63 protein-coding genes and 1 tRNA gene (2 of these 64 cut by a window edge) are annotated in these 54,905 nt (G+C 56.6%); 21 read left to right on the top strand and 43 right to left on the bottom strand.

What is annotated here, in order from left to right:
• Positions 1-3,474: the 3' portion of a transcription-repair coupling factor gene (gene mfd / locus ACZ5FP_RS12395; protein WP_464660465.1), read on the top strand. 24 nt of this gene lie to the left of the window's left edge; 3,474 of the gene's 3,498 nt are visible here — the last part of the coding sequence; its start codon lies off the left edge, out of view; it ends in the stop codon at positions 3,472-3,474.
• Between the two features lie 26 nt (positions 3,475-3,500).
• On the opposite strand, the gene ACZ5FP_RS12390 is transcribed toward mfd, so the two are convergent.
• Both ACZ5FP_RS12390 and ACZ5FP_RS12385 read right to left on the bottom strand, forming a co-directional pair.
• Complete coding sequence (locus ACZ5FP_RS12390) at positions 3,501-4,166, bottom strand: DsbA family oxidoreductase (RefSeq protein WP_105733124.1); 666 nt, start codon at positions 4,164-4,166, stop codon at positions 3,501-3,503.
• Between the two features lie 10 nt (positions 4,167-4,176).
• Complete coding sequence (locus ACZ5FP_RS12385; protein ID WP_464663259.1) at positions 4,177-5,955, bottom strand: extracellular solute-binding protein; 1,779 nt, start codon at positions 5,953-5,955, stop codon at positions 4,177-4,179.
• Positions 5,956-6,534: 579 nt separating this feature from the next.
• Here ACZ5FP_RS12385 and ACZ5FP_RS12380 point away from each other — a divergent pair.
• Positions 6,535-7,155 carry an invasion associated locus B family protein gene (locus ACZ5FP_RS12380; RefSeq protein WP_223613314.1) on the top strand — a complete coding sequence of 207 codons (621 nt, stop codon included), beginning with the start codon at positions 6,535-6,537 and terminating at the stop codon, positions 7,153-7,155.
• A 58-nt stretch (positions 7,156-7,213) separates the two neighbouring features.
• Here ACZ5FP_RS12380 and hspQ read toward each other — a convergent pair whose 3' ends face one another.
• Positions 7,214-7,552, bottom strand: coding sequence for a heat shock protein HspQ (gene hspQ, locus ACZ5FP_RS12375; protein ID WP_165401825.1), 339 nt, complete (start codon positions 7,550-7,552; stop codon positions 7,214-7,216).
• 103 nt (positions 7,553-7,655) lie between these two features.
• Here hspQ and ACZ5FP_RS12370 point away from each other — a divergent pair, with 103 nt between their 5' ends.
• From ACZ5FP_RS12370 to ACZ5FP_RS12360, 3 genes are all read left to right on the top strand, one after another.
• Positions 7,656-8,600, top strand: a complete 945-nt coding sequence (locus tag ACZ5FP_RS12370) for an AEC family transporter (protein WP_464660462.1) — start codon at positions 7,656-7,658, stop codon at positions 8,598-8,600.
• A 59-nt stretch (positions 8,601-8,659) separates the two neighbouring features.
• Positions 8,660-9,301, top strand: coding sequence for a class I SAM-dependent methyltransferase (locus ACZ5FP_RS12365; protein ID WP_464660460.1), 642 nt, complete (start codon positions 8,660-8,662; stop codon positions 9,299-9,301).
• Positions 9,302-9,641: 340 nt separating this feature from the next.
• Positions 9,642-10,988, top strand: a complete 1,347-nt coding sequence (locus ACZ5FP_RS12360; protein ID WP_403174550.1) for an Nramp family divalent metal transporter — start codon at positions 9,642-9,644, stop codon at positions 10,986-10,988.
• Here ACZ5FP_RS12360 and ACZ5FP_RS12355 read toward each other — a convergent pair.
• A complete protein-coding gene (locus ACZ5FP_RS12355) occupies positions 10,985-12,184 on the bottom strand; it encodes a UbiH/UbiF family hydroxylase (RefSeq protein WP_464660457.1) in 1,200 nt (399 codons plus the stop codon). The two genes, ACZ5FP_RS12360 and ACZ5FP_RS12355, sit on opposite strands and share 4 nt — an antisense overlap.
• 162 nt (positions 12,185-12,346) lie before the next feature.
• On the opposite strand from ACZ5FP_RS12355, the gene pcsA reads away from it, so the two are divergent.
• The 6 genes from pcsA (at position 12,347) to ACZ5FP_RS12325 (ending at position 18,937) form a co-directional block, all read left to right on the top strand.
• Entirely contained in the window at positions 12,347-13,099 is a 753-nt protein-coding gene (gene pcsA / locus ACZ5FP_RS12350) for a phosphatidylcholine synthase (RefSeq protein ID WP_223613318.1), read from the top strand.
• Positions 13,099-14,076 (top strand): quinone oxidoreductase family protein, encoded by a 978-nt coding sequence (locus ACZ5FP_RS12345; protein ID WP_464663257.1) that lies wholly within the window; start codon positions 13,099-13,101, stop codon positions 14,074-14,076. The genes pcsA and ACZ5FP_RS12345 overlap by 1 nt, the downstream gene beginning before the upstream one ends.
• 140 nt (positions 14,077-14,216) lie before the next feature.
• A complete protein-coding gene (locus ACZ5FP_RS12340; RefSeq protein WP_403174533.1) occupies positions 14,217-15,800 on the top strand; it encodes an ABC transporter ATP-binding protein in 1,584 nt (527 codons plus the stop codon).
• Entirely contained in the window at positions 15,800-16,891 is a 1,092-nt protein-coding gene (locus ACZ5FP_RS12335; RefSeq protein ID WP_463012994.1) for an ABC transporter permease, read from the top strand. The genes ACZ5FP_RS12340 and ACZ5FP_RS12335 overlap by 1 nt, the downstream gene beginning before the upstream one ends.
• A 1-nt stretch (position 16,892) precedes the next feature.
• A complete protein-coding gene (locus tag ACZ5FP_RS12330; RefSeq protein ID WP_223613321.1) occupies positions 16,893-17,813 on the top strand; it encodes an ABC transporter permease in 921 nt (306 codons plus the stop codon).
• 56 nt (positions 17,814-17,869) lie between these two features.
• Positions 17,870-18,937 (top strand): BMP family ABC transporter substrate-binding protein, encoded by a 1,068-nt coding sequence (locus tag ACZ5FP_RS12325; protein WP_288191553.1) that lies wholly within the window; start codon positions 17,870-17,872, stop codon positions 18,935-18,937.
• Positions 18,938-19,004: 67 nt separating this feature from the next.
• Here ACZ5FP_RS12325 and bfr read toward each other — a convergent pair whose 3' ends face one another.
• The 12 genes from bfr to ACZ5FP_RS12265 form a co-directional block, all read right to left on the bottom strand.
• On the bottom strand, positions 19,005-19,490 hold the full coding sequence (gene bfr / locus ACZ5FP_RS12320; protein ID WP_346307026.1) for a bacterioferritin: 486 nt from the start codon (positions 19,488-19,490) through the stop codon (positions 19,005-19,007).
• Positions 19,456-19,767 (bottom strand): (2Fe-2S)-binding protein, encoded by a 312-nt coding sequence (locus tag ACZ5FP_RS12315; RefSeq protein WP_223613323.1) that lies wholly within the window; start codon positions 19,765-19,767, stop codon positions 19,456-19,458. Before ACZ5FP_RS12315 ends, bfr begins: the two co-directional genes overlap by 35 nt.
• A gap of 423 nt (positions 19,768-20,190) precedes the next feature.
• Positions 20,191-20,505, bottom strand: a complete 315-nt coding sequence (locus ACZ5FP_RS12310) for an antibiotic biosynthesis monooxygenase family protein (protein ID WP_288191552.1) — start codon at positions 20,503-20,505, stop codon at positions 20,191-20,193.
• 70 nt (positions 20,506-20,575) lie between these two features.
• Positions 20,576-21,037 carry an iron-responsive transcriptional regulator RirA gene (gene rirA, locus ACZ5FP_RS12305; RefSeq protein WP_223613325.1) on the bottom strand — a complete coding sequence of 154 codons (462 nt, stop codon included), beginning with the start codon at positions 21,035-21,037 and terminating at the stop codon, positions 20,576-20,578.
• A gap of 143 nt (positions 21,038-21,180) precedes the next feature.
• On the bottom strand, positions 21,181-21,426 hold the full coding sequence (locus ACZ5FP_RS12300) for a hypothetical protein (RefSeq protein ID WP_105732755.1): 246 nt from the start codon (positions 21,424-21,426) through the stop codon (positions 21,181-21,183).
• Between the two features lie 312 nt (positions 21,427-21,738).
• Complete coding sequence (locus ACZ5FP_RS12295; protein ID WP_464660452.1) at positions 21,739-22,047, bottom strand: hypothetical protein; 309 nt, start codon at positions 22,045-22,047, stop codon at positions 21,739-21,741.
• 92 nt (positions 22,048-22,139) lie between these two features.
• Positions 22,140-22,379 carry a hypothetical protein gene (locus ACZ5FP_RS12290; protein WP_346307029.1) on the bottom strand — a complete coding sequence of 80 codons (240 nt, stop codon included), beginning with the start codon at positions 22,377-22,379 and terminating at the stop codon, positions 22,140-22,142.
• A 105-nt stretch (positions 22,380-22,484) separates the two neighbouring features.
• The gene (locus ACZ5FP_RS12285) at positions 22,485-22,847 is read right to left on the bottom strand and encodes a putative quinol monooxygenase (protein WP_463012992.1); all 363 of its coding nucleotides are present in this window, start codon (positions 22,845-22,847) and stop codon (positions 22,485-22,487) included.
• A gap of 126 nt (positions 22,848-22,973) precedes the next feature.
• A complete protein-coding gene (locus ACZ5FP_RS12280) occupies positions 22,974-23,156 on the bottom strand; it encodes a hypothetical protein (RefSeq protein ID WP_464660449.1) in 183 nt (60 codons plus the stop codon).
• Between the two features lie 203 nt (positions 23,157-23,359).
• Positions 23,360-23,518 carry a hypothetical protein gene (locus ACZ5FP_RS12275; RefSeq protein ID WP_464660447.1) on the bottom strand — a complete coding sequence of 53 codons (159 nt, stop codon included), beginning with the start codon at positions 23,516-23,518 and terminating at the stop codon, positions 23,360-23,362.
• 194 nt (positions 23,519-23,712) lie between these two features.
• Positions 23,713-24,795 (bottom strand): alkene reductase, encoded by a 1,083-nt coding sequence (locus ACZ5FP_RS12270; RefSeq protein WP_464660445.1) that lies wholly within the window; start codon positions 24,793-24,795, stop codon positions 23,713-23,715.
• 74 nt (positions 24,796-24,869) lie between these two features.
• Positions 24,870-25,022, bottom strand: a complete 153-nt coding sequence (locus ACZ5FP_RS12265; RefSeq protein WP_403174499.1) for a hypothetical protein — start codon at positions 25,020-25,022, stop codon at positions 24,870-24,872.
• Positions 25,023-25,491: 469 nt separating this feature from the next.
• On the opposite strand from ACZ5FP_RS12265, the gene ACZ5FP_RS12260 reads away from it, so the two are divergent.
• Positions 25,492-26,031 carry a flavin reductase family protein gene (locus ACZ5FP_RS12260; RefSeq protein ID WP_223613334.1) on the top strand — a complete coding sequence of 180 codons (540 nt, stop codon included), beginning with the start codon at positions 25,492-25,494 and terminating at the stop codon, positions 26,029-26,031.
• Positions 26,032-26,035: 4 nt separating this feature from the next.
• On the opposite strand, the gene ACZ5FP_RS12255 is transcribed toward ACZ5FP_RS12260, so the two are convergent.
• The 11 genes from ACZ5FP_RS12255 to ACZ5FP_RS12205 form a co-directional block, all read right to left on the bottom strand.
• On the bottom strand, positions 26,036-26,281 hold the full coding sequence (locus ACZ5FP_RS12255; protein ID WP_223613335.1) for a hypothetical protein: 246 nt from the start codon (positions 26,279-26,281) through the stop codon (positions 26,036-26,038).
• Positions 26,282-26,377: 96 nt separating this feature from the next.
• The gene (locus tag ACZ5FP_RS12250) at positions 26,378-26,794 is read right to left on the bottom strand and encodes an EamA family transporter (protein ID WP_346307033.1); all 417 of its coding nucleotides are present in this window, start codon (positions 26,792-26,794) and stop codon (positions 26,378-26,380) included.
• Positions 26,791-27,969, bottom strand: coding sequence for a GNAT family N-acetyltransferase (locus ACZ5FP_RS12245; RefSeq protein WP_464660442.1), 1,179 nt, complete (start codon positions 27,967-27,969; stop codon positions 26,791-26,793). The genes ACZ5FP_RS12250 and ACZ5FP_RS12245 overlap by 4 nt, the downstream gene beginning before the upstream one ends.
• On the bottom strand, positions 27,950-28,768 hold the full coding sequence (locus tag ACZ5FP_RS12240; RefSeq protein ID WP_464660441.1) for an alpha/beta hydrolase: 819 nt from the start codon (positions 28,766-28,768) through the stop codon (positions 27,950-27,952). The genes ACZ5FP_RS12245 and ACZ5FP_RS12240 overlap by 20 nt, the downstream gene beginning before the upstream one ends.
• Positions 28,755-29,630: a fatty acid desaturase family protein gene (locus tag ACZ5FP_RS12235; RefSeq protein WP_464660439.1), complete on the bottom strand. Its 876-nt coding sequence runs from the start codon at positions 29,628-29,630 to the stop codon at positions 28,755-28,757. Before ACZ5FP_RS12235 ends, ACZ5FP_RS12240 begins: the two co-directional genes overlap by 14 nt.
• On the bottom strand, positions 29,627-29,980 hold the full coding sequence (locus tag ACZ5FP_RS12230) for a DMT family transporter (RefSeq protein WP_464660438.1): 354 nt from the start codon (positions 29,978-29,980) through the stop codon (positions 29,627-29,629). The genes ACZ5FP_RS12235 and ACZ5FP_RS12230 overlap by 4 nt, the downstream gene beginning before the upstream one ends.
• Positions 29,977-30,930: an arginase family protein gene (locus ACZ5FP_RS12225; RefSeq protein WP_464660437.1), complete on the bottom strand. Its 954-nt coding sequence runs from the start codon at positions 30,928-30,930 to the stop codon at positions 29,977-29,979. The genes ACZ5FP_RS12230 and ACZ5FP_RS12225 overlap by 4 nt, the downstream gene beginning before the upstream one ends.
• Positions 30,931-30,934: 4 nt before the next feature.
• Positions 30,935-32,356, bottom strand: coding sequence for an aspartate aminotransferase family protein (locus ACZ5FP_RS12220; RefSeq protein ID WP_464660435.1), 1,422 nt, complete (start codon positions 32,354-32,356; stop codon positions 30,935-30,937).
• Positions 32,357-32,379: 23 nt separating this feature from the next.
• A complete protein-coding gene (locus ACZ5FP_RS12215) occupies positions 32,380-33,063 on the bottom strand; it encodes an MtnX-like HAD-IB family phosphatase (protein ID WP_464660433.1) in 684 nt (227 codons plus the stop codon).
• A 123-nt stretch (positions 33,064-33,186) separates the two neighbouring features.
• Complete coding sequence (locus ACZ5FP_RS12210; RefSeq protein ID WP_464660431.1) at positions 33,187-34,563, bottom strand: sensor histidine kinase; 1,377 nt, start codon at positions 34,561-34,563, stop codon at positions 33,187-33,189.
• On the bottom strand, positions 34,560-35,216 hold the full coding sequence (locus ACZ5FP_RS12205) for a response regulator transcription factor (RefSeq protein WP_464660429.1): 657 nt from the start codon (positions 35,214-35,216) through the stop codon (positions 34,560-34,562). Before ACZ5FP_RS12205 ends, ACZ5FP_RS12210 begins: the two co-directional genes overlap by 4 nt.
• A gap of 294 nt (positions 35,217-35,510) precedes the next feature.
• Here ACZ5FP_RS12205 and ACZ5FP_RS12200 point away from each other — a divergent pair, with 294 nt between their 5' ends.
• Positions 35,511-35,885: a COG4315 family predicted lipoprotein gene (locus ACZ5FP_RS12200; protein ID WP_464660427.1), complete on the top strand. Its 375-nt coding sequence runs from the start codon at positions 35,511-35,513 to the stop codon at positions 35,883-35,885.
• Between the two features lie 82 nt (positions 35,886-35,967).
• Here ACZ5FP_RS12200 and ACZ5FP_RS12195 read toward each other — a convergent pair whose 3' ends face one another.
• On the bottom strand, positions 35,968-36,981 hold the full coding sequence (locus ACZ5FP_RS12195) for a Tim44 domain-containing protein (RefSeq protein ID WP_464660425.1): 1,014 nt from the start codon (positions 36,979-36,981) through the stop codon (positions 35,968-35,970).
• Between the two features lie 221 nt (positions 36,982-37,202).
• Between ACZ5FP_RS12195 and ACZ5FP_RS12190 the strand changes: the two genes are divergently transcribed.
• The 8 genes from ACZ5FP_RS12190 (at position 37,203) to ACZ5FP_RS12155 (ending at position 43,454) form a co-directional block, all read left to right on the top strand.
• The gene (locus ACZ5FP_RS12190) at positions 37,203-37,778 is read left to right on the top strand and encodes a tetratricopeptide repeat protein (protein ID WP_464660423.1); all 576 of its coding nucleotides are present in this window, start codon (positions 37,203-37,205) and stop codon (positions 37,776-37,778) included.
• A 63-nt stretch (positions 37,779-37,841) separates the two neighbouring features.
• Positions 37,842-38,453 (top strand): RNA polymerase sigma factor, encoded by a 612-nt coding sequence (locus ACZ5FP_RS12185; RefSeq protein WP_223613350.1) that lies wholly within the window; start codon positions 37,842-37,844, stop codon positions 38,451-38,453.
• Positions 38,450-39,253, top strand: a complete 804-nt coding sequence (locus tag ACZ5FP_RS12180; protein WP_464660421.1) for an anti-sigma factor family protein — start codon at positions 38,450-38,452, stop codon at positions 39,251-39,253. Before ACZ5FP_RS12185 ends, ACZ5FP_RS12180 begins: the two co-directional genes overlap by 4 nt.
• Before the next feature lie 138 nt (positions 39,254-39,391).
• Entirely contained in the window at positions 39,392-40,645 is a 1,254-nt protein-coding gene (locus ACZ5FP_RS12175; RefSeq protein WP_464660419.1) for a class I SAM-dependent methyltransferase, read from the top strand.
• A 132-nt stretch (positions 40,646-40,777) separates the two neighbouring features.
• Positions 40,778-41,755: a GAF domain-containing protein gene (locus tag ACZ5FP_RS12170; RefSeq protein ID WP_464660417.1), complete on the top strand. Its 978-nt coding sequence runs from the start codon at positions 40,778-40,780 to the stop codon at positions 41,753-41,755.
• A gap of 153 nt (positions 41,756-41,908) precedes the next feature.
• A complete protein-coding gene (locus tag ACZ5FP_RS12165) occupies positions 41,909-42,136 on the top strand; it encodes a hypothetical protein (RefSeq protein WP_464660415.1) in 228 nt (75 codons plus the stop codon).
• Between the two features lie 225 nt (positions 42,137-42,361).
• A tRNA-Ser gene (locus ACZ5FP_RS12160) sits at positions 42,362-42,451 on the top strand.
• Between the two features lie 103 nt (positions 42,452-42,554).
• Positions 42,555-43,454: a DUF4238 domain-containing protein gene (locus ACZ5FP_RS12155; protein ID WP_464660413.1), complete on the top strand. Its 900-nt coding sequence runs from the start codon at positions 42,555-42,557 to the stop codon at positions 43,452-43,454.
• Positions 43,455-43,972: 518 nt separating this feature from the next.
• Here the strand turns inward: ACZ5FP_RS12155 and ACZ5FP_RS12150 are convergent.
• The 15 genes from ACZ5FP_RS12150 to ACZ5FP_RS12080 all read right to left on the bottom strand — a co-directional run.
• Positions 43,973-44,170, bottom strand: a complete 198-nt coding sequence (locus ACZ5FP_RS12150; RefSeq protein ID WP_464660411.1) for a hypothetical protein — start codon at positions 44,168-44,170, stop codon at positions 43,973-43,975.
• A gap of 10 nt (positions 44,171-44,180) precedes the next feature.
• Positions 44,181-45,032, bottom strand: coding sequence for a hypothetical protein (locus ACZ5FP_RS12145; protein WP_464660409.1), 852 nt, complete (start codon positions 45,030-45,032; stop codon positions 44,181-44,183).
• Positions 45,033-45,216: 184 nt separating this feature from the next.
• Complete coding sequence (locus ACZ5FP_RS12140) at positions 45,217-45,435, bottom strand: helix-turn-helix transcriptional regulator (RefSeq protein WP_464660408.1); 219 nt, start codon at positions 45,433-45,435, stop codon at positions 45,217-45,219.
• A complete protein-coding gene (locus ACZ5FP_RS12135; RefSeq protein WP_464660406.1) occupies positions 45,432-45,818 on the bottom strand; it encodes a hypothetical protein in 387 nt (128 codons plus the stop codon). The genes ACZ5FP_RS12140 and ACZ5FP_RS12135 overlap by 4 nt, the downstream gene beginning before the upstream one ends.
• Before the next feature lie 220 nt (positions 45,819-46,038).
• The gene (locus ACZ5FP_RS12130; RefSeq protein WP_464660404.1) at positions 46,039-46,389 is read right to left on the bottom strand and encodes a hypothetical protein; all 351 of its coding nucleotides are present in this window, start codon (positions 46,387-46,389) and stop codon (positions 46,039-46,041) included.
• An 8-nt stretch (positions 46,390-46,397) separates the two neighbouring features.
• A complete protein-coding gene (locus ACZ5FP_RS12125) occupies positions 46,398-48,449 on the bottom strand; it encodes a phage tail tape measure protein (protein ID WP_464660402.1) in 2,052 nt (683 codons plus the stop codon).
• Position 48,450: 1 nt separating this feature from the next.
• Positions 48,451-48,819 carry a helix-turn-helix domain-containing protein gene (locus ACZ5FP_RS12120; protein WP_464660400.1) on the bottom strand — a complete coding sequence of 123 codons (369 nt, stop codon included), beginning with the start codon at positions 48,817-48,819 and terminating at the stop codon, positions 48,451-48,453.
• Between the two features lie 359 nt (positions 48,820-49,178).
• On the bottom strand, positions 49,179-49,388 hold the full coding sequence (locus tag ACZ5FP_RS12115) for a hypothetical protein (protein WP_464660398.1): 210 nt from the start codon (positions 49,386-49,388) through the stop codon (positions 49,179-49,181).
• Positions 49,389-49,490: 102 nt separating this feature from the next.
• Complete coding sequence (locus ACZ5FP_RS12110) at positions 49,491-49,955, bottom strand: hypothetical protein (RefSeq protein WP_464660396.1); 465 nt, start codon at positions 49,953-49,955, stop codon at positions 49,491-49,493.
• A 2-nt stretch (positions 49,956-49,957) separates the two neighbouring features.
• Positions 49,958-50,563, bottom strand: a complete 606-nt coding sequence (locus ACZ5FP_RS12105) for a hypothetical protein (RefSeq protein WP_464660394.1) — start codon at positions 50,561-50,563, stop codon at positions 49,958-49,960.
• The gene (locus tag ACZ5FP_RS12100; RefSeq protein WP_464660392.1) at positions 50,563-50,937 is read right to left on the bottom strand and encodes a hypothetical protein; all 375 of its coding nucleotides are present in this window, start codon (positions 50,935-50,937) and stop codon (positions 50,563-50,565) included. The genes ACZ5FP_RS12105 and ACZ5FP_RS12100 overlap by 1 nt, the downstream gene beginning before the upstream one ends.
• A gap of 78 nt (positions 50,938-51,015) precedes the next feature.
• Positions 51,016-51,534, bottom strand: coding sequence for a hypothetical protein (locus ACZ5FP_RS12095; RefSeq protein WP_464660390.1), 519 nt, complete (start codon positions 51,532-51,534; stop codon positions 51,016-51,018).
• 164 nt (positions 51,535-51,698) lie between these two features.
• Complete coding sequence (locus ACZ5FP_RS12090) at positions 51,699-54,308, bottom strand: hypothetical protein (protein ID WP_464660388.1); 2,610 nt, start codon at positions 54,306-54,308, stop codon at positions 51,699-51,701.
• Positions 54,309-54,321: 13 nt separating this feature from the next.
• Positions 54,322-54,558, bottom strand: a complete 237-nt coding sequence (locus tag ACZ5FP_RS12085; protein WP_464660386.1) for a helix-turn-helix domain-containing protein — start codon at positions 54,556-54,558, stop codon at positions 54,322-54,324.
• Between the two features lie 148 nt (positions 54,559-54,706).
• Positions 54,707-54,905, bottom strand: partial view of a tyrosine-type recombinase/integrase gene (locus ACZ5FP_RS12080; RefSeq protein WP_464660384.1) — the end only. Its footprint extends 1,043 nt past the window's final position; the window shows 199 of its 1,242 coding nt (coding positions 1,044-1,242); the start codon falls outside the window, past its right edge; it ends in the stop codon at positions 54,707-54,709.

The following is a 54,905-nucleotide window of genomic DNA, read 5'->3' as shown; positions in this document are numbered from 1 at the left end:
CTGAAACCGGATATCAACGGACACGTCGTCATTGATGGTGTGGTCGACGGATATGAAGCATTTGCGCTTGCCAAGGTGGTCGCCGAGGCGGGAGCGGGCGGTCCTGTGCTATTCATCGCCAGCGATGGTCAGCGCGTCGCCGACATCGAACAGGTGCTGAGCTTCGTTCAGCCCGATCTGCCGGTGCTGCAGCTGCCCGCCTGGGACTGCCTGCCCTATGACCGCGTGTCACCCGGTTCGGACACGGCGGCGCGGCGCCTGGCGGCGCTGGCCGGCCTCGCGGCGCTGCGCGATCAGAAACACCCCGGCGTCATCCTGGCGACCGCCAATGCGGTGCTGCAAAAGCTGCCGCCGCGCAAAGTCCTGGCCGAACAGCTCTTTCTCGCGAAGCCCGGCAACAGAATTGACATGAACGCGCTTGTTCAACGTCTTGAAAACAATGGATTTGAGCGCGTTTCAACCGTGCGGGATGTGGGCGAGTATGCCGTGCGCGGCGGTATTCTCGATCTGTTCGTGCCCGGCGCCGAAGAGCCGCTGCGGCTGGATTTCTTCGGGGATACGCTGGAATCCATCCGCACATTCGACGCCGCATCGCAGCGCACATCCAGCCAGAAAACCGAATTCTCGATGCAGCCGATGAGCGAAATCACGCTCTCGCCGGAGACGATCAGCCGGTTCCGCTCGCACTATGTGCAGAAATTCGGGGCGCCGTCGCGCGATGACGCGCTGTATCAGGCGATATCGGAGGGCCGCCGCTTTGCCGGCATGGAGCACTGGCTGCCGCTGTTCTACGAGCGCATGGAAACCGTCTTCGACCATGCGGGCCGCATGCCCGTCATCTTCGACCATCTGGCGCATGAGGCGATGGCTGAACGTCACAAGATGGTGGTCGATCACTATGAGGCGCGCAAGAAGCAGTCGGATGGCACGGAACCGGGCGAGGCGGTGCCCTACAAGCCCGTCGAGCCGGGTTCGCTCTATCTGACACCGGCAGAGGTGGAAGCAGCGGCGGTGGCCTCGGGCATGCGGGTCGACTTCTCGCCGTTCGATGCGCCGTTCGCGACCGGCCGCTCCGTCATCCATGCGGGTGCCCATCGCGGGCGCACCTTTGTCGAGGAACGCACGGCCAAGGACACCAATGTGTTTGACAGCGTGGTCAAGCATATCGCCGATGAGCGGGCAGCCGGCAAAAAAGTGCTGCTGGCTGCATGGAGCGAAGGTTCGCGCGACCGGCTCATCCAGGTTTTGAACGAGCATGGGCTGGAAAAGATCGAACTGGTCGAAGACCTGCGCACGGTCAAGGCGCTGGCGCGCGACAAGATTACGGCGGGCATCCTGTCGCTGGAAACGGGTTTTGATGCGGGCGATCTCGTTGTTGTCGCCGAACAGGATATTCTGGGCGACCGGCTCATTCGCCGGTCCAAGCGCCGCAAGCGCGATCAGGATTTCATCAGCGAAGTGGCGGCGCTGAATGCGGGCGATATTGTCGTGCACGTCGACCATGGCATCGGCCGGTTTGTCGGCTTGCGGACGATCACGGCGGCTGGTGCGCCGCATGATTGCCTGGAAATCCACTATGCGGGCGATGACCGTCTGTTCCTGCCGGTTGAAAACATCGAACTCCTGTCCCGGTTCGGCTCGGAAAGCTCGACGGCTGTCCTCGACAAGCTGGGCGGCGGGGCCTGGCAGGCGCGCAAGGCCAAGCTGAAGAAACGCCTGCTGGAGATTGCCGGTCATCTCATCCGTATTGCCGCCGAACGGCAGATGCGTGGCGCCCCCGTGCTTACGCCGCCCGATGGGCTTTATGGCGAGTTTGCCGCGCGTTTCCCTTATGAGGAGACGGAAGATCAGGACCGGGCCATTGAAGCCGTCATTGACGATCTTTCGCTTGGCAAGCCGATGGACCGGTTGATCTGCGGCGATGTGGGCTTCGGCAAGACGGAAGTGGCCCTGCGTGCCGCTTTCGTTGCGGCGCTCAACGGGGTTCAGGTGGCCGTGGTGGTGCCAACCACGCTGTTGTCGCGCCAGCACTACAAGACCTTTTCGACGCGCTTTCAGGGACTGCCGGTCAATGTGGCGCAGGCATCCCGGCTGGTGGGCGCCAAGGAATTGGCCGAGAACAAGAAGGGTATTGCCGAAGGACAGGTCGATATTGTCGTCGGCACCCATGCCTTGCTCGGGCAGGGCATCAAGTTCAAGAATCTCGGCCTTCTAATCATCGACGAAGAGCAGCATTTCGGCGTCAAGCACAAGGAACGGCTGAAGGATCTCAAATCCGACGTCCACGTGCTGACCCTGTCGGCAACGCCGATCCCGCGCACATTGCAGCTGGCGCTGACCGGCGTGCGCGAATTGTCGCTCATCACCACGCCACCGGTCGACCGCATGGCCGTGCGCACGTTCGTCTCGCCATTCGATCCGCTGGTTATCCGCGAAACATTGCTGCGCGAGCGTTATCGCGGCGGTCAGAGCTTCTATGTCTGCCCGCGCATTTCGGATCTCAGCGAGATCAAGGATTTTCTGGATTCACAGGTGCCGGAGCTGAAAGTTGCCGTCGCGCACGGGCAGATGCCGCCCGGTGAGCTCGATGACATCATGAACGCCTTCTATGACGGGCAGTATGATGTGCTGTTGTCGACGACCATCGTTGAATCCGGTCTTGATATCCCGACGGCCAATACGCTGATCATCCACCGTGCCGACATGTTCGGTCTTGCCCAGCTCTACCAGTTGCGTGGCCGTGTCGGCCGGTCGAAGCAGCGCGCCTTTGCGCTGTTCACGCTGCCGGCCAACAAGATGCTGACGCAGATGGCCGACCGGCGGCTGAAAGTGTTGCAGTCACTTGATACGCTCGGCGCCGGTTTCCAGCTGGCGAGCCACGATATGGATATTCGCGGTGCGGGCAATCTGCTCGGTGAAGAACAGTCCGGCCATATCAAGGAAGTCGGCTTCGAGCTCTATCAGCAGATGCTGGAAGAGGCGGTCGCGGAGATCAAGGGGACGGGCGAGGTGGAAGACGGTCACTGGTCGCCGCAGATCGCGGTCGGTACGGCGGTGATGATTCCGGAAACCTATGTGCCGGACCTGCAATTGCGGCTGGGGCTGTATCGCCGTCTCGCCGATCTGGAGGAACTGCAGGATATCGACGGCTTTGGCGCCGAGCTTATCGACCGGTTCGGACCTTTGCCTGATGAAGTGCAGCATCTGCTCAAGATCGTCTACATCAAGGCGCTGTGCCGCCGTGCCAATGTCGACAAGCTCGATGCAGGGCCGAAGGGCATCGTCATCCAGTTCCGCAACAAGACCTTCAGCAATCCGGCGGCATTGGTGAAGATGATCGGCGAGCAGGGCTCGATGGCGAAAATCCGCCCGGACCAGAGCATCGTGTTCGTGCGCGATTGGCCAACGGCGGAAAAGCGCCTGAATGGCGCGGCCGTCGTGATGACCCAGCTGGCGAAACTGGCCGTCGCATAGCGGCCAGCCTCCGCCGGCGCTTCATATCAGGTCGGGCGGGGTTCGAAACCGTCGGCTGTCTGGCGGATGGCATCGGCCAGCGCATCGGCGGACTGTGCGCCCATAACAGCGTATTTCTGATCCAGGATGAAGCAGGGCACACCGCGCACGCCGATCTGGTTGGCAGTGTCGATTTCCTGGCGCACGCCGACGCTGTCCGCATCGGTCGGCAGCAGGCTGGCGACGATGGCGCTGTCCATGCCACCTTCTTCAGCCGCCTCGATCAGCACCTGATGGTCGCCGATGTTCTTTCCCTGTTCAAAATAATAGGAAAAGAGAATGCCGACGATCTTGTCCTGGATATCGGGACCGGCCTGCGAGGCCCAGCGGATCAGGCGGTGCGCGTCCAGTGTATTGGGGGCAATCTCGATGGCCTCGAAGTCGAACTCGATGCCTTCTTCCTTGCCGAGCTCAATCAATTGCTGATGCACTTCAAAAATCCGGTCCGAGCTGCCGAATTTCTCCGTCATGTAGCGGTTGCGGTCCTTGCCCTGTTTCGGCAGCGTCGGGTCCAGCTGAAACGGACGCCAGTTGACCGTCACGTCCAGATCGGGATTGAGGGCGAGGGCGCTCTCCAGCCGCTTGCGGCCGACAAAGCACCAGGGGCAGACAACATCCGACACAACGTCGATGGTAAATTTCTTTTCGGTCATGATGTTCAACCTATCGTTTGTCAGACCACCACGTCTGAAGCTGGTAGCCGTTGAGAGATGTCTTGTCCGGGTGTTGCAGATGCGCCCAATAGGCAATCCATTGCTCGGGCTGGTAGTAAATTGGCACCATATAATGGCCGGAGATCAGCACTCTGTCGAGGGCGCGCACGATGCTGACAAACTCCGCCTGGCCGTGGACGGCAAGCATCTTGTCAATCAGCGCGTCGACAACCGGGTCGGCAACGCCGGCATAGTTGAAGCTGCCCTCGATGTCCTTCGATTGGCTGCCCCAGCGGGCATATTGTTCGTATCCCGGTGAGAGCGACCCGGAATAGGCGCCAAGAATCACATCATAATCAAAGGTTTGCAGGCGTTTCTGATACTGCGCGTCATCGACCGTGCGGATCGTGACCGCGATACCCAGGCGCTCCAGCGTGCGTTTGTAGGCGATACCCAGACGCTCCTCGGCCACGGAGCGGGTCAAAATTTCGAAACTCAGCGGATTGCCGTTCGGATCGAGCATCTGCTCGTCCTTGATCGCGTAACCGCGGCTGACCAGCAGATCGTAGGCGCGCTTCATTTCCTTGCGGTCGCGGCCCGAGCCGTCCGTCGTGGCCGGCGTGTAGGTGCCATCCATGACTTCGGGAAGAACTGCGTCGGGGTACGGGGCAAGAATGGCGCGTTCGGCTGCATCGGCGGGCTTTCCGAGCGCCGACAATTCCGAGCCCTGCCAATAGCTGGCCAGGCGCTGATAGCGTCCGGCATAGAGGTTGCGGTTGGTCCACTCGAAATCGAACATCAGGGCGAGTGCCTCGCGGACATATCTGTCCTTGAACTCGTCGCGGCGGGTATTGAAGACAAACCCATAGACATTGGCGGGCGAATGGGTCTCAAACGTCTTTTTGACGACACGCCCGTCATTGAAAGCGGGGAAGCCGTAGGACGACGCCCACTTGTTCGGGTCGCCTTCCATGAACACGTCAAAAACACCCTTCTTGAACGCTTCGAACTGCGCCTGCAGATTGCGGAAATATTCGACCGTGATCACGTCGTAATTGTTGAAGCCGCGCCGGCTCGGCAAATCCGCCGCCCAGTAATTGGGATCGCGCTTGAAGACGATACGCTGCCCCGGCTGCACCTGTGACACCACGTAGGGGCCGCTGCCAACCGGGATGGCAAGCGGCGACCGGTCAAAATTGTCAACATCGATGGCATGCTTCGGCAAAACCGGCATCAGCGCGAGAATGAGGGGGAATTCCCGGTTGGCCTGATCATTGAACGTGATGCGGACGCCGTGCTCGCCGACCTGTTCGATCTTCGAGATCAGTTTCGTCCGCGTGTTGAAGGGCGGGCGCCCTTTCTCCGTCAGGAGATTGAAGGTGAAGATCACGTCGTCCGGCGTGACGGGCTGGCCATCGGACCATTTGGCTTTCGGATTCAGCGTGAATTCAACGAATGTGCGTTCTTCGTTGGTCTCCACCTTTTCCGCCAGCAAGCCATACATGGTGAACGGCTCGTCGGCGCTGCGCTGCATCAGCGTTTCGTAGACCAGATTACCAAATTCGGCATCGCCGAACGTGCCGCGCGCATAGGTGCGCATGCTCTTGATCAGAAAGGGATTGAGACTGTCGAACGTGCCGACGACGCCATAGGTTATCGAGCCGCCCTTGGGCGCATCGGGATTCACATAGGGGAAATAGGGGTAATCAGCGGGCAGGGCAGGCTCGCCGCGCATGGCGATTCCATGTTTTGGCTCGGCAAGAACCACGCTTGTCATCGAACAAGTCATGGTCAGCAGGGCCAGAATCTGGAAACTTTTCTTCAGCATCGTCTCAACCTTGTGGTCCCTTTGGCGGGATTTTCCTTTGATTCGCCCACGAGATTACCATCTCATGACGATTCTGCGGCCAAAGGGGTGTAATCATCTTCCTGAAATGACAACAGAGCTAGGGTCAAGACCCATTAATCTGGTCGAAATGGTATGAGGCCATTTGTTCGGTTACAAGGAGCAAAGGCGAAGGCAATGTGGTTCATTGTCAAGCCTTTGCGACGATGAAGCCGGACAAGTGGACCATATCCTCCGGACGCCGAAACGGCTGCAAGCTGCTGTGTCGAGCCGCTCGGCCGGGGGAAAGACCCCGCCCTTCGCGTCTCTCCTCGCATCTTCTTGCCGTTTCAGGCGCCATTTCGATCATGTTAATGGGGCTTGACCCTAAAAGTAGTCTGGATTTGCATTAACATGCAGTGTAACACGGCGTTCGAGACGAAGGGTCACTCTGTTGCCTCATTTGGTAACCAATCCAGAGAAAGCAATTCTAAGTGATCAAGTTACACTTCGGATAAGTGCGCTGAAAGGAACCAGTTGACCATGTCCAACCCGAAGACATTCGCTGCAACCGCATCCATCGCGGGTGCAATTGCATTACTCGCCGCCGCGGCAGTACCAGCATCAGCCCAGCAGCAGAGAACGCCGCAGGGTTGGTTCAAGGTTTGCTCCAAGCAGGAAGAAAACGACATCTGCAACACGCAGAACATCGTGACCGCCGATAGCGGCCAGCTTCTGACTGCCGTCAACCTCATCGAAATCAAGGGCAAGGTCAATCGCAAGATTTTCCAGGTTTCCGTGCCGACCGGCCGTCTGATCGGTCCAGGCGTTGGACTGCAGATCAATGGCGGCAAGACGCAGAAGATCGATTTCGCCATCTGCTTCCCGGATCGCTGCATTTCGGAAGTCGCCATGTCGGATGAACTCGTCGCTGCCTTCAAGAAGGGCAATCAGCTGACGCTGACTTCGGTCAACTTCCAGAACAAGCCAAATCCGATCACCGTTGCGCTGACCGGTTTCAGCCAGGCATTTGACGGCCCCGGCCTGCAGCAGTCGGAAATCGAAGATCGCCAGAAGACGCTTCAGGAAGAAGTCCAGAAGCGCCAGAAGGAATTCGAAGACAAGATGAAGGCCGAGCAGGCGAAGGCCAAGGCCGGAAACTGATCGAACCATCGACACGAAAAAGGGACGCTTTGGCGTCCCTTTTTTATTGCGGCGCTTCTCAGTTGATATGCGGACTTTTGACCCGGTAGACACCGTTTAGCGGCTTGTCGAACATGTCCTTGATCTGCGGATGCCGCAGGGGAACGCCGGATGTATCGGCGACGAGGTTCTGCTCGGAGACATAGGCCACATACTCGCTGTCAGCGTTCTCGGCAAAGAGATGGTAAAAGGGCTGGTCGCGGCTCGGCCGGATATCTTCGGGAATGGATTGATACCATTCTTCGGTGTTGTTGAATTCAGGATCGACATCGAAAATTACGCCGCGAAAAGCGAATATCCGGTGGCTTACAACCTGCCCGATCTGAAATTTTGCGTGGCGTATTTGTTTCATCATCATCATTCATTATAGATATCAGAGACATACCTGTCTCCATCAAATCGTGCGAGCATCGATGGCGTCCTGCCATTTCCGGTCGCGTTCCCAACAGTCAAAGCTCGTCATGCTCAGCGTTTTCAATCTCGTTCTCCCATTTTTCGGCCTGATCTTTCTGGGATTCCTGGTTGCCCGCATCAGTCGTCAGCCGCTGGAGGCGTTGGGATGGATGAACGTTTTCATTGTCTATGTGGCGCTGCCGGCACTGTTTTTCCAGATCCTTTCAAAGACACCTGTCGCTGAGCTGACTCAGTGGGCCTTTATTATTGGCTGCACCGCATCAACACTTTGTGTTTTTCTGGTGATGTTCGGCTTTGCTTTTTTCAGAACGCGCAAAATAGACGAAAGCACCATTCAGGGGCTCGCCGCCGCCTATGGCAATATCGGCTACATGGGCCCGGGATTGGCCATCATGGCTTTCGGCGCACCCGCTGCCGTACCGGTTGCCCTGATCTTCTGTTTTGACAACACGCTGCATTTCGTCATGGCGCCCCTCATGATGGCGTTGTCCGGCAAAGACAAGCGCCGCCCGCATGAACTGGCGGTCAGTGTGCTCAAGAAGATCTTCCTGCACCCCTTCATCATCGCAACCATTCTGGGCGTCGCCGCTGCGGTCGCCGGGTTCGAACCGCCTGCGTCCATCGACAAGCTCATCGATCTGCTGGCCAAGGCCGCCGCACCCTGCGCGCTCTTTGCCATGGGCGTCACCCTTGCCTTGCGCCCCCTGAAGCGGGTGCCGCCGGAATTGTATTTGATTGTCCCGATCAAGCTGGTTTTCCAGCCATTGCTTATCTACGCCATCCTTCACCTTGCCGGCGATTTCCCGCCGGTCTGGGTGTACACCGCCATGCTGCTGGCGGCGCTGCCGACGGCAACCAATGTATTCGTCATTGCCCAGCAGTACGGTGTCTGGGTCGAACGGGCTTCGAGCAGCATCCTGGCAACCACGCTGTTTTCGGTCGTGACCCTGACCCTGTGGCTTTACGTGATGACGCACGGCCTCATTCCCTGATAAGGAACTGCAGGTCACCCGGCGAACGGCCGGGCCGTGGCCGTGTTGCCGGAGCGCTTTTGACCATAGATCGTGCGGAATTCATTCAGGCGCATATGCCTGTCATGGCTGTCCCGGCAGTTCCGGAAATTGTGCTTCACAGCGCCACGCCGGCGAGCGGTTTGCGCCGCCTTATCGCCTCCGATGCCAATCCCGATCCCGAACCACCATACTGGGCCTATCACTGGGCGGGCGGTGCAGTGCTCGCCCGTTATTTTCTCGATCAGCCGGGGGCCGTGAAAGGGCAGCGGGTGCTGGATCTTGGATCGGGTTCAGGAATAGTTGGCATAGCGGCGGCAAAGGCAGGTGCGATGCATGTGACCGCCGCCGAAACAGACGGGAATGCCATTGCCGCGCAACAGCTCAATGCCGATCTCAATGGCGTCAGGTTGATATCGATGCATGCGGATCTGACGGCTGGCCCGGCAATGGATGTCGATCTGGTTGCTGTTGGCGATCTGTTTTACGCGCCCGATCTCGCGCAGCGTGTTCTGCTTTTCCTCGATCGCTGTCTTCTGGCGGGCGCCAAGGTCCTTATCGGCGATCCCGGCCGGGCACATCTTCCGCACGACCGGCTCCGGCTCATTGCGGAATATGCAGTGCCGGATTTCGGGCAAGTGACGGACGCAAAAGTGAATGCCGGTGTTTTTGCACTGATCTGAGGTGATGCCTGCAGGTTTTGTCTGTCGCAGCGCCTGTGTTTTCCAGACAATGAAGGCATGACCATTGTGCGTGGTTCGACAAGCTCACCATGAGGGAGGTGCGGGCTGCACGCCAATCGTGAACGTTGCAGAACATGGCTCCCTGCAATCCTCCCTTTCCCTCATGGTGAGCTTGTCGAACCACGCGCAAAACGTGCTGCAGGCTTTTCGAGCGCTCCCGGACATGACGGCGTCTTTCCCTCCCAATGTGGGCTGTTTCGTCGCAGGAAGCCGGCCCTTGTAGGCAAAGGCTTTCTGTGTACTATTGCGAATGATTTGCAATTGCGATTAGAGGTATTTCATGGATTCCTTGCGGCAGGCAGCCGATACGGACGAAGGCTGGCGGCGCGAACGGGGTGATGCATCGCTTTCGGATGTGCATCGCTCGGTCGCTGTCAGGACAGCGGGACCGGGTTGGCGCAGGGCCGCAGCCTTTGTGGGACCGGGCTATCTGGTTGCCGTGGGCTACATGGATCCGGGAAACTGGGCGACATCGCTCGCTGGCGGCTCGAAGTTCGGCTACACGCTGCTTGTCGTCGCGTTGGTCTCCAACATCATGGCCGTGGTCCTGCAGGCGCTTTGCGCGCGTCTGGCGATCGGATCGGGCAGGGACCTGGCGCAGGCATGCCGCGATGCCTTTCCACGGCCGGTTGCCTATACGCTCTGGTTCATGGCGGAGCTTGCCATCATTGCCACGGACATTGCTGAAGTCATCGGCACTGCGATCGGTCTCAACCTGATTTTCGGCATTCCGCTCGAACTGGGCGTCCTCATCACCGCGCTTGATGTCTTTCTGATCCTCTATCTGCAAAAGCTTGGCTTCCGCTGGGTGGAAGCGCTGATCATCACGCTGCTGGGCGTGATTGCGCTGTGCTTCGGCATCCAGATTTTCCTCGCGGATCCCGATTGGGCCGCCGTGATCAAGGGATTTGCCCCGACAACGGAAATCGTCACCAACCCGGAAATGCTCTATCTCGCGCTTGGCATTCTCGGCGCGACGGTGATGCCGCACAATCTCTATCTGCACTCCGGCATCATCCAGACGCGCGATTACGGCCACACCACGCCGGAAAAGCGTCAGGCGCTGAAGTATGCCACGTGGGACTCCACCATTGCGCTGACCTTTGCCCTGGTCATCAATGCGGCGATCCTGATCCTTGCCGCCGCGACCTTCAACAAGACGGGGCGGACCGAAGTGGCGGAACTCGGCGAGGCGCATTCGCTGCTCGCGCCGCTCCTCGGCTGGGGTTTCGCCCCAACCCTGTTCGGTATCGCCTTGCTGTGCTGCGGCATCAACTCGACGGTGACGGCGACGCTGGCCGGACAGATCGTGATGGAAGGCTTTTTGAAAATCAGGCTGGCGCCCTGGCTGCGCCGGTTGATCACCCGTGCCATTGCCATTGTTCCAGCGGGCGCGGTGACCGTCTGGTACGGCGACAGTGGAACGGCCAAGCTTTTGATCCTGACACAGGTCGTGCTCAGCCTTCAGCTTTCCTTTGCCGTATTCCCGCTGGTCATGTTCACCGCCAGCAAGACCAAAATGGGTGTGCTGGTCTCGCCGAAATGGCTCACGGTGCTTGCCATGATCATTGCGGTGGTGATTGCCGTGCTGAACATCAAGCTGCTGCTGGACTTTGTCCTCGTTTAGGCGCGCTTTCCTTCCCGGCGCGGCCAGCGAAAGCCGCTGCCGGGGCGCAGACCCTCACGCATGAGAAAACTGCGCAGCGGCGAGAAGGTGCGGAGCAGTTCCAGGCCGCCGCTGCGCACCATCTGCACGGGCAGGAAATCCGACAGCAATGACCGGTTCAGCGCATCGACCGCGCCGGTGCGGGCGAGGATATCCGGGCTGCGCTTGCGGTTATACGCTGAAACAACCGGCGCAGCGCCAAGATCGCTGCCATCGGCGGGCAGGGTATCAAGCAGTGTTTCCACGTCCCGGACGCCGAGATTCAGTCCCTGCGCCCCGATGGGCGGAAACACATGCGCCGATTCGCCCGCCAGAAACACGCGGTTGCGGGCAAAGGCGTTCGGGACGAGGCCGGACAGCGGCCAGGCCTGTGCTTCGACATCGATGGTGACGGCGCCGAGCATGGACTGCATGCGCTCCTCGACGCGGACCGCCAGTTGTTCCGCGTTCAGGTCCAGAAGTTCCGCCGCATGGGCGGGTGTCGTCACCCAGACGAGGCTTGACCGTTTCCCAGCAAGTGGCACCTGCGTGAACGGGCCATGCTCGGTGTGAAATTCCGTTGAAATATCATGATGATCGCGCGTGTGGCTGAAGCTGAGCACCACCGCAGTCTGATTGTACTGCCAGGTGCGCGCCGAGATACCGGCTGCTTCCCGGGCCAGGGACGAGCGGCCATCGGCGGCAATAACGATGTTGGCCGTGAACACCGAACCATCACTGGCTTCGACCGCCATGGCATTGTCCACCGGATGATAGTGGGTTGCCGACGCGGCGACATGGCGGACCGGCGATTGCTTCAGCGCATTGCTGAGCGTTTTGGTGAGCGCGGCATTGGGAATGTTGTAGCCAAAGGCGTCTTCGTCGATCTCGGAGGCTTCGAATGTCACCACAGGGCTTCTGACCAGCCGGTTGGTGCCATCGAGAATGCGCATGGATCCGATGGGCGCGGCATGTGGCGCAATGCTGTCCCAGAGACCGATACGCTGGAGAAAACGGATGGCGGGCATCATCAGAGCCGTCGTGCGCTTGTCCGTGCCGGTGGGGATAACGCCGAGACTGACGACGTTTTCAAGGTGCTGACCAAGGGCAATGGCGGCAATCAGGCCGACATGACCGGTTCCTGCGACAACAATGGGATCCGTTCGGGTGCTGGTCATCATCTGTCTCCGCTTCCAAGCCGTTTTGGCTTTCAACAGTTTATATCAGGAACATTGCTTGCGCTTTGGGTCGTTTTCAAGAAAAGCTGCTCGCAAATCGTTTGTCCTTGGTAACATATAGCGACAAGCGGATCAGTATCATGCAGCAGATTGGCGCGGACCGTGAAAAAACCAACTTTGCCCCGGGGCGTTAAACCCAAAAAAGTGACGGCACCACAAGCCAAGGCCTTCTCGGTGCATTTGCTGACCGCCTCCGGTTCCTTCCTGGCGTTCCTCTCGGTGGTCGCGGCCAGCGAAGGAAGCTGGACGGCCATGTTCTGGTGGCTGGGGCTGGCGTTGTTCGTCGACGGCATCGATGGGCCGATCGCCCGCAAGCTCGAAGTCAAATATGTGCTGCCCAACTGGTCGGGCGAGCTGCTCGACAACATCATCGACTACATGACCTATGTGCTCATCCCGGCCTTCGCGTTGTATCAGCGCGGCTTCATGGGCGAGGGCCTGTCCTTTCTGGCGGCGGCGATCATCGTCGTATCCAGTGCGATCTACTATGCCGATACGGGCATGAAGACGAAGGAAAACTTCTTCAAGGGCTTTCCGGTTGTCTGGAACATGCTGGTGTTCACCCTATTCATCGTCAAGCCCGGCGAATGGGTGGCATTTGCCATTGTCCTCGGTGCCGCCATCGTTTCATTCCTGCCGATCTATTTCCTGCACCCGGTGCGCGTGCAGCGCCTGCGGCCGCTGAATCTCACGATTTTCTTCCTGTGGTGCGCTTTCGGCGTGCTTTCGTTGTACCAGCATCTGGATTCGCCCCTCTGGGTGCGGGTCGGTATTTCGGTCACGGGCATCTACCTGTTCCTCATCGGTGCGGTGATGCAGGCATTTCCCAATCTTGGACGGACGGAGAAGGCATGATGGTCAAGGCAATTCGCATTCATCAGACGGGTGGTCCTGAAGCGCTGGTCTATGAGGATGTTACCGTCGGTGAGCCAGGCCCGGGCGAAGTGCGTATGCGCAATGAGGCCATCGGCCTGAATTTCATCGATGTCTATTTCCGCACCGGGCTCTATCCGTCGCCCGGCGGTCTGCCGCTCATTCCGGGCAATGAAGGCGCGGGCGTCGTGCTCAGCGTCGGTCCTGGTGTTACCGACGTGAAACCGGGCGATCGCGTCGCCTATGTCAATCCGATCGGCGCCTATGCGGAGGAACGCATCATGCCGGCGGACCGCCTGGTCAAGGTCCCGGACTCCATTTCCTTCCAGCAGGCCGGTTCGATGATGCTGAAGGGCATGACGGCCTACTATCTCCTGCGGGAAACCTTTCCGGTCAAAAAGGGCGACACGATCCTGTTTCATGCCGCTGCCGGCGGTGTCGGGCTCATAGCCGGCCAATGGGCCAAGCATCTCGGCGCGACTGTCATCGGTACCGCCGGTTCGGATGAGAAGGTGAAGCTGGCGCTCGAGAACGGTTTCGACCATGTCATCAACTATCGCACCGAGAACTTTGTCGAACGGGTGAAGGAAATTACCGGCGGAAGGGGTGTCGACGTGGTCTACGATTCCGTCGGCAAGGATACATTCGACGGGTCGCTGGACTGCCTGCGTCCGCGCGGCATGCTCGTCTGCTTCGGCCAGTCATCCGGTCCGGTTGCGCCATTCGATCTCGGCATCCTGTCGCGCAAGGGCTCCCTCTACCTGACGCGGCCGACATTGTTCGTCTATGTCGCGGCGCGGGCTGCGCTTGAAAATGCAGCGCGTGCGCTTTTTGACCTGGTGGAAAGCGGCGTGGTGCGCATCGATATCGGTCAGACCTATGCCCTCAAGGACGCGGCGACGGCGCATCGCGATCTTGAAGCGCGCAAAACGACGGGGACTACGGTGCTTATTCCTTAAGCCGCTGAAAATGATGCTCGAATAATGTGCGCAAAAGGCCGCAACCTCTGGTTTTGCACTTCCCAAATCGATGCTGCCCGACATAGGATCGGAAATGGTTAGGGGCACCTCAGAATAATCGTCCTGGGCCGTGGGGAACTATGACAAGCATAAGCGATAAGAACGGGGCTGGGCATCCACTTCTGGAAGCAACCGGGCTCACCAAAATTTTCGGCTCTCTGAAAGCCTGCGACGGGATCGACCTGACAATCGGCACCGGAGAAATTCACGCCCTCCTGGGGGAAAACGGCGCTGGCAAATCCACGCTGGTCAAAATGCTGTTCGGCGCGCTGCAGCCGACTTCGGGTGAGATCGGCTGGAAGGGCAAAGCGGTTGCCGTCGCCAATCCGGCGATGGCAAGATCGCTCGGCATCGGCATGGTTTTCCAGCATTTTTCGCTTTTCGATGCCTTGACTGCCGCAGAGAACATCGCGCTGTCGCTCGACGAGAAAACCGACCTCAACACCATTGCCGCAAAGGCGCGGGACATCGGCCGGACTTATGGTCTGCCGGTTGATCCCGATGCGCTGGTCGGTGATCTCTCCGTGGGCGAACGCCAGCGTATCGAGATTATCCGCTGCCTGCTGCAAAATCCCGACCTGATCATTCTCGACGAACCGACATCGGTGCTGACGCCGCAGGAAGCCGACCTGTTGTTTGTCACGCTGGAGCGGTTGAAGTCGGAAGGAAAATCGATCCTCTATATCAGCCACAGGCTGGAAGAGGTGCGGCGGCTGTGCGACCGGGCCACGGTGCTGCGCCACGGCAAGGTTGTCGGCCAGTGCGATCCGCGCCAGGAAACTGCAAGTTCTCTGGCGCGCATGATGGTTGGCAGCGACATCCATGTGATCGAGCGCCGTCCGAACGCAGCGCCAGCAACCCAATCGGCACTGATTGAAGTGAACGGCCTGTCACAGAAGCCGCGCGGCCCGTTTTCCGTGCCGCTGCATGATATCCGGCTGGCCGTCAATCCGGGTGAAATTCTTGGTATCGCCGGTGTCGCCGGCAACGGACAGGGCGAATTGTTCGAAGCCATATCCGGCGAAGTGCTGCAGGAACGGCCGGACATTGTCCGTATTCGCGGCAGGGACACCGGACGATCCGGTATCTCCGCGCGGCGCAGGCTGGGCGCTGCCTTTGTGCCGGAGGAGCGTCTGGGGCATGGCGCGGTTCCCAATATGTCGCTGACCGACAATCTGCTGTTGTCGCGCTACGCCACCGATGGAAAAGTCTTCCTCGGCGGCGGCCTGTTGCGGCTGCTCCAGCAATCCAGCCTTGCCCTTGCGGCAAAGCGGATCGTCGCACAGATGGACGTTCGTAAAAGTGCGGAAAACCCAGATGCATCAGCGCTTTCCGGCGGAAACCTCCAGAAGTTTCTGATCGGGCGCGAGCTGGACCGCAATCCATCCGTTCTGGTGGTCAACCAGCCGACCTGGGGCGTCGACGCCGGCGCTGCCGCCCATATCCGGCAGGCGCTCGTTGATCTAGCCCGCAGCGGTTCCGCCGTGATCGTGATCAGCCAGGATCTCGATGAACTTTTTGAAATCTCCGACCGGATTGCGGCCATGGTGCATGGGCGCCTGTCGCAATCGGTCCCGATTGAAGCGATGAATATGGAACGTGTCGGTTTGATGATGGGCGGTGCCGATACCGCGTCGGCCCATGCAAGTGCAGGGGCGGCTTGATGCGTGTCGAATTGGTCAGACGTCCGCAACATTCGGCGCTGTTCAGTGCGCTGTCGCCGTTCATCGCCCTGTTCCTTACGCTGATTGCCGGCGCCATCCTGTTTGCGCTGCTCGGCAAGAACCCGGTTTCGGCGCTCTATTCCTATTTCATCGAGCCGCTGACCGAAATCTGGTCGTGGCACGAGCTGCTGGTGAAGGCAGCGCCGCTGATCCTGATCGCCGTGGGGCTGTCCGTCTGCTTCCTTTCCAACAACTGGAATATCGGTGCCGAGGGGCAATTGATCATGGGCGGGATCGCCGGATCGATCCTGCCGGTGGTTTTTCCGGATTTTCAGGGCTGGTATGTCCTGCCGATGATGCTGCTGCTGGGTATGGCAGGCGGGATGGCCTACGCGACCATTCCGGCATTCCTCAAGGTGCGGTTCAACACCAACGAGATTCTGACGAGCCTGATGCTGGTCTATGTGGCGCAGCTGTTTCTCGACTGGATCGTGCGCGGCCCTTGGCGCAACCCGCAGGGTTTCAACTTCCCTGAAACGGTGCAGTTCAACTCCAGTGCCATCCTTCCCGAGATATGGGCTTCGTCAGGGCGGGCGCATTGGGGATTTGTTCTGGCGATTGTCGCCGCACTCCTTGTCTGGTTCATGCTGTCGCGCACGCTGAACGGCTTTGAAATCAAGGTGCTGGGACGCAGCGCGCGGGCAGGGCGTTTTGCCGGTTTCAGCGCCGGGCGCCTGACATTCTTCGCGTTCCTCGTCTCCGGGGCGCTGGCCGGGCTGGCGGGGATTGCCGAGGTTTCCGGCGCTGTCGGCCAATTGCGCACGACGATTTCTCCCGGCTATGGCTTTACTGCCATCATCGTTGCCTTCCTTGGCCGCCTCAATCCGCTTGGCATTGTCGCCGCGGGGCTGGTTCTGGCGCTGTCTTATCTGGGCGGTGAAGCGGCGCAGGTTTCGCTCGGCATTTCGGAGAAATCGGCGCGCATCTTCCAGGGCATCATCCTGTTCTTCGTGCTGGCGAGTGATACGCTCATCTATTACCGCATCCGCTTCGTCACCCGGCACAGCGACGCCGCAGCAAAGGGGGCATGACATGGGCATGTTCGAAGCCATTCTCCTGACGGTTGCCACAGCCGCAACGCCCTTGCTGATCGCTGCCATGGGCGAACTGGTGGTGGAACGTTCCGGCGTACTCAATCTCGGCGTCGAAGGCATGATGATCATGGGTGCTGTTGCCGGCTTCGGCGTTGCGCAGCTCACCGGATCGGCATGGCTCGGCATGTTCGCAGCCATTCTGGCCGGGGCTGCCTTTTCGCTGCTGTTCGGTTTCCTGACGCTGACGCTGGTGACCAATCAGGTGGCAACGGGCCTGGCTTTGACGCTGCTGGGGCTGGGCGCTTCCGCCATGATCGGCGAAAGTTTTGTCGGGCTGCCCGGCGTGCGGATGCAGTCCCTGAATATTCCGGTGCTGACGGATTTGCCGGTCGTCGGGAAATTCCTGTTCGGACAGGATCCGATTTTCTATATGTCGATCCTTCTGACTATCGGCGTCACATGGTTCCTGTTCCGCACCCGTGCCGGACTTACATTGCGCGCCGTCGGTGACAATCATACCTCGGCGCATGCGCTTGGCGTGCGGGTCATTCGGGTGCGTTATCTCGCCGTCATGTTCGGGGGCGCTTGCGCCGGGCTCGCCGGTGCGCAACTATCGCTCGTCTATGTGCCGCAATGGGTGGAAAACATGACGTCGGGCCGGGGATGGATCGCGCTTGCACTGGTGGTGTTCGCCTCGTGGCGGCCATGGCGGATTCTGGCGGGCGCTTACCTCTTCGGCGCGGTCACCATCGGCCAGCTGCACGCCCAGGCGCTTGGCATCGGCATACCCTCGCAGTTCATGTCGTCGCTGCCTTATCTGGCGACGATTATCGTGCTTGTTCTGATTTCGCGGAACAAGCGGCTGACCCTGATGAATACGCCGACATCCCTCGGCAAACCCTTCGTGCCCGACCGCTGAGCAGCCGGGCGAGAATAAAAGACAAGGCTTTTGGTTTAACAGAGAGGTGAACACGAATGAAAAAACTGCTTATGGCGCTGTCCATGGCCGCCAGCTTTGCCGTTGCGGGCGCGGCCCATGCCGAAGACAAACTGAAGGTCGGCTTCATCTATATCGGACCGCCCGGTGATTTCGGCTGGACCTACCAGCACGATCAGGGCCGCAAGGAGATGGAAAAGGCGCTTGGCGACAAGGTCGAGACAACCTTCCTCGAAAGCGTGCCTGAAGGCGCCGATGCCGAGCGTTCGATCGAGCGTCTGGCCCGTGCCGGCAACAAGCTGATCTTCACGACCTCGTTCGGCTACATGGATGCGACGATCAAGGTTGCGCAGAAGTTCCCGAATGTGAAGTTCGAACACGCGACCGGCTACAAGACGGCCGACAATGTTGCCGTGTACAATTCGCGCTTCTATGAAGGCCGCTACGTACAGGGCGTGATTGCCGCCAAGCTGTCCAAGGTTGGCGTTGCCGGCTATATCGGTTCATTCCCGATCCCCGAAGTGGTGCAGGGCATCAACTCCTTCATGCTGGGTGCGCAGTCGGTCAACCCGAACTTCAAGGTCAAGGTGATCTGGGCCAATGCCTGGTTCGATCCGGGCAAGGAAGCCGATGCCGCCAAGGCTCTGGTCGACCAGGGCGTCGATATCATCACCCAGCACACGGATTCCACCGCGCCGATGCAGGTTGCGGCGGAGCGCAAGATCAAGGCATTCGGCCAGGCTTCCGACATGATCAAGTTCGGCCCGGAAACCCAGCTCACCGCCATCGTCGACAATTGGGGCCCTTACTACATCGAACGGGCCAAGGCCGTGATCGATGGCACATGGAAGACCCACAATGTTTTCCACGGCATGCATGAAAACCTCGTGGTCATGGCGCCCTACACCAACATGCCTGACGATGTGAAGAAGCTCGCCGAGGAAACCCAGGCCAAGATCACATCCGGTGCGTTGAAGCCCTTCACCGGTCCGGTCAAGAAGCAGGACGGCTCCGAATGGCTGAAGGCTGGTGAAACCGCCGACGACAAGACCATTCTCGGCATGAACTTCTACGTTGCCGGCGTGGACGACAAGCTGCCGAAATAAGGTTTGGCCGCGATACAAAAGAAAAGGGCGCCCTTGGGCGCCCTTTTTTGTGAATGCGATGGGCCGATTATTCAGCGGAGTCGGCTGGCGCCGCATTGAGCTGACCATAATTCTCGACGCCGATGCGCTTGAGAAGGTCGAGCTGGGTCTCGAGGAAATCGATGTGGCCTTCCTCGTCCTTCAGAAGCTCGTCAAAGAGTTCCTTGGTGACGTAGTCGCCCACTTCCGCGCAGATCTCGCGCGACTTCTTGTACGACTTCACAGCGTCATATTCGCCGGCCAGATCGGCTTCCAGAACTTCCTTGATGTTCTGGCCGATGCGCAGGGCGCCAATGGACTGCAGGTTTGGATGGCCTTCGAGGAAGATGATGCGCTCGATAATCTTGTCAGCGTGCTGCATTTCCTCGATGGATTCGGCGCGCTCCTTCTTGGCGAGCAACTTGTAACCCCAATCGTCCAGCAGGCGATAATGCAACCAATACTGGTTGACCGCTCCCAATTCGAGGAAAAGTGCCTCGTTAAGCCGCTCGATGACCTTTTTGTCGCCTTTCATGCCGTGAACTCCCGTATTCGTGACGCAATGCCCGCACACGATCGATAAACGAGACAGCATCAGAATCGTTTGAACCGTGGCGGAGGTGATATTCTTCCGTCACCTTTATGATGGTTTCAACGACGTTTGGGAAGCAGCCACAGCAGCGGCCACGCTTCTGCATGGCATGGTAGACTTTTGCCGGGACAATCAGTTGCCACGGGTCAGCATCGAGAAGTTCAGTGATAGTATTCTCGATTTCTTTCTGGGTGATGATATTGCAATGACATACGAGCATGTTGTCTAAGCGCCATATTCATAAGAATAAATACCCTCAAATTCTGACAGTTTTACGATGTCAGAACTTCCCCTGGTGACAGGGCGGGTGGCGCTTTGCAGAAATTGGCCCGGAAACATTGTTCCGCAACCTGGAAATACTTTCGAACCAGACAAGGGTTCCTCCAATCGCAAGGGTTCAAGGCCCTAACATTAAAGGTCATGCGTTATTCGCAATACTGATCCTATAAGACGGGTTTGTCCGAATTCTGTCAAATGCTGGCCGCTGAATATGCCGTGATATCAATAGCTTGGAATAATTCTAAACTGGGAAAATAACATAACCAATTCAATCATATTTCGTCGATTTTGCTGTCCTGACCGGCAAAATGCATCGCCGGCCACGCATGTGTCAAAACGTCTCATTTGTCGCAAAAAGACTAAATCAGGCGCCCTCGACCACGGAGAACCCCTCGAATTGCGGGTGTCCGATGTAACTCGGCTTGGTATCGCCCGCATTGCGATGGGCCGCGCGGAAATGTTCGGACTGAGTCCATGCGGTGAAATCCGCCTGGGTCCGCCACACGGTGTGCGATGCATAGAGGGTGTAATTCTCTTCCTCGTTCCGGGCGCCGCGCAGCAGGTGGAATTCGACAAAGCCGGGCACCGAGGACAGCCGGGAGTCGCGCGACTTCCAAACGGTTTCAAACGCGTCTTCGGAGCCCGACTGAACCTTGAAACGATTCATGGCGATATACATGGCGCAACTCCATTCATGCGGATTGTGGTTGGCGACCGATCCCGGGGCCGGTCACCCCAAGCGAATTCTGTCAGCTCGCCGTAGCGAGGCGGGGTGCCAGATTGTCGATGCCGAGGAGGGCGCGCACGTCTCTCGTCTTGACGATATCATCGATGGAATACTGGGCGAGCACCTCGAAGAAGGCATTCAATGCCTTGCGCAGGGCCGCATTCAAGCCGCAGCTGTCAATCAAGGGGCATTCCGCGGCATCGTTCTCAAAGCACTCTGCCATGGCAAAGTTTTCTTCGGTCACGCGCACCACGTCGAAAAGGGTGATGTCCTTGGCAGGCTTGCCGAGTTTCACGCCGCCATTGCGCCCGCGCACGGTTTCAATGAAACCGTTTTCAACAAGCGGCTGCAGGATCTTGAACAGGAAAAGCTCGGAGACTGTGTAGGCGTGCGCAATTTCGGCGATCCGGCTCAGATTGCCATCATTGGCTGCACAATACATCAGAATACGAATGGCATAATTGGTCTGTCTGGTCAGTCGCATGGGAATATCTCTCTCAACCCGAAATCAGGTCATGCTATGGGAACGAGACGCTACTTTAGAATTATTCTTGATAAAGTAAATAATAATATGAACCTAAGTTTCATATTTTCCAATGGTGCATTGGAAGGCCGGGTCAGGCTTGATCAGCGAACCAGAACGACGATCGATGCCGTAATGAAAGCAGCAGCCACAAGCAGCAGGAAACCATAGACACGCGGCTTGTCAAACAGGACGGCAAATCCGGCGGCCCAGACAACGATGGCAGCGGCCAAAGCGTAGAGAAATCCGGCTTTATGGACCCAAGCGATATGGACGGCCATCAGGCCGCCAATGATAAGGGCACCGAATACGACCATCAAAGCCAGTGCGTATTTCTCGAAATTGTCCATTCAGGCAGCTCGCTCTCAACACCCCATCCTGGAATCGAAGGGGCTCAGTCTCAATGTAAAACCTCATCCAACCCGATCAAGGCTGTATTCCTGTCTTTCATAGATGTTCCGTCCCACGGGTGCAACAGATGACACGCTAAAGTCTCGCCATAAGGTGCGGCTGATGCAAAAAGACAATAAAAAAGGCCGGGAATTCCCGACCTTTCCGAATTCGGCTCGACACCAGTGCCAGTACATCCGTGGTCAAAGACGGAGCCGAATTTCTGCAGCTGATGTAGGTGGCCGCATTGCCCATTTCAAGGGCAGGGGCATTTACCGGCGATAGGCGCTCAAACCGGCGAGCAGACCGATCCCGGCAATTGCTGAGATAACAGCAACCGTGATCAGGGGATTTTCCCTGGCCTTGTCTGCCACGACCTGCGCTTCGTCACCGACAAACCGCGCGGCCTTGCGGCCATGCCGCCTGACCGAATGGTAGGTCGCGTTCGCCTGATCGAGCAGATCATAACCCTGGTCGGACAGGGATTGGGTTATCCCTGAAAGCTCCTTGCGCAATGCGGCGATCTGGCTTTCCAGATCCTCTTCGGCTGCGTCGCGGGCTTTGGATATATTCGTTGCCATTCCGGAATTCCTTTCATCGATACTAGGGAATAACGGCGGCGGCAGCATTTGGTTCCAGAACGCCCGCCCGGCAGTCAGACAGGCGAGGCCAGTCAGTTCCAGCAGCCGTGCGATTGTCCATTGAGATTATGGGAATCGATGTCTATTCCGGCCGAGAAATCATTGCGGGCGAGGTAGACGGCTGTTTCCGGCTTGATGCGGATCTTGTTCCAGCCGGCACAACTGGTTGGACCGGACGCTTTCGATGTCTCATCCATCCAGCGCATGGCACCGCAATTGCTGATGGTCAAAAGACAGGGCAAAAGCATGGCCAGTGCCAGTTTGTTTTTCACAGGAAACCTTCTTATAGCCGCGGCAGGGACAGAGAATGGAAAAGTGCTGGAATTGTTCATCGCATATTTCGATGCCCAACGACATTCGACGTTAGGCATAGCTCCTCAATCATCATTGCTGGCATTCAGTTCCATGGTGGTCATGCCGTCGGCCGGCTTGGGGCTCAGCGACTTGGCCAGGATCAGCCGGCTGGATTTGAGCAATGGTGCATTGGCGGCACGCACTTTCGCCATGCGCGGATTGTTTTCGTGGGCGGTAACCGCCGCTTCATTGGCATAGAGTTCGTTGACCATGACCTTGTTGGCAATGGGGGTGCCGTCCCGCGCAATGGGCTTGATGACCTCGAACCGCAGGCAGCCCGGTTCCTCATCCAGTGTTTTGCGCGCATGCTCGCGAATGAGCGTGATGAATTCCTCTTCGCGACCCTCATGGGTCTCGAATTCTACGATAATTGTCAGTTCGGTCATGAAACTTCGCCTCCCGCGTTCATTCTGCCGTTCTATCAGCGGCCTCCTGACAAATCCAGACAGAAGCATAGCCAAGGCATTGTAAAGTCTGGATTTGGACGGGATGGAATGGCGGAAGGCCGCCTGTTATCGCCGCACGGTGGCGGAGACCAGGAGAATGGCACCGATCACGATTGTGACGAGACCAATATACAGCCAGCGCGTCTGGCCGACCATAAAACTGCCGCCGAGGATGCTCAGGCCCTGCAACGCCCAGACGGTGCCCATGATGATCAGAAGCAAGGCGACAATCGTCAGAACGATTTTCATAGCGGTCATCCTTACAAGCAAAACCCCTGCCTAAACGGAAGGGGTTTCACGGGTTGAGGCTTGATTTGGCTCTAACAAACTGGACTCTGGATAAAAATATCACGCATCGTTTCAGTGCGGCGCAGGCTCAAGGTACCGCTACACTCAACTTGGCAAAAGTTTAACATAGCCAGCTTTCATTTCAAAGAAAGAATGGCCGGAGCTCAGTTCACTTTTGCTTTCAGGCGGGCGATCTCTTCTTCCATTTCCCGGATGCGCTCCTCCAAGGCATTGATTGCCTTGAAGACGGCAATCCCCATGCTCTTGAAATCACCGCGATGGATTGCAGTCTCGATGGCTTGCTTGGCGCTATCAATGGACATTGCTTCCTCCGTTTCGATTGTGTGAACCGCAATGCTAAAGAAAAAAGCCCAATCCTCAAGGGGTATGAGGATTGGGCTGTGTTGGCTTGTGGGGGAAAGCCAAGACTGGTTGGGGTTACCAGTACCCACACAATGCGTCAGCGAAGGATTGGTTCCACACGGAGCGAAAAATATTCCGGTTCCTGCCGGCGCTTTCAATCGTCAACAAGTTCAAGGCTCGGATAATCCGTATAGCCCTTGGCGTCGGTGGTATAGAACGTCGATTTGTCGGCCGCATTGACCGCGGCATCGGTACGCCAGCGCTGCGGAAGATCCGGATTGGCGATGTAGGCTTCGCCAAAGGCAACCAAATCGGCGCCGCCATTGGCCAGCACGGCTTCCGCGTGTTCGCGCCTGTAGCCGCCTGCAACGATCAGCGGACCATGAAATGCTGCCCGGATGGCAGGCGCAACATCGGCTTGTCCATCGGGCACAACGGCCGGTGCCACAATGTGCAGATAGGTAAGGCCAAGAGGCTGGAGCAGGGCGGCTATCGCGGCGAAATGCGCAACGGGATCGCTGTCGCTCATGCCCTGAAAGGGATTGGTCGGCGAAAGTCGAACGCCGATGCGGCCCGCCGGCCAAAACGCCTTCGCCGCCTCGATGATTTCACGCAGGAAGCGGAAGCGGTTTTCCACCGAACCGCCATAGCCGTCGGTGCGGACATTGCTGCCATCGCGCAGAAACTGATCGACCAGATAGCCGTTGGCACCGTGAATTTCGATGCCGTCAAACCCGGCATTTTTTGCACGCGCCGCAGCATCGGCAAATTCACCGACAATCCCGGCGATGTCATCGGGAGAGAGAGCCTGCGGCTCGACATAGGGTTCGGGGCCATTCGCCGTATAGATTTTTCCGGCAGCCGCTAGGGCTGAAGGACCGACGGGCCAACGGCCATCCCACAATTGCGAGGGAAGGGCGGCTCTGCCCATATGCGACAGCTGGACAAAAATCCGCCCGCCCGCTGCGTGCACGGCGTCTGTTACCAGGCGCCAGCCGGCTTGCTGCGCGTCGTTGTAAAGGCCCGGGCGGGTTGGCACCTCGACGCTGCTGTGCCGATCGATTTCCGTCGACTCCGTGATGACAAGCCCGGCGCTGGCGCGCTGCGCATAATAGAGAGCATTGAGGCTGCCGGGTATTTTCCCGTGCAGCGCGCGGTGGCGCGTCATCGGGGCCATGACGATCCGGCTTGGCAGCGTGAGATCACCGATTGTCAGCGAAGAGAACAGGGAAGCCATAGGAGATCGTCCGCTCATCTGGATCATGCGGGAAGGTATCGGGATAATCGCCTGAACGGCATCCCGATCTTGGATCACGCCGGCAGGAGATTAAACAACGCGGCCAGATGGAATGCAAAGGCAACGGCGAAAATCACCGCAACAGTCATGCGGTCTCTGTTTTTGAAGAGACGCCGGAATGCCTGAGCTGGCGCAACGCGGGTGGTCGTGTAGTCAGTGGACGCCATCAGATTCGTTCTCTCCATGCGGGTGCAGCCAATCATCGGGCATTCGATAGACGATTAACACGATAGAGATTACTATTTTGATGGCCTCCTGGGTATGATTTTGTCTCAAAATGCCAATGACTGGAAATAAGTTCTCCTCTCCGTCTGTTTTCGTCCTTCGCGGACAAAATAGCAGTGCTGCCTGCGCGGTGGCTTGGCGCCGGTTCCGGGGACTCACGGCTGAGCCATTCCGGCGCGCGTAGCACCATCAATCCCCAGCTCTCCGGTCGTCATTGCAGACGTTTTAGATTTGGTTTCTCGAAATAGCCAAAAAACGCAAAACAAAATTGCCGAATGGTCGCAGGTTGAGCAAAGCACAATCTGGTTTGTCGCTATACGTATGTGCTGCAATGCAGGGGTGAGTGGCCGTCCGATCGAACGACCCGCCTGCCAGAGTGATCCCCAAGATGATCCAATGAATGAGGAAAAAATGTCCGTCTTTCAGACCGGGGCGCGTGCCGCCCAGCATGAATTGACCGTGGAAGCTGACTTGTTCAAGGACTCCATGCGCCATCTTGCGGGTGCCGTGAGCGTTGTCACCGTCGGACGCGGCAACGACCGCACGGGGTTTACCGCTACGTCTGTTTCATCTCTGGCCATTGACCCGCCTTCGGTGATTGTCAGTCTCAACCGGGATTCGTCATCCTGGCCGGTCCTGCAGCGCCATGGCAGTTTCTGCGTGAATGTTCTGGCGCATGACCAGCGGCACGTGGCTGACAGCTTTGCGGGGCGTGGCGGGCGCAAGGGTATAGACCGCTATCTGGATGCGGAATGGCAGGAACTGGCCACGGGAACCCTGGCGCTGAAGAATGCCCTGACAGTGCTTGACTGCGAGCTCGACGATGCCATCGAGCGGCATTCGCACGGCATTCTCATCGGCCGGGTGCGCGCTGTCACGTTACGCCGGAATGCTGAACCGCTGCTCTACTGGCATGGTGCATACCGGCACATCACGCAGCCGGTCGAGTGATCAGTCAGGTGACAATGGCGGCAATCGAGCAGCCCACGAGGACAATCGTGGCCAGGAGAATCAAGCCGTACAGTTTGGGCTGATTGAAAACGACGGCAAAGCCCAGAAAAAACCCGGTGCAGGACGCGCCGAGTGCAAACAGAAATGCCGGCTGGTCATTGCTTGTGATCGAAAACGCCATCAATCCGGCAAGAACCAGCACGCCAAATGCTATGAAGATCCAGGTTGCAAAAGTTTCGTAGCGATCCATAGGTCCTGACCTTCGCGGTGCATGCGGTCTTGTCATGGCAGATTACATCGAAATATAGACACGCAGTCAAACATCATTGGCAGCTCTATCATCCGCCTAACGCAATTTATGGGGTATAGCGCCGGACAGTGACGGTTCCGTGTCCTTTCGCTCCCCCGATGCTGTTCCAATCAGCCAGACCCCGATCAGAATCAGTGTGCTGCCGATAATCTGCAGCGGTGTGATGTCCTCCTGGAAGATCAGCCAGCTGGTCGCCAGGATCATCACATAGCTGATACCGGTCAGGGGAAATGCCTTGCTCAGGTCGAGCTGGGCCAGCGCTTGCAGCCAGAAAACGAAGCAGATGACTTCGGCGGCAATGGCTGCGAGCATCCAGGGCGACGTGGCGGCGTGGATCAGCCAGGCCATATTAAAGCCAAGCCCAGTCATTTGTTCCGCCGCAAGCTTGATGAAAACCTGAAACAGGGTGTTGAAGAGGGGAATGGCAAACCAGACGAGATTGATCGGCTTCATGCGGCGTCCTTCAGCGTTTCATCCGCAGCGAAGAGCGGCGAAGCCAGCCGCAATGCCCATTGAACGACCGGATTGCGGTGCTTGAAATACATGGTGTTGCGCGTGAGCTGGCTGCCGAGACGAATCTTGTTCTCGTAATAGGCCTGCCCGCTCTGATACCGGGTCATCCCATGTGCCAGGCAATGGCGCAGATTGGTGAACCAGCTCAGGTAGTACAGGTTGTAGGCGCGACCTTCGGCGCTGTTCATGCAGAAGAACTTGTCGATCAGCGTGTTGCCGTCATGCACGAGCAGATTGGCGGCCAGGAGCTGGTCACCGGCGTAGTAGAAGGTGCAGAACGACCGTCCCTGCATGCGGCGCAGGACGCCGTCGAAATAATCTGCGGTCAGTTCTTCAAACTGCCATTCACTGCGGTTGCGGGTGTCATGGTAGAGCGCCATGACCTGCGGCAGCATCGTTCCGAAGTCGGATCGGTTTTCAATCCGGATCTTTTCGAATGACTTCATCTTCCGGCGCATATCCTTACGGGTGCCGGAGGAAAGACGGGACATATAGGTTTCGATGGAGTCGAAATTGATGTTGAGCCAGGCCGTCGGCAACCCCGGAATGCCCGCGAAGGCACGGTCGGAGAAGACAGCGCCAAAGGCGGCCGTGGTTGGCTCCGGTACGTCCTTGATACCGATCAGCGAACAGCCATTCGCCTTGGCGTATTGCTCAAATCCAGACAAGACCAGCGAAAACAGCTCGGCCTTGCGCTGGTCCGGCAGATCGGGATGAAAGCCCGTGACGCCATTCTCGGTGCATGGAGAGCCAAGACAGGCGAGCTTCAGTGTGAGGAAGCGCGAATAGCTTTGCCGTATGCGGCGCAGAAACTGGCGCAGGCGGCCTTCTTCCAATGTCGTATCCAGCTGATAATCGGTCAGGAACGCCGGCATGGCTGCCAGCAGCCGCCCGTTCTCGACGACCGTGACATAGCGGAAGGCAAAACCGGCGATACCGGCTTCCTCGATGGCGAGCAGGCAGTCATAATCCTCGACTTCCCCGGCAAAGCACATGTTCCATGCTTCGTGGCCGATATCACGGATGGAATCGAACACGCGCGTCTGCGCCACCGCCGGGATTGCCGGCGATGCGGCCGTTTGAGGCAGGAACTGATCATGCATAGGCTGGTGCATTGTTTGCCTCGAAGAATTCCGCCGTGTAGTCACCGACCTTTTGACGCTGCCGGTCCACGTGGATCATATGGTAGCTGTCTTCGATCCATTTCAGCTGATGCGGCCCGCCAATATGGCGGCTGATGTAGCGCGCATGTTTCGGGCTGCTCAGATCGTCTTCCGTTGCATGCAGGATCAGTGTTGGTGTCTGCATCTGCGGCAGGGTCTTTTTCAGCTCTTTGCCCAGACGGTACATCTCGACGATGCCCTTGCCGGGGAATTTGTCGATGACGCCTTCCGCTTCCATGCTTTCCATCATGCGGCGGATGCGTTCATCCTTGATACCGAGTGCCGATGTTTCGCTGAAATTCAGCCGGGCAACGGAGGGGATGTATGACAGGAGTTCAATGAACGGCGACAGCAGCCAATAATAGTGCGGCACGTTCCAGCCGTCATAATGGAAGCAGGGCGAATAGATCGCCACAGCCTTGATGCTGTTCGGATTGCGGTGTGCCGCCATCATCGACAATTTGCCGCCGATGCAGATGCCGGCCGCAAATGTTTCATTGTTGTAGGGCACGAATTTTTCCGTCGCTTCCTCGACGCTGTGCAGCCAATCCTGCCAGCGCGTTTGCGTCAAGGTCGCCATGTCAACGCCATGCCCCGCCAGAAGCGGAGCATAGACGCTGTATCCCTTGCGATTCAGCTGTCGCGCCAGCATTTTCATTTCTGCCGGGGCACCCGTCAGTCCATGAACAAGCAATACACCTTTGCCATTCGAGCCTTCGAGGAAATAGCTCAATCCATCAGACATCTGCATCGATCATATCCGGGTTTCTGTTTTCCTTGGCCATGAAGCCCAGCGCATGGCAGGTGCTGATGACGTGGACGCCAGCCTTGTCCTGGTCTTCCTTGATCTTCTCGTGGAAGGTGCGCAGTTCGGTCCAATGGGTCTTCGGACGATAGTGGTGCTCGGCATGGTAGCCGTTGCCGAACCACAGCCAGTTGTAGAAGCGGTTATGGCTGCTGACGCCCCAGGCGATGGGTTCTTCCGGATCGCCGTTGAGGTGCTCGTAATAGCCGTTGAGCGAGGAGAGGCAATTCCCCAGATAGTAGAAGGGAACGAAGAACAGCATCGCCTTCCAGTCATAGAGGAAGCCGATCGCTGCCAGACCCAGGAAGGCATAGAGTTCGAAACGGCCCCATTTGGCGTCAAACGGGCGGTTCTTGGAGATGGCCTTGTGAATATCGCCGAGGCTGTCGCGGAAAAAGCTCAGGAACGTATAGCTCCAAACATTTTCCGGTTCGCCATTCTTGCCATGGCGATAAATCGACAGCCAGTCGATGGTTTCGCCCTTTTCGTTCGGGCGATCGCTGTTGCCCGAGTGATGGCGCATGTGAATCCAATGATAATAGGTCTGCGAAAAACCGATCGTGATCGATTCGAGCAGGCTGAAGGCATAATTCATCGCACGTGGCTTGAAGTAGGGCGTGTGGATGAAGTTGTGCGAAATGCTGTTGATGTTCCACGAGATCGATACTGCATAGAACCCGCCCAGAACGAGCGACAGCCACAGAGGGCGGCTTTCGAAGCCGACAACCAGATAGATATTGAAGAGAAGGTGAGCGATGGCTGCCAGAACAGGCGCGATATCCCACCTTGTATGAGCGAAGAGTTTCATAATCCTGTTGCTCCTACACAAGCCACACCGGCTGTGATGAACAGCACACCGGCTGCGTGGCGAAGGTTGATTTGTTCTTTGAATATCCATGCTCCGGCGAGCACGATGACGACATAGCTCAAGGCCATGAGCGGAAAGGCAATCGACAGCGGCACGTGTTCCAGCACGATCGTCCAGCCGACCAGTTCGAGAGCCCAGAAGAGGACGCCGAGCCAGGTCATGGGTTTGACCAGGGCTGCGGACAGCGTTTCGTTGTCGGCGGAATGTTTGAAGCAGACTTCCCGCGCGGTCTCCGTCAGCACGCAGAACGCGATCAGGGCCAGCATGGCAGGGGTGAGGGTGCCGGTCATCCCATGGCCTCCGACAGGACTTCCAGCAATGCATGGTTCGCAGCACTGTTGATATTGGTTGTAAGCACCGGGTCGGGCGTCGTGTGCGGCTGGTCGATGAAGATTTCCGCACGCTTGGTAAAGCGCGTCCACAAGTTGCCGGCATAGGACGGCGTCGAATAGTCGCCGGTCACATCGGCACCGATAATCCGGTGACGCTTGCTGATCTCCGTGATGAGAGACAGCACATAGGGCAGGCGCATGCGCCCCTGGTCCCAATTGGTGATCGCATCATCGTGAACCAGCACATCCTTGTCGATGGTGAGGTACACGGCCTCGGTCTTGATGCGCGACAACAGCTGACCGATGAAATTGTCTTCACCGATCTCCGAGATTGTCTTCCAGCTCAAGACACCGTTTTTCTGCTCATAGCTGGCACCACTGCCATAGTTCTTGCGCACCCGGCTTGGTGCATGGCTGTAGGGATAAAGTTCCAGTTGTCCCTGCTGCAGCAGGGACAGGTTGGCACCCTTGCGTTCGGGATTGGTCAGATCGTCGCTGCAGACGCCGATTGTCACGATCTTTTCAAGGCCGGGATGCTGCAGGGCGCGGTTGATCCACGAGCCGCAATGCATGCCATTGCCGAAATGCACCCAGTCCGGATGATTGTCGAAATGAATGAGCGTTGCCGGCCCCGGATTGTTTTCAAGGGCGGCCGCGACCAGAAGGGCAGTGACGTGGTGGAAATCACCCGATCCCATGAAACACAGATGCGGCTTCTTCTGATCGCCAGCCATTTGCCGGGAAAGACAGCCGTCGAGGGCATCGATGGCCGTCTGGTGGCCCCACAGACGAACCATCAGGCCGTGGTCTTCCGCGTGGATCTGGCGCGCGCCGGTTCGCATACAGGCGCGCACGAAGTCGGGTTGCAACTCCAGCGCATCATCAAGGTGAAGAAGGAGGAGTTGCATCCGATTATCTCTTGGCGGCGCGTGTGAAAAGCTGATCGAGCAGGGTGAGCGCCAGATCGATTTCCTCACGGGTAATCAGCAGGTTTGGTGCCAAGGTGATGACGTTCTTGTAGTAGCCGCCAACATCGAGCACGAGACCGTACTTCTTGTTGCCGACGACCAGATCGCCCTTCATGCCTTCATCGGCCATCCAGTCGAGCGCTGCCTTGTCGGGCGTGAAGCCGTCTTCCTTGCAGATTTCGACACGCAGTGCGAGGCCGAGGCCGTCCACGTCGCCGATGGTGGGATGACGCTTCTGCAGCTCTTTCAGACCATCGAGGAAATAGGCACCCTTTTCCATGACGGCTGCGCCGAAGTCTTCTTCTTCGAGCATTTTCATGGTTTCGAGGGCGACAGCGGTACCCATCGGGTTGCTGGCGAAGGTCGAATGGGTGGAGCCGGGCGGGAAAATGCCGGGATTGATCAATTCTTCCTTGGCCCAGACGCCGGACAGCGGGTTGAGACCATTGGTGATTGCCTTGCCGAACACGAGTGCATCGGGTGTCACGCCGAAATGCTCGATCGACCACAGCTTGCCTGTGCGGTAGACGCCCATCTGGATTTCGTCGACCACGAGCAGAATGCCATGATCATCGAGGACCTTCTTGAGTTCCTTGAAGAAGTTCATCGGCGGAATGACATAGCCGCCGGTGCCCTGGATCGGTTCGACGTAGAATGCGGCGTATTCGGCCTTGCCGGTCTTCGGGTCCCACACGCCGTTATATTCGCTTTCGAACAGGCGGGCGAATTTCTGAACGCAGTAATGACCGTACTCTTCCTTGCTCATGCCCTTGGGGCCGCGGAAGTGGTAGGGGAATTCGATGAACTGGGCGCGGTCACCGAAATGACCATAGCGGCGGCGATAGCGATAGCTCGAGGTGATCGCGGATGCACCGAGCGTACGGCCGTGGTACCCGCCCTCGAAGGCGAACATCAGGCTCTTGCCGCCGGAATAGTTGCGAACCAGCTTGAGCGAGTCTTCAACGGCCTGCGAACCGCCGACGTTGAAATGAACACGGCCCTTGGCACCGAACTTGCGCTCGGCATCCCTGGCGATCATGGCGGCCAGTTCAACCTTTTCGCGATGCAGGTACTGTGAGGCAACCTGAGGAAGCGTGTCCAGCTGGCGATGCGCCGCGGCGTTCAGGCGCGGATTGCGGTAGCCGAAATTGACCGCCGAATACCACATCTGCAGGTCGAGGAACGGGGTGTCCTTGGCGTCGTAGACGTAGGAGCCTTCGCACCGGTCGAAGAACATCGGATGATCGGTATAGTGAACCGTATCGCCATGCGAGCAATATTCCTGCTCAAGGGCGCGAAGTTCGGCTTCGGAGATCTGCTTGGGGGCAGCATTGTCATTCTGCTCGATGGCAAGGTTGGTTTTCATGAAGATTCTCTTCTGTTGCATTTTTACGCCGTGGCGTAACGGGGAGCGCTCTTGTGATGGCGGTTGAAGCCGGGGAGCGCATTCTTCAGGCTCTGGGTAAGATCGGAAAAGTTCTCGTAGCCGACAAACGGAATGGCTTGTTCCGTGCAGAACTCGGCCAGCTTGTCCTTGGCGAAGACCAGTTCCGGCTTGTCGGAGACGCAGAAATCGGAGCGGCCGTCGCCGATATAGACCCGCGTATCGAAGGCCTCGACGGAACGGCATTTGCAGACACCGGCGGCCGACGAACAATCGATATCGCTGTACGGTGAACTGAGTTCATAGCGGGTGTGACCATTCACACCGGAGATCGTCAGCTTGTTGGCGATGACCGGGAGATAATCGAGCTTGTGCCGGGCAAGGATGCGCTTGATGAAATAATCAACACCGTCGCTGATGATCGTGACCGGAATGCCCTGCGCCCAGCAGAAGTCGATGAAGGCAGGGAAGGTTGGATCAATGGCGATGTCATCAAGAGCGCTGTCCAGTTGCTGATGTGTTGCTTCGATCAGGGCAATCTGGCGTGCCATGCATTCAGCGGAACCAATGAGGCCCTGCTTCCATTGCTGTTCGATATCTTCCCAGGCAGGGCTGGCCAATCGTTCAAGAATGAAATCGGTAGCGTCCTCAAGCGAAATGGTCCCATCAAAATCACAAAATACATGCATGCAGACACTCCTCGTGCGAACGTGAGGAGCTTCTAGCATCGATGGATGATCGCTAAATTATGCGAAGATGATGCCAAACTGAAATCGAGGGAGGGCGGACAGAGCAGTCGTGTGGAAGCGAAATTATGCTTTTGGTAGAAGCACTTCTACGAGAAGACCCTTTCCGGAAGCTGGGGATTTCAATGCAATCGTGCCGGACAGGCGCTTGACGATATCGGCAACGATCGTCAGGCCCAGCCCGGTTCCCTCGATCTGCGGCGTATCAACACGATAGAATCGCTGGAATACCGCCTCCCGATGGTGTTCGGCGATACCAGGCCCGCTGTCTGAAATGGACAGGCGCCAGTAATTGTTGGCCGCCGTGATCGCCACGCGTATCTTGCCGGAAGCGGGCGTATATTTCACCGCATTTTCGATGAGATTGCTGATCATGAGGCGAAGCAGAGGCTCATCGGCCCGCACCAGCGCTTTCTCGTCACCATCGAGCGACATGTCCAGCTGCTTTGCCGTTATCAGATTTCCCATTTCGGCAACGACGGATGCCACGCTGCTGTACAGCGGCACGGCCTGCAATTGCATGGGCTGATGACCTACGCGGGCGGCGCGCAGCAATTGCTCGATCAGATAGGTGGCCCTTTCATTGCTGATGATAAGGTCGGCGATGATGGCCTGCCGCTCCTTCTCGTTGTCAGCCTGGGCCAGCATCTGCAGCAGAAGCTTCAATGCCGCCTGCGGCGTGCGCAACTGATGGGCGGCATGATCGGCAAAGCGCCGTTCCGCCTTGAGCGAATCATCGAGATCCTCGAGCAACTGGTTGATCGAGCGGCCCAGGGGGGACAGATCCCTTGGCAGCGTATCGACCGGAATGGCCGAAAGGTCGTCCGGAGAGCGGCTGCGGATCTGCTGCACCAGCATGCGGATGGTGCTGAGGCCGCTGTTGATGCCAAACCATATCAGCAGTGCGATCAACGGGATAAGGATCAGCAGAGGGAAGATCAGATTGAGCAGGATGTTCGACACCAGCGTCTGGCGCATGGCGACCTTTTCCGCCACCTCGATCACAACATGCGTATCGGGGATCGGCAGGGAGTAAATCCGCCAAAGTTCGCTGTCAAAGGGAACGTTGGTGAAGCCGGCGCGCTGCAAGGGGATTTCAGCCGGAAATGTCGATCCGGAGAAAAGGACGATCTTGTTGTCCTTCCAGGCCCGGAACATATGCGCGTCGGCATAATCATCCGCGTCCTCGTTCAGCGCGAGCTGGTTGCCCATGCTGAAATCGATATCGGCGATCTGCTTGGGTGGGGTGTCTCCCGTTTCATCAAACTGATTGTGAAGAAGCATCCACAGGACATTGGCATCATTGATTAATTGTGCGTCGTAGACATTGTTGATTTCACGCGTGGCGCTGTTGAATGCAAAACCGCCGATGATGGCCATGGTGATGAGGATCGTCGGCGTAACGCGAAAGAACAGATTGCGGGTAAGGGTAGGCCTGCTCATGCGTCCACCATATAGCCCACGCCCCGGATGGACTTGATGAAATCGCTGCCGAGTTTCTTGCGCAGATTATAGATCGTAACTTCAGTTGTATTGCTCTCGACCGCACTCTCTGCGCTGTACAGCGCATACTCGATATCGCTTTTTGTAACGTATTTGCCGGCGCGTTCCATCAGGAGCTTCAGCAGCTGGAACTCCTTGGCGGTCATCATCACCTGGTTTGAAGCCTTGCGCACGACCTTGGCTGCGGGATCGACTTCGACATCGCCACATTTCAGGATCGTGTCGACACGGCCCTCGCTGCGGCGAACCAGGGCGCGCAGGCGGGCGAGCAGTTCATCGAGATCAAAGGGCTTCACCAGATAGTCATCGGCGCCGCTGTCGAGGCCTTCCACTTTGTGCAGCGGGGTATCGCGGGCGGTCAAAAGCAGAATGGGAACAAGATTCTTGTCGCGCCGGGTCGCCCTGAGCACTTCAAGTCCGCTCATCCTGGGCAAGTTGACGTCAAGAACGACGACAGCAAAGCTCGAATCCTGCATGGCTGCAAGCCCGGTTTCACCGTCCTGCATCCAGTCGACGCCATAGGCATGCTTTTCCAGCGCCTTCTTCAACGAGGAGCCGAGCATCGTGTCATCTTCAATAAGCAGCAATCGCATTGTTCAGATCATCGTTTGAATGCTGGAAAGCAGCATTTGGGGCAGTAACGGGTGGCAGATAGGACGGAATCTCGGTTTTTTGCGGGCGACCATGTTCCAGCCTACACTGGATTGAAACAATCATTACGCTGTTTTCGCTTCGTTACCAATCGTCTCAATTGTTGTTCGCGGGTTCTTCTCTTGTGCCTCAATTCGGATCAGAATGGGTCGCACCGTCATGAACGGCGAAGTACATTCGCGTAAAATGGGTATTGCTGGCGTGTCGCCGGTCAAACCAATGAGGGAGTGAAATCGATGAAAACACTGCTGATAGCAATGAGTCTTCTGGCTGCCACGACCCTGACAGCATTTGCCGCTGAACCGGCAAAGATGGTTGAAACAAAAGCCGGTAAGGTGCTCGCCACCGATAAAGGCATGACGCTCTATACGTTTGACAAGGATGCCAAGGGCAAATCCAATTGCGATGCGGACTGCCTGAAAAAATGGCCGGCTTTCCACGCCGATGCCAAAGCGAAGGCCGCAGGCAAGTGGTCGCTCGTCAAAGCCGCCGATGGCAAGGATATGTGGGCTTACGATGGAAAGCCGCTCTACACCTTTGCCAAGGATACAAAGGAAGGCGAGACCGGCGGTGATGGCGTCGGCAGCGTCTGGCACGTCGTAAAGCAGTAAAAGCGGCAACAGTCCCCGGAATCAACAACGGCGCAGAAGCCTCGCTTCTGCGCCGTTGTTCAGATCAATAGGGGTGACCGGATCAAGCCGCCTGAATGGCTGACAGCTTCCATTCCGAGCCGCCCTTGCGCACAAAGGTCCAGACCTCCGTGGTTTCGGTCGGCCTGGAGTTGTCGCCATCGACGAGGCGGCCCGTCGTCCGGTCGAGCATCGCATCGATGCTGGAATAGTGCATTGCCAGCGTGGCGTAATCGGCATTGTTCTCGTGCCACGATTCAGCGATATCGCCCTGGAGCAGCTTGACGTCGGAAACGCTGTTGCGCACGCCCTTGGTTGCATTCTCCCCGAGCTCTTCCGCCAGATAGGACATGGCTTCCGGCGTGGTGAGGGACCGCAGTTCGGCGTAATTTTCCGTCCCGTAGGCGGTCTGCACCCTGGTCAGAAGCTGCTCGAACTGATTGAGGTCCGACTGCGTCAGGCCGAGTTCATCCGTCGACGCCGAGGCTTGTGCCGGCCTCGCGTTCTGGGAAGGCTGGGAAGAACCGGAACCCATCGCCGCTCCAACGGTCGGAATATGGAATGACGGGGATGCGGACGGGTCAGCCTGCCGGCCGAAACCCTGGCCGGATACCGGACCCGAAGCGGCAAGAGGCGACTGCCGGCGCTGGGCGAAAAACCGCATGGCCAGCATGATCGCGCCAATCACCAGGCCGATCTGCAGCAGCATGCCGAGGAAACCGAAGCCGCCGCCGAAACCGTGACCGAGCAGCGTACCGATCAAACCGCCAACCAGCAGGCCGCCCAGCATGGAACCGCCAAAACCGCTGAAGAAACCGGGGCGCGGGGCGGCTGCCTGCGGCTGCATGGCCGAGGGCTGGTTCGTTTGCGGGCGCGGGGTCATTGTCCGTTCAATCGGCGCGGCAGGCGACGGTGCCGTCCGGGTGGCTGCGGGCGCATCGAACGTGCGCGTGCCGCGGCTGCCAAATCCGCCGCTCGCCCGCCTTGCGTCGGCGATATCAAATGCACTCAGCGTGACAGCCAAGGCCAGAACGAGCAACACAACGATGCGAATGATGCGGGAAGCAGTACCAGACATAAATTTCTCCTGTTACGCACCAGCCAATTTTCAGCGCGCCACCCGCATATAGAAAGCAGCCTTGGCAATTTTAAGTGCCGACCAGGATAAAACGGACAATTCTGGGTGGATTTTTTGCTTTCCGACTGTTGGATTTTAAAGAATATTTCCCGGCGTGCCGAATAAAGCGGATATCCCGCGTGTTCTCCCATCGCAGTCCCTTTGCTTCAGGAGAAAACGTGATGTTCAACATAGGAAAATTCCCGTCCGTTGGCCGGATTTATCCGGTCGTCCTGCTCGGCGCATGCCTAGCAGGTGCAGTCATTTCCGGTCCTGTGTATGCGGCTGGAGGAGGCGGTGGCGGCGGTGGTGGCGACTCGAACGCGACGCCGACCTGCCCGAAGGGCGAAGTCTGGAGCTCGAAAGCGCAAAAATGCGTCAAGCAGCAGGGCAGCCTGCTTCCGGATTCCGATCTGACAAATTATGCCTTCGCGCTGGCAGAGGCCGGCCGTTATGAAGAAGCGCTTGGCGTCCTCGATACGCTGAAGAATCCCAATACCGCCGTCGCCCTGAATTACCGTGGTTACGCCACCCGCAAGCTGGGCCGCACGGACGAAGGGATCGGCTATTACATGAAATCCGTTGAGCTCGACCCCCAATACGCCAAAGTGCGCGAATATCTCGGCGAAGCCTATGTCATCAAAGGTCATCTTGATCTTGCCAAGGATCAGCTGGCCAAGATCAGAGGTATTTGCGGAACCGGTTGCGAGGAATATCGCGATCTGGCGGAAGCCATCGAGAATCCGTCCAAGCTGTAAGGAAGTGAGCGCCGCGAACCAGCGAACCGGCGAGCAATCATGACAATTCAAAGCGGATTCATCATGCCTGTCGCATATCCAACGGTTCCTGCTTATAGTCAGTCAAAGCGTAGCAAGGAGTCATCGGACCGTGTTGCCCGGTCCGATGCGGAGGCGACCATCGCAAACGAGCAGGAAATCCGGACGGGACTTTCCCAACACCTGACGCGGCTTTGGCGCTATGCGGTGGTGCTGTCTCACCAGCGCGATGTGGCCGACGATCTGGTGCAGGCAACCTGTGTGCGGGCGTTGGAGCGGGCAAACCAGTTTGCGCATGGCACGCGGCTTGATCGCTGGCTGTTTTCCATTCTTCATTCCATCTGGCTCAACGAAGTCCGGTCGCGCCGCGTGCGGATGGGGCAGGGCTTTGTCGATGCCGATGAAACCCTGGTTTTCGACGGGGCGAGGGACACCGAGACGCATATCTTTGCCAATCAGGTTCTGCGCCAGGTCCAGGCCCTGCCGGAGGCGCAGAGGACGGTGGTCTTCCTCGCCTATGTCGAGGAGCTTTCCTATCGCGAGGTGGCTGAACTCCTGGATATTCCCATCGGTACGGTCATGAGCCGGCTGGCAGCTGCGCGCGCGAAGCTTGCAGCATCCGCCGGTCAGGGCAGGCAGGAGGGGAGCGCGCAATGACCGACCCCAATCACAACACGATGAAAAACGATGAAATGCTGGTGGCCTATCTCGATGGCGAACTTGATCCGGATACACGCCGGCAGGTCGAAGGTCTGATCGAGAGCGACGAGGCCGTTGCCGACCGTCTGCATTTTCTCGCCTCGAGCAACTTGCCCTTCAAGAATGCCTTTGATCCGCTGCTTGACAAGGCACCAACAGAAAAACTGCAATCCATGCTGGCCGGCATTTCGCCGCCCGAGCCGGTCAGGCCACAGGTCAACGGCTGGAATCGCCGGAGTTTCCTGGCAGCGGCAATCGGTTTCATTGCCGTCGGTGTGGCGGTCGACCGGACTTTCCTCGGCCTCCGGTCCAGTCTGCGCGGCGATCAGGACGGCAGTGACTGGCGCGCGGTCGTCGCGCAATACATGTCGCTCTATACCCGGGAGACATTGGGCAATGGACCCGTGGACCTTGCGGTACAGTCGGCGCAATTGCGGGATGTCGGGTCGCAACTTGGCCTTTCGCTGACGCCTGATCGCGTGCAGCTGCCGGGTGCCGTATTGAAGCGGGCTCAGATTCTGGCCTATGAGGGCAGGGCCCTGGGGCAGATTACCTATCTGGACGCGGCACAGGCGCCGATGGCACTGTGCGTTGTCCAGTCCTCCAAGGGAGCAAGGGCCGTGGATACCGAACGGCGCCACGGGATGAATGTCGTGTACTGGTCGAGCGACACTCACGCGTTCATGCTGATCGGGCACGAATCACTGGATGCCATCAAGACAATGAGCGACAGGCTGTATCAAAGCCTGGCCGTATAGTGCCGCTCCCCCTGCGACAGCGCGCTCCTGGGGCGGCACTGAAACCGTTTCCATTTCATTTTGGCTTCAGGTTCGCGTAATCCTGTGATCATCGGCACATGCTACGAGCCGAAAACCTTTCGCCTCAGGAGTGTCTGAATGCCTCTTTCGCCCGTGGACCGGATTCTTCGCTTCGCTTTCTCCCGCATCGTCACCCGGGGTTCATTGACAATCCTGACGGCAAGCGGCGCCCGCCTGATCTTCGGCGACGGCAGCGGCGATCCGGTGATTGTGCGTTTTACCGACAGGCGCGCCCAATGGGCCTTTCTCATGGACGCCGATATGCAGCTGGGCGAGCTGTTCATGGACGAACGCTTTATCGTCGAGCAGGGGACGATCTACGATTTTCTCTGCCTGGTGCTGCGCGAGGCGCAAAATGAAACGCATCCGCTGCCGACACGCGTGATCGATGCTTTACGCGCACGCTTCCGGGGTTTCCGTCATCGCAACCTGCCGGCACGGTCAAAGCGCAATGTTGCCCATCACTATGATTTGGACGGCCGGTTGTATGGCCTGTTTCTGGATGCCGACCGCCAGTATTCCTGTGCCTATTTCGAACATCCGGAGCAAAGCCTGGAAGATGCGCAGCTGGCCAAGAAACGGCATCTGGCCGCCAAGCTTCTGCTGCGGCCCGACAGCCGCGTTCTTGATATCGGCTGCGGCTGGGGCGGATTGGCGCTGCATCTGGCCGCTGAAGCGCCCTCGGGCAACGTTCTGGGCGTCACGCTTTCGGAGGAACAGCTCGAATTTGCCAGAAATCGGCCGGGAACAAAGAGCCAGCCCGACCGGGTCAATTTCGCCCTGCAGGATTACCGCAGCCTGAACGGAACATTTGACCGGATTGTTTCGGTGGGCATGTTCGAACATGTCGGCGTCGCATCCTACGGCCAGTTTTTCCGCAAATGCGCAGAGCTTCTGGACGAAAACGGTGTCATGGTGCTGCATACGATCGGTTGTTCGGCCGTGCCTGGATTCACAACGCCGTGGCTCGACAAGTATATTTTCCCCGGCGGCTACATACCGTCCATGTCCGAGATACTGCCCGAAATCGAAAAAGCCGGATTGATGGTCACGGATATTGAAATTCTGCGGCTGCACTATGCGTCGACATTAGCCGCCTGGCGCGAACGGTTCATGGCCCATTGGCAGGATGCGGCGCAGCTCTATGACGAGCGTTTCTGCCGGATGTGGGAGTTCTATCTCGCGGCGGCGGAGTCGGCGTTCCGCTATGAGGACCTGGTGATTTTCCAGTTCCAGCTTGCGAAGAAAAACGACGTCGTTCCCCTGACACGCAATTACATTCGCGAGCACGAGCAAAGCAAAGCCAAAATCCTGCAGGCGGCGAACGCCTGACGGGGCAGGCACCGTGTCGTTTGCCCGCATTGTTGCTGGAAAGGTCGTTCTGTAATAGGTGACCGCGTGGGCTTGACCGTGGTCGTCACTCAACAATAGTCTGGACCACACTACTCGGCCTCGGAGGGGACCATGGTAACGCTCCAGAGCGGTTTGCACGCTGAATATATTGAATCAGCGCTTTCGTCGGGCAGCGCTGCTGCACAATCGGCACTTATCGCGTCATGGCGGCGGTCCATGCGGCTGTATGGCCTCAATCCTGTCGAAGGAAAGGGGCCGAACGTGTTGACCGAACATGAGCTCAACCAGGCGCGGGAACGGCTCGGCTCCCTCATCATGACGGCCCAGACCAGTCTCGACCGGCTTTATGCGGCCGTCGGCGGTGCAGGCTGCTGCATTCTGCTGGCCGACAAGAACAGCATCCCTGTTGACCGGCGCGGCTGCGTGGCGGACGACGAAGCCTTTTACCGGATGGGTCTGTGGACCGGCGCGGTGTGGAGCGAGGAATCCGAGGGAACCAACGGCATCGGTACGGCCATTGCCGAGCAGCGGGCTTTGACCATCCATCGCGACCAGCATTTCCGCAGTCGAAACACGGCTTTATCCTGCACGGTTGCCCCCATCTTCGATCATCGCGGCCGTCTGGCCGCCGTTATCGATGTATCCTCCGCGCGCCACGACCTGACGGACGATTTCGTCAAGCTGATAGCGATAGCCGTGACTGACGCGGCCAGACGCGTGGAGGCGGAAAATTTCCGGCTTGCTTTCCCCAAGGCCCGCATTGTCCTGGCGCCGCCCGGTGACAACTGGATGAGCGAACGGGCTTTGAACGCGCTGATCGCCGTCGATGAGGATGACCTCGTGATCGGTGCGTCGCGCTCGGCGCGCCAGCTGCTCGGTCTGACCGACGACTCGCTCGCCGCTCCGTTGCCGGCGGCTGATCTGTTGGGGCAGCACCAGTCGGCGGCGCGCGATTTTGCCATGGCCGAACGCGGTGCGATTCAAAGGGCGCTGGCCCGGAGCGGCGGTAACGTGTCCGCTGCCGCGGCAGATATGGGTATCAGCCGGGCGACCCTGCACCGCAAGCTGAAGCGCCTCGGCCTTTCCTGAACGGCAGTTGATTTTTTTGCCTTGATTTGTCGCAAAACTGCGACAGATCGAGTTTGCACATAAGCGGACGGGGCTGACACACTGTAAATATTGAGTAACTCTTCCCGTAACGCCGCAAGAGCCGGTTCGAAACAGGTGGAGAGAAACAACCAGGTGGATTTGAAACGCTGCCTGACCCGATTCCAGGAATGCCTTGGCATAGGCCTGGAACAAAACCCGATCATCGCAACGGGAACACATATTATTCCGTGTCATGCCGTTTCCAGTGAGAATCTGCAATGCGATGCGGGCTTTCAGGTTTTCCGATCTTTTTCGTTGATGGGTCTGGCGGTGCACGGCGATCCGGCAAATAGCAGAATTTCCCCAAAAGCGAGCTCCTGACCAGGGCTTGCTTCGTCGGTGGCGCTGACCTTCATCCAGCGCCGCCGACGGCCCTTCGCAGCAGCGGGCAAAATCACCTGCACCGATATGCGTTGCAATGAAAGTGCAACACTGCCCGGGAGCCGGTTGACGCAGCAATGCGAATGGCTATAAAGGCCTCCGACCAGCTTGAGTACAGGCAGCGGGATAACCGGCCCGCAGCGATGGAATACCGAGTGCGGTTAAGGAGGGGTGGCCGAGCGGTTTAAGGCACCGGTCTTGAAAACCGGCGTAGGTGAGAGCCTACCGTGGGTTCGAATCCCACCCCCTCCGCCATATCATATTGATTTAATTATATATTTTTCCGATAAATTGCGCATGTCCTAGCTTGTGCCCTAGCTAGATGCGTAGATGTTTATTGAGAACCTAAGAGAACTGTATGAATGAACCTCGCGACCACCACTATGTTCCGCAATTTTTCCTTCGCAACTTTGCTGTCGATCCAGAAAAGAAAAAACTGACGACGGTAATGAAACACGGATCGCGTGCCGTATGGGCGAGGCGCTCAATTGAAAGGATTGGTTTTGAGCGCGATCTGTACGTGCACTTAAGTGGCGGCATACCGATCTCTGTGGAAAGCGTGATAAATCGCCGAATTGAAACGCCAATTTCAGAGAGCGATACTTGGGCAAAAATTATCAACGGAAGGGCAGATCTCCTTGATTATTCTGATAAACCCATCCTTTATTCCCTCATACGGCACCTTTACGTAAGAAATCCTCACTATGCGGCTTCGATGCAAGACCTAATGCAGAAAGCTGCGTCTCAAAACAGCGACGTTGCATTTGCGGACGATGAGCGAGAGTTTTACAAATTCCTCCATTCCAACCCAAACAAATTCAAGGAACATCTAAACGCAATATCAACCTCACTTGCCTGGACCGAGACTGAATATGCGGGCTCCTTCATGGCAATTCTTCGCTCGCCAATACCTATTCGAACAAGTTCAACGCCGGTAATATCGTTGCCGATGCCAGATCATCCCCACATTGGACATTCCCTTCCAGGCATGACCCCATTTCAATTGGTGCTCACCCTTAACAGGACGACAATTGCTTGTCTGATGTTTGGCAAATTCGGCAATGAATTCCAGAATATCGAAATAAATGTTGATATGGCTCGGGGCTTCAATAGACGCTTCGCCGCCCAATTTGCATTTTTTGAACACATGATTCATCTTATTACGGATCGCGATGAGCTTGTTGCCGATATGACTTGGACACCATATGATTTGGTAGACGATACACCAAAAAAGATATTGTTTGTCCGGCGCAACTAGCGATTTCAATAGATTCAGAAGGCAACTATGGATTTTAGACAATTCAACATCGGATGCGAATTTACGACGTCAACAGGACGCTGGCGCGTGACGGATGTTGGCACGCGCGTTGTCATAGCCATTAAACTAGATGAGGGCGATCCAATATGGAACGAGGGTCCACCTTACGTTAAGGCAGAATTCGTGTTTGATGAAACGGATTTTGAAGCATGCGAACTCATTGGAACCCAAACTCAATTTGGCGAGCATGCAAGGTACTGACGATAGCTCTTTTCGTAGAGCAAAATTTGTGACGGTGGCGGGAGTGTTCGTCAAAAGCGGCTAGCTTATTGGAAATGATACAACCTACTTCGTTCATGGTAGATGAATTAGCGCTGTAGTCAGGTATACAACAAGGGGCACACATAAGTGCCGACCGATCGCAGGGGTAATGTTAATCGTTAGTGGCTATTCGACACGCATACCGAATGTCTAACCGCGAAAGGGATATCGACCATCAACATAACAAGCGCAGCGCCCTAAAATAGATAATCAATAAAACTGGCGTAGCGATTCTTGAGTTCTTGCAGCTTGGTTGAAGCTTCCTGGGCGGTAATTTTGCCAGAGCGGTGCATTGTCCTGATCTTCGCGGCTTCCTCGCTGAGGGCCTTCAATCGCTCCGAATGAGAGATTCGCGTCGAGGTCTTAACTGCACGGTCTTTTGCTAATGCGGTCATTGTTTTTCCCCTATATCAATTCGCGAAGGTGATTAACGATGGGCTCACATGTAACGACAATTTCACTCGATCGGTTCCCGTAAAACGCGTATGGCGTAACACAGTCGATGGATACAAATCCACGCACGATCTTTCCCTTATTATTGTAATCTTCAACCTCCAAAGGGATTATGAAGATCGACTTATAGTTCATTTTTGATTGAGTTGGGCTAGCAACACCTTTTGCGCCAAACTCTTTCACATTATGCACGACTCTCGGGCGCGCACCATTCACGCAAGCATGATGCCCTAAAATTCCTGTACCATCAAACTCTCTATTCAAAGGTCGCTGGTTTCCGGGGTTTCGGTGTCGAATTTTCATTTTTGTAGTGCTGTTTCCCATATACAAAATCAAAGAAACAGATACTTCACCCTTCTTAGACTTGGTTATTTGACGTGCGAAGTTCTCTAATATCCCCAAGCACGCTGTAATTGCGTGATCGCGATTCGCTGCTGATACAGCAACAGACCCCGACTTTAGTGCCGCTAGCAGATCGCCAAACCTTACAATTGCATCGGTTTGATAATCATCTGCACCGACCACTTTCTCTTTCGACAACCTGTCTAGGAAGGTAACCAAGGAATGGGCTCCAAAGATCCCGAGTGAGGCTACAGTTGCTATACTGGTACTTATCGCCCCGTAGAACCATGCAAGCACTGGGGCAGATGAGGCTACGCCAGTCTTGGCGGTCCAATGAAGCAAACCAAAAAAACGGAAATTCTTTGGCCACTTGTTATGCCAGATACCTAAGAATGCACGCTTTGTCCGGTACAAACGACTATAGTCGTCTTCCAACCAAATCTGCACTTTCTGCTCAAACACGCTATTCTTCAAAATTTAACAACTCGACTGCCCCACGTCTGTCCTCCAAAGTCGCGCGAAAACAAACGACACTCACTTTTGATAAGAAGATTCGCTTCCTTCTACTACTAGTAGATAAAGATATACAGCTTTGGCACTGATTTAACAGTTAACACCCGGAGCACCACAAAGTTCGACGCCGGGCTCAAGCCCGGCGCGTGTCACCTTTTGTCTTGGCATGGATACCCTTTGCGATGAACTCGTCTAGATTAAATATACGATAGAAAACGCGGCCTCCTAATTTGATGTAAAGTGGTCCGCCGCCATATGTGCGCCAGCGAGCTAACGTGCTAGCGGATATATGAAGGTAGTCCGCCGCCTCAGTCGGTGTGATCAGATCGCTGCCGGTGACTTCAACGGTCATGCGAACGAACTCAGCAACAATTCCACATCATCCTCTGTCATCATTTGATGAAGGCCGACATCCGGCCGCATCATGTACGTCAGCTTCTCCCGCACGGACTCCAGCGTGTCGCACCGGTGTGATAACAATGCCTCACGGGTGCGGAATTCTGCGGTAGCAAGACCCTCGAAAATCTCTGCTACAGCCTCATCGTATGCTGGATCGTTTGGGTCGGCTTTCCCGCACATGTCTTCGAGTTGAGAGTGGATGGACCAGTGTCCAGATATCAGCTGCGAGAGGGACAAAGCCTGGGCCGGGGAGGCGCTAGTTGCCTCGACGGCCAGAATCCCAACAGGGATCAAATTGATAAACGCGCGGCGTGTGATATTGATGGATGTAGCCATAGTCGAACCTCATACGTTCGGTTTCGGTAAGACCGCGTGAGGTGTTCGCAGCAACTCGCGCGGTCGCTTTGTATTCAGATCAAACTACGCATCAGTCAATAATAAAAATTAATTATAATTGGTTATTTTTAGCAATGTTTGCATTACGTCAACAAAGAGATATTTTATTGATGTTTCCACTTTCAAAGTGTCAACGCGATGACAACTTGCAAACACCCCATTAATTGAGCTTAATTACTTTCGGATGATTAGGAGCTAGAGGGATAACATCACCGCGAATTATTTGACAACCTGATGGTGCGCGGGCCGGAACTAAAAAACCCGCGATAAGCAATTCAGCCTCCACGTCGAGTGCCGCATTAATGATCGCTAGAACCTCATGGGGCAACTTCCGTACGTAGAGTGCGCCGGTACAAATGCCGCCGGGATGCTCAACCTCGAAATTTACTAAAGTTCCGGTTGCAGCCGCTCCATCGCTTGGCGACGTCGGGATGAGTGGCATAAATACGTCATTGACTACGACACGCACCGCACCCTGACCAATATGAAATACGTCAGCGACGTCTCTCATGGTTACACCTAGTCCGACAAAGCCGACAACGACTGTTGTCGCGCCGCTTCTGTGTGATTGCGTAAGGCAGCTTCGACGGCCGCTTGCGTGTCAGCTGGCGTTCCCTGGGCACTCTGAACGACGATTGAGCCTACGTGTGTGCTGGCGTCTATAGCTTGCGGCTGATGAACGATGAGGGGAGATGGAGCAACGAAATTTGCCGCCTGTACGCTATCGGCCTGCACCACGCCCGTTTCAACCGTGCCTGTGGGCCCAGCGGTCGGAATTGGCGACGGCATCGAAATGCTGGAACCATTCGCTGCGGCGCTTGCGCCCACGGTCCGCGCAAGAGAGTCAATTTCTGGCGATAGCGTTGTACTGCCTGCCGCCGGTGCCCCGGAAGACGTGACATTGAAGCCGAGGCTTGTCTTCAAGCTGTCTGGCAACCAGCCTATCAGATCGTTGACACTGTCCTTGAACCACGAAACAACGCTTCCCCACATCGATTTCAGACCGCCGAGAAATGATCTGATGGCATTCGCGCCGACTTCGAACAGCTTGAAACCTAGTTCGGTGCTGAACCGCTCGTATTCTGCCATCAAGCCTTGAATCCAGCCTTGCACCGCGACAAGGCCGGAATTCATGCCATCAACAAACGACGTAACGAGCTTCGTTCCTTCGTCAATCAAACTGATGCCGGTGAAATATTCAAAGATTGCGTCTATCGCACGGGCGATATGCGTTGCGGGCGCAAACTCAATCAACAGTTGCGTAATACCCTGAATAAATCCGCCGTCGAATGCTGCGGTGATAGACGCCCATACACCAGCTAGGTAGGCTTTGAGCCCATCCCATGCAGCGGAAAGCCCGGCAACGACGGCATCCCAATTCTGATAAAGCGCGTAGCCAGCCGCCACGAGCGCGGCGATGCCCGCAAGCATCCAGCCGATAGGCGTAGACAGGATGACGATACCAAGATTGACGAATGCTGCGCCAAGCATGGTAAGGGCAGATATGAGCGGACCCGTTATCCACAAGGCAATCGCCAACATGGTAGCTTTGAATGGCCCGCCGACGAAATCAACGACAGGCTTCAGATAAGCGAGAAACGATGAGAACGCCTCGGATACCCCGGCGATTTGAACACGAATTTGCGAAGTTGGATCAACAAGGTCGCGCATAAACTTGCTAAGGCTCTTGATCCAACTACCAATGGCTGACCGGATCAGAAGTTTGTTAGCGTCGTACCATTCCGTGATTCCAATCACCGCATCGTTGAAAAGCGGCAACAGCTGCACACCGATGAATGTTCGCAAACCTTCCAGCTTCGTGGTGAGCCTGTCGATATTGTCGCCAAATTCAGCGCCAAGCTTTGTGGCTCGCCCGCTCATAATACTACCAGATTGGTAGGCCTCGCGCATAAGGGCGTCGTAGCCCTCCGCACCGTCCGCCATCATTTGCACCATACCAACGCCGGATTTGCCGAACAGTTTGAAAGCCAATTGATTGCGCCGCAAAGGATCATGGATCTTCGACAACTTACGCATTGTCTGGTCGAGAATGGAGTCCATCGGACGCATCTTGCCGTGCGCATCTTTCAGCGAAACACCCAGGCTTTTAAAGTCGATAGCTAGTTGTTTATTCCCTTTGGAGGCATTGGCCGCGTTGATGCCCAACTTTTCAATGCCCTTGTGAAGGGTTTCGGATTCTATTCCAGATAGTTTCGCCGCATATCCCATCGCCTGCAGGCGTTCGACGTTCACACCGAGTTTGAACGAGAGATCATCTAACGCGCCACCAGCATCGGCGACTTGTTTGACCATGCCAAACAACGCAAAAGTCAATGCGCTACCGCCGACGCCGAGTGCTGCGGCAAACAAACCGAGCCGACCTGTAGTGCGACCCAATGCCGATCCAAGGTTCACGACGCGATTACCCAAATTACCGACCGCTTTGCTGATCCGGTCGATACCGAGGCGGCTTGAAAGCGCTGCCATGCGAGCAGCGATACGACGGATACCGGCGGTTACGCGATCAACAAGGGTAAGTTTGATTTCGGCTTCAGCGACCTGGGCACCCATCTCAGAGTTCCTCCGTCGAGTTCAGCCCTGAAACCTTGGAACGTTTCATGATGACTTCGAAACCCATCGACTTAGCCAGGGCGCAAAGATGGACAAGGGTTGGAGAACGGTATCCGGCTTGCCAAGCGTACATTGTATTCATACTGACGCCGGAATGCTCTTCGAGGTCTATGAGCTTAATTTCTCGGCGCTTACGTTCATCATTGAGTTTGCCAATGGCCGTAGGATAATCGCTCAAATCCAACTCGACGGTATCCATCTCAGATGGATCAAATGGCTTGCCGGGCAACTCACGCATGACGGCGACCGGCGGCGCGACGGTGGTATTCAGCCCTAAGCTCAATCCATCGATATACGGGATATCCCGCAATCTTTAGAAACCGAATAGCCTTGTCGACATCTATTCGGCCAGTTGGGTCGAACGGGAGTGGCAACAACTGAGCAGTCAGAAACTTTCTTGATACACCAAGGAAGCGGGCGAACTGAAAAGGTGTCATTCCGATTTGACGGGTGCGCCGTTGCTTGCTGCACAAGCGACCACTCAGCTTTGTTGCCGGAAAGCCAGCAACTACGGAACGTTCGATTGCGGTCTGATGATCTTCAGTATTCACGTTGCATACTCCGCATAACAATAATTGATATCTGTCGCTAGATAAAGCTTGCGCGGCCGCGTTCCCCGCAATGGCGCACCGTGGTCGGAGTACCTTTTGATTTCATAACTCATTGATTTTATTTACGATTATTACGACTGCTCATATGTTTGTCTTCGGGTGGATAGCCTTCAAAAGACGGCGGAGTGCGGTGCATCCACGGGACGGAGCGGCCCGCACGGACGCCATTAAAACGAGCGGGTTTGCGCTTGCGCTTCGCTGTTGGTGTGACGCTGCGAGCGTAGGCCGCCGCCAATATGGCCGAGAGCGCTGCTTTGAATATGTTCATTCGTCGAACCTCTTGGAACACCTTATTTCGTTTGCATTGCCGCCGCCTACAGATGTCCAGGCCATAGGCGGCGGCCCGGGATTTCTCCCGGCCCCGACAGGATTAGGCGGGGAATTGGCGGCGAAGGGCCTTCTTCCAGCAAGCTTGGACCTTCTCAGCGCTCATCTTTGATTGATGGCGCCTATGGGTGGCATCTGGTACGGATGACGCACCGGATACCGAACTTGTTAACCCCTCGCGCTTCAGGCCCTTCCGCCAAGCGGCGCGTGTCTGTTCGTCTGAAAGAGTTTTCATACGTTGCCCCTTTTGTGCCCTTCTATTTGCGTGGTTTCCTGCATCCGCTTTCGCGAGGGCAGCGTTCAGCCTTGCCTCAATCTGACGCGACTGCTCCGGCGAACACTCTGGTTCTTTTTTCTTTGCGACGACGCGCTTCGGAGCCGGTGCCGCTGGCTTAGACTGAGGTTTCAGCTTGAGATCACGCCGCGCGTTGAACTTGGCATGAAGCTCAATTAATGCAGTCGTCGTATCTCCATGCTGCAATATCAGTTGCGCCATTCGTCTCGACATCGTCAGAGGTCCTCGTCACATGCAAACACCGCCGCCGGGTCGGCATCGGACCGCCGTCTCAGGCGAACCCCAGCGAATTCGGCCATACGGATATACTTCTCTTCGGCTCGCTCAAGACTGAGGATCTCCGCATCTAAGATGGCTAGTTTCTTTGCCCGGTCGGCTGCGCTGGTGCCATTACGACTACCGGCATCCGAAGCACGCGCAATCAAGGTTTCTCTCAATGAGGCCTTCGCAGCGGGAATGAATGCACAAATCGCGCCAAGCGTCTTATCTGCGCCACGTATCCCGGTTATACCGGATGGGTTTCCGCCAAAAAAGCTTGGGGAAAACAGTGCTGCAAACCTATGCGACAAGTTTAAGTCAGTTGTTGCACTAACCAGCCATGTATCCGACCATCCAACAACGCTATGTGCCGCTGCATCAAGCATGCCGTCGATACGCGCAACAGCCTCATCGTGGCTGATAGGCGCGGACTCTACTGTGTTCCGCTCTATGATTAGCGCAGCGCGGTGCTGCCGAATTGTCGCGAGATCTCCAGCAATGGCGTCCACCGCGCTTTTTGAGCGATGTAGCGCGGCTGCGAGTTTGTCTATGATCTTGACCATCAGTTTGCCTCCAAATCCGTCGGAAGCTGTCCATGCGCACGGGCCATCTCGATACCGCGATTAGCAAGTTGACGCAGCGAGGATGCTTCGTCCTTTAAGTTGTCGATTTCGGTTTCGAGTTCTTCGACGCGCTTGATTAAACTATTGAGTTCGGCACGTAGACCGGACCGCTGTTTCTCATTGTCTGAGTATCGCGGGTGTGGCTTAGGTCCATCCTCACCAAAAACGCGATAATTTGGATTAAGCGCGTTCTTCAGATCGCGGATATCTTTCATGAGTGCGTTCCGCTTATCTTTAAGCGGATAAACCGCGATGCTGGCGGCATCGGCCTCGGCGATAATCGCTCTCAGTCTGGCTTGGTCGATTCTCATCATGGTTCCTCTGTTGGAACCAATGTCGCTCGATGTGCCGGGGGATTTCGCCTTGATCCTTTTCTGATCACCAGAAAAGATTTAGTCGCGATTTTTCACCATTTCGCCAATGTAACTTCGGACGGTATCGACATGCGGGAACTTGCCGCCAGTCAGTTGCATGACACGGGCAAGTGAAATTTGCGGCTCCTGCGCATAGGTGAGGCGCGGCTTAATCCGGCGTGCATCAGCCATCATTGCATTAGCGATGCCCCGAACGCTACTCAGCCGCCGGTATCGGTGGTTCTGCATAAGCGCCTGGACGATACGCTTGCGCTCCGCACCTGCCATTCTACCTGTTGGGTTCGCAACAGCCCTTGCGGCAGCGATATCGGCGGCACGTTGCTTGTGCTCCGCCTTCTCCCGTGCCTCTAACGCCTTCGCTTCGACCTTGGCGCGCGTCCTCGCCTCCAGTGCCAATCGCTTCCGCAAGAAAGCTTCCACCTCCTGAAATACCGGAGATAGATCGGTACCGACATGATGCTCGGCAAATTTCCGTATCATCAGACGGGTCGTCTCAACGGGCAAAAGCTGTTCGGCGTAGATGGTCTGGTCCGTCATTGATCCTCCGAAATACTGTAATCCGGGACTTTAGGGGGATAAGGGGGTATAGGGGGTACTTTCGGGGGCTCAATCGAAACTGTCATACTGGACACTATTTACGAACCCATTTTTGACAGTTTCCACGCGACTAGTGAAAGTACCCCCTATACCCCCTTATCCCCCTAAACTGTCGCCTCATTGCCAGACTCAACCGCCCAGGTTGAACCATTGGACTCATCAGGCTTAACAAGCACGATTGCTCTGCCACCAATCCGCCTGTCCTTGAATCGACGTAAAAACATGGAAAACTTTGTCGGATTGAGCCCGCCGACCTTGTCGGCATATTGGCTTAATGCGGATCGCAAATCGGGATCCTCGCCGAATTTCCGGCGAATTTGCTTCACTGTGAAAGCCTCACCGGACAGAGCATCCATGATCTCGCGGAGCGCCACAATCTCTGGGTCTTCGTTGCGCATCTGATCAGTGTTTCCGCGTGGATCGCCCATACCTAGCCAAATAAGCGATCCACGAACGAGATCAGACCAGACCTTAAAACTGCCCATAGGGGAGGGTGTATCAGGCATACCGGCAACAATGTAGGCGCGTACAATTGTCAGAGCAGCAGCTACGAGTTCGGCTCGGTCACGCTTGGCAAGTTCGACCGGGTCAAAATCAAAAGCACGTTCGTCAGGCCGGTCGCAGTTCGCATCAAGATTGATCACGACGGTTCGCCGGTTCAAGTCGCCATACAGAGACAGACCATTTCCGGTCGCGCAGATTAATGCCGTTGATTCAATCTTAAGGTTTTCACTCTTCCCTAAAATTCGAACTTGAACGGTCGGTTGGGTCAACATCTGGCACAATTGATCGGAGCGAAGTGTGCTGCTTACGTTGTCTATGTTGAGAATGGGGTCGCCAGCTATAGCCGCTGCGCCGATGCGTTTTTCTAGTTCAGCCTCGTCGTGTGTTGGCGTTATTACGGCGGCCGGCTTGCCCGTGGCGAGAACCGCTGCGATATCAACCATGATACTCTTGCCCGATCCGGCCGAAGGTGCACGAACCGCGCTCATCGGAGCCGCAGGCAAGGCCGAACGAATGACGGCAGTAATGAGAAGCGCCAGCGCCGCGGAACGATCACTGTTTGCCACAAACGGAAAGTCAGCGATGGGTTCGGTAAGCTTTTCCAAAGCGACCATTGCATCTTGTTTGATAGGGCGTTCTAGAACCGGGAGCCACGTACGTGACGAACGCAGCAAGAGTCCGCTGGCCCTATCGTACCCGTGGTCGAGTATCACGGTTCCGTCGGGACGAAGGCAGGGGCATTGAATTACTGCCCGAAGATGCGGAATTGCCCCCCATCCGTCACCACGTCTGGCAATGATCATCTGCGCGACGTCTCGGGGGCAATCAATCGCAATATCGTGTTTAGCCCTCGCGTCCCATTTCACGAAATTTGCGAACCGACTAAGGCGGTCAATAAGCACATCAGCGTCAACAGGCTGAATAATCACCGCGCCATCGGACCGCCGAATATCGCTATTCGAGGCCCCGAGTGATGCTAGCGTTTCTGTCGGTGGTAAGTACTCGATTACGCGGACCAGCGATCCACCACGCGCGTAAATCTCCACTGCCGGATCGCCCAACACGCCAATTGCTGCGTCAACAGCTTGATGGATCTTACCCTTTACAACGCGGATTTCCGGCTTTTCCGCCACGTACGGCCCGAAACTATAGCTGCCTTCGCTTGGATCCGAAAACGGTAAATCTTCCGGCGGCGGCGAATGTCGCTCGTTGATAGTGGGTGGATTGATTGCATCCGCAATGGTCCGGCGCACGGCGTCTAGCCCGGATAACCGGTAAAGATCGTCAAAGTCGGTTGCGTCAATCTCTTTGTCGGGAAAGGTCGGCACCGCAACAATTGCGTTTATAGCCTCGGCGGCTTCTCGGGCCTTCGTCAAGCCGGGGTTTTCAACCGGCTTCATTGTGAGCCGGTCGTTGTCGGCGAGAAGGATCAAGCGTGCATCGGGGAATTTCTTTCGGATATTGATCGCAACCGATTTCAGATTTCCGCTATCGAACGCGACATAAACAAGACACCCGGTGGCCTCATGAACACGGGCACACGTCGCATATCCTTCGCCTATGAAGACATCACCGCCATTTGGCCGACCTATCGGATGATAGTTGCCCTCTTTCGCGGTCCCCTTAATGAACCTCTTCACGCCATCAGTTTGAATGAACTGGATACCTACAAGCACCGGCCTTTCAGCTGTTGGCTTGTAAATTGGAACGACCAACCATCCCGCACGCGCCGTCTTTGGTTCGCCGTCTATCTTGTACTTGACGTCTTCGAACAACTGACGAAGGCCGGGGAACACAGGAAGCTGTTTCTTCGCCAAATAGGCATGTTCGGCGTTCGGCTTCTTCGCTGCGGCGTATATGATAGCTGATACCTGGGCAGCGTCGGCGTTCAGCGCTTTCAATTCCGCTTCTCGTTCCCGCTTGTTCTGCTCGATGCGGGCGGCGATGGTCGCCCGTTCCGCCTTAGTAAGTTGCTTCAAATCCTTGGCTACGGTCCAAGTATCTTGAATGCCGGATTTGTAATCGCCGAAAGCGCCGCTCGCTGGGTGGTCGATATGAAGCACGTACCAAATGTGCTTTTTATTCCTATGACCCATGGCATCGGCGCGATGCACCTTGCCGTCGGCGATGGGATGGCCGCCCTTATTGCTTCCAGTGTCCAGATTGATACCAGCGGCGCGCATTGCGTCAAGAAAATCGTCAATGATCATGTTGCGAATACATTTATGCGGCGCGACTGCCACGGCGGTTACACACTTGCGGCTCTGCAGGGCAAACGTGAAGATTAGCGATGTAGTTGTCGAAATCGGATTTCAAAATAACGGTTTTGCCGCCGAACTTTCGAAACACTAACTCTCCGCGTTCACGCATCTTATAGATCATCGCCGGGGTCGAGCCGGTAATGATGGCGATCTCGCTTACGCTATAGAAAATCTTGGTGAACTGGTCTGTGGTCTGCATGTCGCAATCTCCATGAGAAAAAAGTCGCGACCACTATTTGCAAACACATTTTGCGTTTGGCAACAGCAAAATTCTGCAATGTTTTAGAATATTAAACATGCCTAAATAGTTGATTTAGCTAAATGTTATCGATTGATATCAAACGTTGCTATGCTTCTTCGTCAGCGGGCTCTGTGGTCAAGAATTGCGCCCAAGCATTCATCATTTCGCGACGCTTCTCTAACGCGTCAGCGCGACGATAAGCCTGTTCGGTACTATCGCCAAGAACGTGCGCAAGCGCGTGCTCTGCGATTTCGCGTGGAAAATGCGTAGCGTCCCCGCACCAATCACGAAAAGACGAGCGAAAG

Source organism: Phyllobacterium sp. T2-21, from assembly GCF_055378485.1.
Note: the sequence above shows the minus strand (reverse complement) of the source record. Positions and strands in the feature narration are given on the sequence as shown.

Excerpts from the sequence above, each read along its gene's own strand:
- ACZ5FP_RS12390 (WP_105733124.1), bottom strand. The coding sequence starts at position 4,166 with ATGACCGAAAAGAAATTTACCATCGACGTTGTGTCGGATGTTGTCTGC.
- ACZ5FP_RS12385 (WP_464663259.1), bottom strand. The coding sequence starts at position 5,955 with ATGACTTGTTCGATGACAAGCGTGGTTCTTGCCGAGCCAAAACATGGA.
- ACZ5FP_RS12380 (WP_223613314.1), top strand. The coding sequence starts at position 6,535 with ATGTCCAACCCGAAGACATTCGCTGCAACCGCATCCATCGCGGGTGCA.
- hspQ (WP_165401825.1), bottom strand. The coding sequence starts at position 7,552 with ATGATGATGAAACAAATACGCCACGCAAAATTTCAGATCGGGCAGGTT.
- ACZ5FP_RS12370 (WP_464660462.1), top strand. The coding sequence starts at position 7,656 with ATGCTCAGCGTTTTCAATCTCGTTCTCCCATTTTTCGGCCTGATCTTT.
- ACZ5FP_RS12360 (WP_403174550.1), top strand. The coding sequence starts at position 9,642 with ATGGATTCCTTGCGGCAGGCAGCCGATACGGACGAAGGCTGGCGGCGC.
- ACZ5FP_RS12355 (WP_464660457.1), bottom strand. The coding sequence starts at position 12,184 with ATGACCAGCACCCGAACGGATCCCATTGTTGTCGCAGGAACCGGTCAT.
- ACZ5FP_RS12345 (WP_464663257.1), top strand. The coding sequence starts at position 13,099 with ATGGTCAAGGCAATTCGCATTCATCAGACGGGTGGTCCTGAAGCGCTG.
- ACZ5FP_RS12340 (WP_403174533.1), top strand. The coding sequence starts at position 14,217 with ATGACAAGCATAAGCGATAAGAACGGGGCTGGGCATCCACTTCTGGAA.
- ACZ5FP_RS12335 (WP_463012994.1), top strand. The coding sequence starts at position 15,800 with ATGCGTGTCGAATTGGTCAGACGTCCGCAACATTCGGCGCTGTTCAGT.
- ACZ5FP_RS12330 (WP_223613321.1), top strand. The coding sequence starts at position 16,893 with ATGGGCATGTTCGAAGCCATTCTCCTGACGGTTGCCACAGCCGCAACG.
- ACZ5FP_RS12325 (WP_288191553.1), top strand. The coding sequence starts at position 17,870 with ATGAAAAAACTGCTTATGGCGCTGTCCATGGCCGCCAGCTTTGCCGTT.
- bfr (WP_346307026.1), bottom strand. The coding sequence starts at position 19,490 with ATGAAAGGCGACAAAAAGGTCATCGAGCGGCTTAACGAGGCACTTTTC.
- ACZ5FP_RS12315 (WP_223613323.1), bottom strand. The coding sequence starts at position 19,767 with ATGCTCGTATGTCATTGCAATATCATCACCCAGAAAGAAATCGAGAAT.
- ACZ5FP_RS12310 (WP_288191552.1), bottom strand. The coding sequence starts at position 20,505 with ATGTATATCGCCATGAATCGTTTCAAGGTTCAGTCGGGCTCCGAAGAC.
- rirA (WP_223613325.1), bottom strand. The coding sequence starts at position 21,037 with ATGCGACTGACCAGACAGACCAATTATGCCATTCGTATTCTGATGTAT.
- ACZ5FP_RS12300 (WP_105732755.1), bottom strand. The coding sequence starts at position 21,426 with ATGGACAATTTCGAGAAATACGCACTGGCTTTGATGGTCGTATTCGGT.
- ACZ5FP_RS12295 (WP_464660452.1), bottom strand. The coding sequence starts at position 22,047 with ATGGCAACGAATATATCCAAAGCCCGCGACGCAGCCGAAGAGGATCTG.
- ACZ5FP_RS12285 (WP_463012992.1), bottom strand. The coding sequence starts at position 22,847 with ATGACCGAACTGACAATTATCGTAGAATTCGAGACCCATGAGGGTCGC.
- ACZ5FP_RS12280 (WP_464660449.1), bottom strand. The coding sequence starts at position 23,156 with ATGAAAATCGTTCTGACGATTGTCGCCTTGCTTCTGATCATCATGGGC.
- ACZ5FP_RS12275 (WP_464660447.1), bottom strand. The coding sequence starts at position 23,518 with ATGTCCATTGATAGCGCCAAGCAAGCCATCGAGACTGCAATCCATCGC.
- ACZ5FP_RS12270 (WP_464660445.1), bottom strand. The coding sequence starts at position 24,795 with ATGGCTTCCCTGTTCTCTTCGCTGACAATCGGTGATCTCACGCTGCCA.
- ACZ5FP_RS12265 (WP_403174499.1), bottom strand. The coding sequence starts at position 25,022 with ATGGCGTCCACTGACTACACGACCACCCGCGTTGCGCCAGCTCAGGCA.
- ACZ5FP_RS12260 (WP_223613334.1), top strand. The coding sequence starts at position 25,492 with ATGTCCGTCTTTCAGACCGGGGCGCGTGCCGCCCAGCATGAATTGACC.
- ACZ5FP_RS12255 (WP_223613335.1), bottom strand. The coding sequence starts at position 26,281 with ATGGATCGCTACGAAACTTTTGCAACCTGGATCTTCATAGCATTTGGC.
- ACZ5FP_RS12250 (WP_346307033.1), bottom strand. The coding sequence starts at position 26,794 with ATGAAGCCGATCAATCTCGTCTGGTTTGCCATTCCCCTCTTCAACACC.
- ACZ5FP_RS12245 (WP_464660442.1), bottom strand. The coding sequence starts at position 27,969 with ATGCACCAGCCTATGCATGATCAGTTCCTGCCTCAAACGGCCGCATCG.
- ACZ5FP_RS12240 (WP_464660441.1), bottom strand. The coding sequence starts at position 28,768 with ATGCAGATGTCTGATGGATTGAGCTATTTCCTCGAAGGCTCGAATGGC.
- ACZ5FP_RS12235 (WP_464660439.1), bottom strand. The coding sequence starts at position 29,630 with ATGAAACTCTTCGCTCATACAAGGTGGGATATCGCGCCTGTTCTGGCA.
- ACZ5FP_RS12230 (WP_464660438.1), bottom strand. The coding sequence starts at position 29,980 with ATGACCGGCACCCTCACCCCTGCCATGCTGGCCCTGATCGCGTTCTGC.
- ACZ5FP_RS12225 (WP_464660437.1), bottom strand. The coding sequence starts at position 30,930 with ATGCAACTCCTCCTTCTTCACCTTGATGATGCGCTGGAGTTGCAACCC.
- ACZ5FP_RS12220 (WP_464660435.1), bottom strand. The coding sequence starts at position 32,356 with ATGAAAACCAACCTTGCCATCGAGCAGAATGACAATGCTGCCCCCAAG.
- ACZ5FP_RS12215 (WP_464660433.1), bottom strand. The coding sequence starts at position 33,063 with ATGCATGTATTTTGTGATTTTGATGGGACCATTTCGCTTGAGGACGCT.
- ACZ5FP_RS12210 (WP_464660431.1), bottom strand. The coding sequence starts at position 34,563 with ATGAGCAGGCCTACCCTTACCCGCAATCTGTTCTTTCGCGTTACGCCG.
- ACZ5FP_RS12205 (WP_464660429.1), bottom strand. The coding sequence starts at position 35,216 with ATGCGATTGCTGCTTATTGAAGATGACACGATGCTCGGCTCCTCGTTG.
- ACZ5FP_RS12200 (WP_464660427.1), top strand. The coding sequence starts at position 35,511 with ATGAAAACACTGCTGATAGCAATGAGTCTTCTGGCTGCCACGACCCTG.
- ACZ5FP_RS12195 (WP_464660425.1), bottom strand. The coding sequence starts at position 36,981 with ATGTCTGGTACTGCTTCCCGCATCATTCGCATCGTTGTGTTGCTCGTT.
- ACZ5FP_RS12190 (WP_464660423.1), top strand. The coding sequence starts at position 37,203 with ATGTTCAACATAGGAAAATTCCCGTCCGTTGGCCGGATTTATCCGGTC.
- ACZ5FP_RS12185 (WP_223613350.1), top strand. The coding sequence starts at position 37,842 with ATGCCTGTCGCATATCCAACGGTTCCTGCTTATAGTCAGTCAAAGCGT.
- ACZ5FP_RS12180 (WP_464660421.1), top strand. The coding sequence starts at position 38,450 with ATGACCGACCCCAATCACAACACGATGAAAAACGATGAAATGCTGGTG.
- ACZ5FP_RS12175 (WP_464660419.1), top strand. The coding sequence starts at position 39,392 with ATGCCTCTTTCGCCCGTGGACCGGATTCTTCGCTTCGCTTTCTCCCGC.
- ACZ5FP_RS12170 (WP_464660417.1), top strand. The coding sequence starts at position 40,778 with ATGGTAACGCTCCAGAGCGGTTTGCACGCTGAATATATTGAATCAGCG.
- ACZ5FP_RS12155 (WP_464660413.1), top strand. The coding sequence starts at position 42,555 with ATGAATGAACCTCGCGACCACCACTATGTTCCGCAATTTTTCCTTCGC.
- ACZ5FP_RS12150 (WP_464660411.1), bottom strand. The coding sequence starts at position 44,170 with ATGACCGCATTAGCAAAAGACCGTGCAGTTAAGACCTCGACGCGAATC.
- ACZ5FP_RS12140 (WP_464660408.1), bottom strand. The coding sequence starts at position 45,435 with ATGACCGTTGAAGTCACCGGCAGCGATCTGATCACACCGACTGAGGCG.
- ACZ5FP_RS12135 (WP_464660406.1), bottom strand. The coding sequence starts at position 45,818 with ATGGCTACATCCATCAATATCACACGCCGCGCGTTTATCAATTTGATC.
- ACZ5FP_RS12130 (WP_464660404.1), bottom strand. The coding sequence starts at position 46,389 with ATGAGAGACGTCGCTGACGTATTTCATATTGGTCAGGGTGCGGTGCGT.
- ACZ5FP_RS12125 (WP_464660402.1), bottom strand. The coding sequence starts at position 48,449 with ATGGGTGCCCAGGTCGCTGAAGCCGAAATCAAACTTACCCTTGTTGAT.
- ACZ5FP_RS12115 (WP_464660398.1), bottom strand. The coding sequence starts at position 49,388 with ATGAACATATTCAAAGCAGCGCTCTCGGCCATATTGGCGGCGGCCTAC.
- ACZ5FP_RS12110 (WP_464660396.1), bottom strand. The coding sequence starts at position 49,955 with ATGTCGAGACGAATGGCGCAACTGATATTGCAGCATGGAGATACGACG.
- ACZ5FP_RS12105 (WP_464660394.1), bottom strand. The coding sequence starts at position 50,563 with ATGGTCAAGATCATAGACAAACTCGCAGCCGCGCTACATCGCTCAAAA.
- ACZ5FP_RS12100 (WP_464660392.1), bottom strand. The coding sequence starts at position 50,937 with ATGATGAGAATCGACCAAGCCAGACTGAGAGCGATTATCGCCGAGGCC.
- ACZ5FP_RS12095 (WP_464660390.1), bottom strand. The coding sequence starts at position 51,534 with ATGACGGACCAGACCATCTACGCCGAACAGCTTTTGCCCGTTGAGACG.
- ACZ5FP_RS12090 (WP_464660388.1), bottom strand. The coding sequence starts at position 54,308 with ATGATCATTGACGATTTTCTTGACGCAATGCGCGCCGCTGGTATCAAT.
- ACZ5FP_RS12085 (WP_464660386.1), bottom strand. The coding sequence starts at position 54,558 with ATGCAGACCACAGACCAGTTCACCAAGATTTTCTATAGCGTAAGCGAG.